Raw genomic sequence first — 57,671 nt, 5'->3', positions numbered from 1 at the left:
AGTTACAACAAGGTCGTATCACTTACTGCCACTGCATCCGGTGCAGCATCTTATCAATGGTATAAAAACGGAACAGCCTTAAATGGAGCAATTGCTGCCGTATATACCATCAACGGTTATATGCATGACGATGCCGGTACGTACACAGTAGAAGCAATCAGCAGTGAAGGATGCCGAAGCAACACACCAGGCGCCCTTGCATTGCCAGATGTGCAAAAATTCGATACCTGGAAACTGGTGGCCGATGCCAGCGGCAACAATTTGCCCGAAGCAGGCGAAATCCTTACTTATACCATTTATGTAAAAAATACTGGCACAATACCAATTGCCGGCATCAACATAAAAGATACTATTCCCCCGCATACATCTTACCAGTCCGGCGGCACCTACCAGGCATCAGACAATACTGTTAATTTCACCCTAAGCAATCTTGCCGCCGGGCAAACACAATCCGTTGTTTTCACTGCAAAACTGGATGCCGATTTAACAGGTGTTGACAGTGTTTACAACCACGCTGTGGTGCAGGGAGACACCATAACGCACAATACAGGCTGTTCTGAAGATCAACCCAACGGGGAATGTTACACGCCATTGCCAACCAACCAAATCAAAGCATTCGATACATGGAAGGTAGTAGCAGACCAGGACGGCAATGACCAGGCACATGCCGGCGAAACACTTACCTACACTATTCACGTAAAAAATACCGGCAGCGTTACCATTGGCAGTATTTCCATAACAGATCCTATTCCTGCACATACCAGTTTTGTAACCGGAAGTGCCGGCGGAGGCGTGTATAACAGCACCACGAATACTGTTAGTTATAGCTGGAGTAACCTGAAAGTAGAACAGGACACAACCGTAAGCTTTTCCGTACTTGTAAACAATGATATTACCGGCGTTACTGTAATCAGCAACCAGGCCACTGTTACAGGCGACACCATTACGCATACTTCCGGTTGCGGTGAAAAAGATGTAAATGGAAGCTGCACTACCGATATACCCGTACAGGGTACCAAGCATTTTGATACCTGGAAAACCGTGGCTGATGATAATGGAGACGGAAAGGCCCAGTCTGGCGAAAGACTGGTTTATACAATCCATGTTAAAAACACCGGCAGCGTAAGCATCGAGAATATTACTGTTACAGACAAGGTTCCCGCATTTACCAGTTTTGTAGCCGGTAGCAGTGGCGGCGGTATTTACAACAGCACTGACAGTTCTATAACTTATACCTGGCAAAATCTCAAAGTGGGCCAGGATACCAGCCTGAGTTTTGCAGCAATGGTTTATGACGATATTTCGGGTGCAGACAGTATATTCAACCATGCCACTGTTCGTGGTGATACCACTACACATACAACCGGCTGCAGCGAAACAACTGCTGCTGACAGTTGCCATACACCGATCGTTGTGCAGGTTGTTAAAGACTTTGAAGCATGGAAAACAGTCAGTGACAGCAGCGGCAATGGCCTGGCAGAAGGCGGAGAGCGCATTACGTATACCATTCACGTAAAAAATACAGGCAATGTAACCATCGCCAGCACGATTATTAAAGATACCATTCCATCCCACACCACCCTTATTGCAGGCAGCGCGGGAAATGGAACCTATAATGCCGCAGACAGCAGCATCAATTACATTATCGCGGGCTTGGCTGTAGGTAAAGATACCAGCGTAAGCTTCAGCGTACGGCTTGACAGTGACATTACCAATATTGACACCGTGCGTAACCATGCGCATGTGCAGGGCGATACATTGCAGCGCCCAACGGGTTGCAGTGAAGCAACAGCAAAAGACAGCTGCAATACAGATATACCTACGGATAAAATTAAACAGATCGCCACCTGGAAGCTGGTAGCCGGTGCACAGTCCGGCGGAAAGGCTGCAGCCGGAGATACACTCACTTACACCATTCACGTAAAGAATACCGGCACTGTTGTGGTTGAACAGGTAATTATTACCGATACCATTCCTTCCTACACCGATTATGTATCTTCCGGAGGAGGATTGTTTAACAGTGCCGATTCCACCATCACTTTCAGCTGGAATAACCTGAAGGTTGGACAAGATACCAGCGTACAGTTTAAGGTGAAAGTACTGGCAGATATTACAGGGGCAGACACCATCCGCAACCGTGCGCTGGCCAATGCAGATACCCTCATTCATTATACAGGCTGCAGTGAAGCAGCAGCCAATGACAGTTGTGGCACCAACATACCGGTAATTAAAGTTGCCTCCTTTACTGCCTGGAAAACAGTAGCCGATGCCAATGGCAATGGCCTGGCCGAAGCCAATGAACTGCTTACCTATACCATACATGTAAAGAATACGGGAAGCGTAAGGCTGAACAATGTGCTCGTAAATGATACATTGCCACAATATACCACCCTGGTTAATGCCGGCAGCGGATCTTATAACCCTGTCAGCAGACTTATCAGCTTTAGCATTGGCGAACTTGCAGTAGGAAAAGATTCAGGCCTGGTTATACAGGCACGTGTAAACAATGATGTTACGGGCGCAGACAGCCTGTTTAATCACGCCGTGGTTAGCACCGATACCATTACGCATACTACCGGCTGCAGCGAAGCAACGGCGGGTGACAGCTGCACAGTTAAAATACCCGTGCAGGTAATCAAAACATTTGATACCTGGAAACTGGCAACCAAACAGAACAGCAGCGACACAGCAATGCCGGGAGAAATAGTCACTTACACCATCCATGTAAAAAATACCGGCAATGCGGCCATCAGCAATGTTATTATTACAGATACCGTTCCTATGCACACCGGCTACTTACCCGGAAGCGGCGGCATATTCAATGCAACTGACTGCACGGTTTCTTTCAGCTGGACGAATTTGCGGGTTGGCCAGGATACAAGCGTGGCATTTTCCGTACAGGTAAATGCAGACGTTACTGCTGCAGATACTATCCGCAACAAGGCCTTTGTTACAGGAGACACTACTACACATGAAACAGGTTGTTCTGAAAGCACGCCGAACGGCGCCTGCTCTACGGATATACCAGTGAATAAAATTAAGGCCTTCAAGACCTGGAAACTGGTAGCAGATTCCAGCGGTGACGGCAAGGCACAAAGCGGCGAATTGCTGACATACACCATTTATGTGAAAAATACAGGCAATGTAACCATTAACGATATCGACGTATACGATACTGTACCTGCGCATACCAGTTACCTGGGCAGTAACGGCAGCTATGATACTGTTTACAACAGCGTAACATTCAGCGCCAGCAACCTGGCGGTTGGCGCAGTAGCCTCCTTCACGCTTCGGGTAAGAGTAACAGAAGACCTCACGGGCATTGCTGCAATAGTGAACACGGCATTTGCTGCAGGTGATACGCTTAACAATACTTCAGGCTGCAGTGAAGCAAAGGCAAACGGGGCCTGCACTACCGATATACCCACAGATGCAGTTAAAAAGTTCAAAACCTGGAAACTGGTAACTGACAGCAATGGTGATGGCAAGCCGGGGGCAGATGAATTGATTACCTACGCCATCCATGTAAAAAATACCGGCAACGTAACCATTAACAATATCCTGGTAAAAGACACCATCCCTGCGCACACTACCTATGCGCCAGGCAGCGGCGGACTATACAACCCGGCAGATAACTCGGTTACATTCAGCTTCAGTAACCTGCAGGTGAAAAAGGATACGGTACTGCGCTTCCAGGTGCAGGTGAACCATGATATTACCAATGCTGATACAATCCGCAATCATGCATGGGTTACCGGTGACAGCACCACGCACCCGACAGGCTGCAGTGAATCAACTGCCAACAGTGATTGTGAAACCATCATTCCTACCAATGGCATCAAGGCATCCGAAGCATGGAAAACAGTAGCAGATGCCGACGGCGATTATATAGCCCAGCCGGGTGAAATATTAACCTATACCCTTCATGTGAGAAATACCGGCAATGTAGCACTTACCAACCTGCTCCTGTACGATACTATACCGGCAGGCACAAGTTATATTGCCGGCAGCGGTGGTGTACTGAATGGAGCAAGGGTTGATTTTACCGGCATCACTATTCCGGTAGACAGTTCGGCACAAGTAAGCTTCCGGGTACTTGTTACAACCGCTGCAGCAAATGGCGGTGTTATCGCCAACATTGCCTATGTACATACCGGTGACGGCCCCGATGTGCCTACCTGCAACAAGCCCGATGGTTGCCCTGACGGGGGTGGCGATTCCACGGTTATCCCTGTTAACATACCGGTTTATTATGCGTGGAAAACAGTGGCAGATGCAGATGGCGATAAAAAAGCGTCACCGGGAGAACAGCTAACCTATACCATTCATATCCGCAATACCGGCACCGTACAAATCCGTGACCTGCTTGTGTTTGATACAATTCCTGTTCACACCACTTATGTTGCCGCAAGCGGCGGGGTATTGAATGGCAGCAGGGTAACCTTCGCCAATATCAATATCGCTGCGGGCGATTCTGCAACAGCTGAATTTAAGGTAACCGTTAATGCCGATGTAAACAGCTCGGATTTTATCTCCAATATCGCATTCCTGACAGATAACAGCGGCAATACCACGCCCACCTGTACTACACCCACCAATTGCAATGGCGGCGACAGTACCATTATTCCAATCGGGCCTGCACAATACATTGCATGGAAAACAGTCAGTGACAGCAGTGGAGACGGATTTGCACAGCCCGGTGAATTGCTGGTATATACCATACACATCCGTAACACCGGCGCAATACCATTGAGCAGGCTGCTTGTATACGACAGCATTCCGCAGTTCACTACGTACGTTGCAGGAAGCGGCGGACAATTTTATACGGGCAGAATTGCTTTCAACAATATTGCTGTCCCGGTAAATGATTCAGTAGCGCTCAGTTTCAGTGTACGGGTAGCTGCCGTTACCGGTGATGCCGTTGCCATCAGTAATATGGCGTTTGTAAGAGACAATCCGCAAGACCCGGATAAGCCAACCTGCACAAGCCCGGCAGGCTGCCCGCAGGGGGATACCACGCTGATACCAGTGAAACCTAATGGATACCTTGCCTGGAAAACGGTAAGCGATGCAGGTGGCAATGGTGTGGCAGACCCCGGTGAAATACTCACCTATACCATCCACATCCGCAACCTGGATGCTGCCGCAATCACCGGTTTGCTGGTATACGATACCATCCCTGCTCTCACCACTTATGTTTCCGGCAGCGGGGGAACTTTAAATGGTGAACGAGTAGAATTCGCTAACCTGGATATTCCGGCAGGAGATTCAGCAGCACTTTCATTCAGCGTAACAGTGGCTGCAGTTACAGACAGCACCCATACAATCAGGAACATTGCCTGGGTGCACAATGCTTCCGGTGGCCCAGACAAACCAACCTGCAGCACACCATCCAACTGCACAAACGGCGATACTACGGTAATACCGGTAAAACCGGCAGGTTATATTGCCTGGAAAACGGTAAGCGATGCAAGCGGTGATGGAAAAGCACAGCCCGGAGAAATACTGACCTATACCATCCACATTAAAAACCAGGGCGGTACTGCCATCCGGCATTTATTGGTATACGATACTATTCCTGCCTATACTACCTATATCGCCGGCAGCGGTGGTACGGCCAATGGCCCGCGTATTGAATTCAGCAATGTGACTGTACAGCCCGGTGATTCCATAGCCCTTGTATTTAAAGTAACAACAGCTGCAACACTCAACGGTGCCGCTGATATACGCAATATTGCCTACCTGCACGATGATTCCGGCGGCGGAGACAAGCCAACCTGCAATACCCCGGCCGGCTGTACAGAACCGCAGCCAACCCTGTTGCCTGTTGCTGAGCTGGTAGCAATAAAAATAAACAAACAATCATCCAGCAGCACACCTGGCGCAGGAAACGCAGCCATAGGCGTAAATGAGCTTTACTATTATCTTATCACGGTAACAAACGAAGGCACTACTACTGCACACCAGCTTACTGTAACAGATACATTGGCGCCTGTGCTGAGTTATAAAGACAATTCTGCCGACAAGGGCACTGCCACTTACAACCAACCTTCCAGGATCATTACCTGGGTGATTGATTCGCTGCAGGCGGGAGAACATGGCGGATTAACCATTTCTGTCAGCTCCCCGCAAGCCGGCACCATTGTAAACAACGCGGCAGTCACCAGCAATGAAGATGACATTAACCCGGCCGACAATACAGCTACAGTTACAACAGATATTCTTTCCCTGAATATACCAAATGTGATTACCCCCAACGGGGACGGATTTAACGACAAGTTTGTGATTAAAGGGCTGGATCTGTATGCGGAAAATCTCCTGGTAATTTTCAATCGCTGGAACAACAAGGTATATGAACAAAGAAATTATGGAAACGACTGGACAGGCAGCAAGTTAAATGCAGGTACTTATTTCTATGAATTAAAACTCAAAGATAAAAATGGCCAGTGGCATAGTTATAAAGGTTATATCACTTTGCAGAAGTAATGATCGCAAAGTAAAGGATAACCTGAACGCCGATTTCTCAAAAAGGTAAAAGGTAGCAATATGAAACACTTGATAGCCTTTCTGTTGCTGGTACCGGCACTTGCGGCTTACAGTCAGCAGGATGCACAATTCAGCCAGTATATGTTTAATGGCCTGTACATTAATCCTGCATATGCAGGGTACCGGCAGCAATGGAATGTAAATGCATTTTACAGAACCCAATGGGTGGGCTATCCCGGTGCGCCCAAAACATTTTCCATCGCAGCCGATGGTACTGCCAACAACAACAGGGTGGGCATTGGCCTGCAATTGATGAACGACAAACTGGGTGCGCAAAATAACACCTCCTTTTACGGAACCTATGCCTACCGCATACCCCTTGATGATTATGATGATAAAACACTGGCGCTTGGCCTAAGCCTTGGCATTTTACAACGGCGGCTGGATTTAAGTGCGCTAAACCCCAACGATCTCAATGACCCGATTTTAATGAATGCCAAAACCAATGAAATACTGCCGGATGCGCGGGCCGGAATTTTTTATAACAGTGAGCGCTTTTACACAGGGCTTTCAGCAGATAACTTAATTACCAACCTGTTTCAAAAAGGAGAAGGCAATAAAACCTACCTTCCGCTTAAACCGCATATGTATTTTACAGTGGGCGGCTTAATACCCATGTCAGAAGTGTTGATGCTAAAGCCTTCATTGCTTGTAAAAGAAGACTTTGCAGGCCCCACCAGTCTCGACCTCAATGCTTTTGTATTAATCAACCGCATTATATGGGTAGGAGCTTCTTACCGTACAGCCATCCTTAACAAAGACAATATTGATAAATCGCTGGAGAAGTCTGCCGCAGTAGTTGGCATGGTAGAATTGTTTATCAATGACAAACTCCGCTTTGGTTATGCCTATGATCAAACCATCAATGGAACAGCGGCTAACAATTATACCACGCACGAACTGTCATTGAGTTTTTTCTTTGTGAACGCCAAAGCCAGAATGTTATCACCGAGGTATTTTTAAGAACAGCTAAGCAAGCCGGCTGTACAATAGCCGGGGCTTTTCAAACCTGATAAAATGGACAGAAAACCATACCTTCTTTACTTGCTGCTTGCTTTTGCAGCTTTGCTGCCAGCTTCGCAACTGCATGCGCAGTATGTGCTGCGGCAGGCACAAACGCAGGCCACACTTTATCATTACCCTGCGGCCAAAACGCTGTATACAAAAGCTTACAACAAAAAACACTCGCTCCAGGCAGCAAAAAGTCTTGCAGAAATTTACAGCGAGGTGAAAGATTATCCAAATGCGGAATTCTGGTATGCCAGGGTGGTGTCTATCCCGGGTCACTCCCCTGCTGATGAATTGCATTATGCAGAAGCACTGATCAATAACAACAAATATACCGAAGCACGGCAATTGCTGCAACAATACCTTACAAACAACAATGGCGACCAGCAGGCAACTATCCTGCTGGCCGGATGCGACTCTGCGGTGTTGTGGCTGAAACAGCCAATAGCAGGCAACCTGGAAAACATGCAGGCTTTAAACACGGCTTATTCAGATTGGGGCACCATGTTATACAAAGGCCAGTTGATTTTTGCGTCTGACCGGCCTTATGATTCTTTGCGGCGCCAGCCTTTTTTCAGTAACAGCACCATTAAACGTAAAACGTACAGCTTAACAGGCAACAGCTACCTGCATCTTTACCAGGGAAACGGAACAGACAGCAATAACACAAGACTTCTAGGCAGGGATATCAACGGAGACTTTCACAGTGCCAATGCTTCATTTACAGCAAACGGGCTGCAAATGTATTATGCAGTAACCAATCTTGAAAAAAAGAAAAGCAGTTTCCTCGGCAAAGAACTGCCCTATACACTCCATATCGAAATTTTCAGCAGCAGCTGGGATACAGCCCGGCAGCGATGGACAAAAAAAACCGCCTTTCCCTATAACCAGGTATTTCATTATTCCCTGGGCGATCCATGCATAAGCCCCGATGGTCAAACCATCTATTTTACTGCAACATCGGGAGAAGGGCACCTGGGCGGTGCAGATATTTACTATAGCAAAAAAGATAAAGCAGGGAAATGGTCAACACCGGTTAATCTCGGTGCTGACATTAACACCAGGTATAATGAACGCACACCGTTTATAGACGAAGAAGGACAGCTGTATTTTGCCAGTGATGGCCGTGCCGGCATGGGCGGGCTGGATATTTACAAAGCTGTTGCACTCTCCCCCGGGCGATGGACGGTAACCAATATGAAAACCCCGGTAAACAGTCCGCAGGATGATTTTGCGCCCTATGCAGAAAATGCGCAAACCTTTTATTTTTCCAGCAATCGTATAACCGGGAAAGGCAGTGATGACATCTACCTTTTTAGCATAAAACCCAACATGCTTTCTGTTTTTAATCTCGAAGGAAATGTGCGTGACGAAAAAACAGGACTGCCCATCCCCGGTGCCGAAGTAACATTGCTTAACCAGCAAAACACCCTACCTGCAAAAGTTCAAACCGATAACCAGGGATTTTATTCATTCAAACTGGATAGTGCTGCAAACTATGAACTGGGCGCAAACAAAACCGCCTATAATGCTGCAACGGGCATTGCCATTACTACAAAAGGGCTCACAGGTTCCCAAACATTGCGAAAGGATATAGTACTTTCCCGGCCTGAGCCTGAGCCTTCAAAACCGGTAAAATTGGCCAATATCTATTTCGACCTTGATAAATGGACTATACGCCCCGATGCCGCGCGGGAACTGGACAGCCTCGTTACATTATTGCAGCGCAATGCAGACTGGATAGTAGAAATGAGTTCACACACCGATTCCCGTGCCAGCGACAGCTACAATATGACCCTCTCGCAGAAAAGAGCCGAGGCTACCATGCAATACCTGGTAAGGCATGGCATTGCACGCGCGCGGCTAACGGCTAAAGGCTACGGAGAAACAAAATTGGTTAACCGTTGCAGCAATGGTGTTATTTGCTCAGAAGCAGAACACCAGCAAAACCGGAGAACGGAATTTACAGTCATACTTCGATAAATGCCAGCATTTTATTTAATAATCTCCCAAGCCCCACTCTTTTTATCTCTTCGGGTGTAGAAGTTTATTTGTGTGAAAATTGCCATAGTTGTATCATTCCTGGCAGCTTGCAACTCTGTCAATTCAGGCAAGGAAGAGGAATTTGTAAGAACAAATGAAGAGGCAAAACATCATACACTTAAATCCTACTCCATTCTAAAACGAGTAAAAGAGGAACATTCAACACTTCTCGTTTATCAGGCAGAAGTGGAAGATGAACAAAAACATAACCTGTTGTTGACCGATTCACTTGTTTTCAATATTACCGGCGACGGCATTGCAACGTTTTCAGTTGACCGTACCGCAAAGAAAGCATCGCTAATAGATTCTACCATCAATAAGACAGATACATTCCATAAATGGTTACATTACTGTTATTGCTTCAGTAATCGTTCTGCCGTTTTATACGCGATCATCTCTTTTTCATCCTGGCTGATGGGTGCATTCTTCAGAAATGCAACGGCCTTACCATTGTCCTCGATGTATGGATAATCCACCGAATAAAGAATCCTTTCAATTCCTATAGTATCCATAACATACTTTAATTGCGGGTAAGAAAACATGCCGCTCGGGGTAACATACACATGCGCCCTAAAATATTCAGAAATATTTTTCTCTAATTTGGTAAGGCTCTTAGGCATACTCATATCAAGCCTTTCCAAAAAGAAAGGAACCATTTCACCCCAATGTCCCGCGATAAGCTGCAGGTTGGGATATTTATCGAAAATCCCGGATAATATCATACGAATCACCTGGATGCCGGCTTCCGCATGCCATCCCCAACCGTATAAGGAAAAGGCAGTTTCCACGAGGGGACTAAAGCCGGAATAATAGTCTTTTTGAATATTTAAACCAGGAAATCCCGGATGTATGTATATTGGTACATTCAGCCGGGCGGCCGTTTCCAACACTGGCCAGTAGCGCTTATCATCCAGAAAAATGGCCTCTGCAGATGGACGACCTGTGATGAGTGCTCCATTAAGGCCTAAACCGGTAATGGCGCGTTCCAATTCATCCGCCGCTGCTTCCGGAGCAGACCAGGGAAGCGTTGCAAAGGCTCCAAAACGGTCAGGATACGCTTTTATGGCAGCAGCCAACCGATCATTGGCATCTTGTGTAAGTGGAATTGCCTCCTTGCCCGGCAGCAGCTGTGGCTGGTTGGAATAGGATATAATTTGCATGGTTATGCCATTTGCATCCATATCCGCAAGGCGCCGTTCTCCCAGGTCGTCAAGCGCACCCAACTTGGGCACGGCCGTCATTCCTGGCGCGTTCATGTGCTTTATATTGGGAAATGTTTCCCCGATATACCTGGCACTGGCAGCAGCGATTGCTTTGTCACTGGCATGCTCTTCAAATGTTATTATTTTCATTTGTTCCGTGTTTATTGGCAAGCTTATTTATTTAGCAAGGCGCTGGTGAGGATTTCTGAGAACGGTTGCGGGTCAAAGGCATAACCCAGGTGTCCGCCGGGAACCGAAAGGATACTAAGGCCAAGATCCTTACTAAGATTCAAATTTGCGAAAGTGGTAAAATAGCTTTCAGAATCCAGTCCGTTGGCCAGCAATAATTTATTCTTGTATGGTTTAAAATCGGTCGTTGTCCACTTTGTATAAGGATATACCGGCAGCTCGTGGTCGAACCAGTATTTGGAATTTTTCGCCGCCTGGCTGTTGGGGTCGAGATCCTTATTTTGCATGGCCGCAGCGTCCTTCTCGTCAATGTTACCACTTACAAATTCGATCATGGCAGCCTTCATTCCTTCCGTCTCGTAGGTTTTATGAACCTGTCGGAAGAAGTCGCCCCAATTTCCCTTGTTCCCGAAAAGCTCGATAGCGGGAGGCTCGTGCGATACCAGCAGTTCTATTTTGTCAGCATGTGTAAGCAGCGTTTTCAGCGCAACAATAGCGCCGGAACTGCTTCCCAAAACATAGGCTTTCCCGTCATCTGATAGATGGGCAATAAGCGCGGCAACATCATCGGCATCATCTGAAAGGCGATCCTTGAAATCGTAACCGTCATTGAGCGTGCTGTGCGAAAATCCCCGGCGATCGTAAGTTACCACCCGGAAATTTTTGCTGAGAAATGCACGGATGGGGGCAAATATCACGGCGTCACCATTTGCTCCCGGTATAAGAATCAGTGTAGGGCCCTGTCCTTTCACTTCGTAATACAGACTAGCATCAGGGACTATCAGGTACCCATTGCTATCATAGGTCATTGCTTGTGTATCCATATTATATATTTCTTAAGAATTGATGCTTGTTCCAGTATTCGTTATTTGAATAACAATGTCTGGTCTCTTGCCTTTGTTATGGCACAACTGCTATTTTTTGCTTTACAAGGCACATTTCGCACTTGCAAGCGCTTTGTATTAACGACAATTTATTTTGCAATTGGTTCATTTTTTTGTTAGTGGATATGCCGGTCCGGATATGGCTATTGGCCGCTCTTCCTTGTAAAATAGTCCCAGGGAGTTGCCAAACGGCATTTAGCGTAGTCATCAGGCAGATACGAAAGCCCCTTCCCTGTAAGCACGCAGGTATTCGTTGTACATATCCTTTATGCGTGATGCATAGTTGCGGGCATAACTGACTATAGCATCCTGCCAACCTTCCGTTTTACCAAAAGCCATCAGATCATCGATAATCGAAGAGCCCTGTATTCCGCCGCTGCGTAATTGCGCAGACGCGGTAAGCATGCCCATGTTATCAATAACAACATACATATCACGGTAATTTTCTCTCAGCAATTTGACTTCAATGGTATCCTTTACAGGCTGCAGCTCCTGCAGTACGTAAGATTCACCTTCAAATGTTGTGGTGCTTAGCAGGGATGCGCATACATTTTGCATACGTTGTTGCACCGCGATTATGCGAGCCGCCTCTGTTTCCCATTGCAGCTGCTGAACAGGCACATTCGGTTGAACGCACGATGGCCTGGCTTGTTTCATATCCAGGAAAAGATAGCGGCTTTTTGTATTGGTACTCTTGAGTAGTAACAGATAGCGCTTTACCCCGATGCTGCCGGTACCTGCCAGGCGGAACACGCTGCCTATTACTTCGAAGTTATATGGCCCTTCATTGCTGGTTTTAATCCATTCATTGATGTGATCCTTTAACTTTTTACGCAACTGTTTGTCCAGTTTAAAATGCCTTTCATCGGCAAGCGATAACAATAACCTTTTCTTTTTTTTGACGGTACGTTTGCGGATAACATCTCTTACTGTACGTTTGGCAGCACGGGTTAAAAAATCGCATACAATGCCGTCAGCCGTTCTCGGATCCAGGCTTATGGCCTTGCCGTGCGCCAGCGTTTGGGCATAAGACCGCACATATAACTGCGCCATGTTTTCCGCCTTAACCGGCTCAATGTTGAGGGTATCAAAGGCTACAAAAATGCTGGTTACCATGCGTACAACCTCCCAGGTAGCCGGTGCCAGCACGCTTTCATCAAAGTCGTTAAGGTCAAAGTATACCAGCTTATTATCCCCTTTGTAGCTACCGAAGTTTTCCATGTGCAAATCACCACAAACCCAGGTAAGCGGTGCCAGCGGCAGCGGGCTGCTATTAGCCAGGTCTTCATAAAATAAATGGCAGGTGCCGCGTAAAAAGCGAAATGGGGATTGGGCCATTGCCTCATACTTTAATTGCACCATGTCAGGCAATAACGGCCCGTTGAATTTTTTTAATCGTTGTATAAGATCAGTCATACCTTAAAGCGGCTAAAATCGTTCCGTTCCACAGTTTGGCCGGCCTTGAATTATGCCGCAGGAAATATTGGATTTTTTTACCCACAATGCCAGACGCTGACAGCTTCGATGAAAAATGTCAGTTAATATGTGATATGTACATATATGGTGCGCAACTTAAAACCAACTTTGCCCTGTTCATCGCATAAGCTGCATAAGCCGGCGACTTGGACATATTAAATATTAAGCAGACAATATGATGAAAGTTTTAATTTTCGGTGTTGTGTTATTAGCAGCTGCCAACCCATGCAGTTCCTACGCGCAAAATATTAACCAGATTATCAACACCGACGCGGTTGAAAAAATTGAACGCGCACTCTCAGCTGACGATATGCAGGGACGTAAGCCCGGAACGCCTGGAGGTGAAAAGGCCGCTACATTTATTGCAGGGGAATTTAAAAGGGCCGGACTGAAATCCTTATATGGCGATAGCAGCTATCTTCAACGTTTTTCTATGCTCAATGCAAAGCCTGCCGGGGTAAAAATTGTTTGGGGAGATGGCTCACTTGATGCAGACAAAGTAATAGCCTTCAGCGGCCGGCCAGAAATTGACCTTACCGAAAAATCGGGCTACGCGATTAAGAAACTTAAATCATATGCTGAACTGCGTGGCTTTATCGATAGTATTTCTCTTATAACTAAAAATACATTGATACTAGTTGATTCTTCGCTCGCCGGGATTTTCCCCAGAATCCGGCGGTTTGGTAGTCTGCGTTTTAAAAATGGCAACAACCACTCTTCCGTATTGGTACTGGCCCAGCAGTTGCCTGAAAAGTTTACTATCCATATTAAACAAACAATTACTGAACCGGTATTAACAAACGTAGTAGGCATTATTCCGGGTACGGTGAAAAAAAATGAATATGTTATATTTTCAGGCCACTACGATCATTTGGGCATCGCTGATAAACCTGAAAATGGCGATTCGATTTATAATGGTGCTAACGACGACGCAGCTGGCGTTACAGGGGTAATCATGCTGGCACGTTATTTCAAAGCGTTCCATAACAATGAACGCACCCTGGTTTTTGTTGCATTTACGGCAGAAGAAGTGGGTTGTTATGGTTCTCAATATTTCTCCAACCAGTTTGCCAGCCCCAACGATGTCACCGCAATGCTTAATATTGAGATGATCGGTACAGAATCAAAATGGGGAAAGAATACTGCCTATATTACGGGTTATGACAAGACCGACATGGGTAAAATATTGGAGAAAAACCTGGCTGGCAGTGATTTTAATTTCTATGCCGACCCCTATCCAGATCAGCAACTGTTTTATCGTTCTGATAATGCAACTTTAGCTCGTCTTGGTGTGCCGGCCCATACTATTTCCACCTCAAAAATGGATCATGAACCCAATTATCACAAGGTAAGTGACGAACTTAACACTTTGGATGTGGCCAATATGTCAGAAATTATTAAAGCCATTGCTATCAGCGCAACTTCAATTGTACAGGGAATTGACAAGCCTTCGCGGGTTAACGCTGGTGCTTTACATAAGTAAAACCTGACCGTGTTATTGAAAAAATATTGACGTTCGTTTTCCATCAGTTGTAGCCATATCGAAAACCCCGTGTAAAAAATAACCGCTTTCATTTGGAAGCGGTTTTTATACCTGGTCAGTCCTGCAGGCAAACTTCTTTATCAACACCATTTTATTGTTTATCCCTGCTGGATCAGCGCCAGCGCTTTCTTGGCACCCAGCCTGCTGCCCGGTTTAAATTCTTTCCCCTCCAGCTTATTGTAATCCGCGAAAAAAGCTTCCAGGTCCTTTAGAATAGGCCCTGGCAGCTCATCTACCTCTTTTATATTTTGGAAAATGTTGGAGTATTTAGGTATGGCGATAAAGCGATCATTGCGGATCAGCTTTTTACTGTTCTTGCCTGCAGACTGCTCTCCGGTGATGGCCCCCACTACCCGGCATTTGATAATCACACCCGGGAAACTGTTGAACTCAGAAATTACAATCACATCCAGCGGGTCGCCATCTTCCCCCTTTGTTTCTGGTATAAAGCCAAAGTCGTAGGGAAATACCATACCCGATGGCAGGATCTTGCTCATCCTGAAAAACCGCGTCAGCGGGTCATAGTCGTATTTCTGGGCACTGGACTTAGGTGTTTCAATTACTACGTCTACGTATTCCATAGATATTCATTTTTTGTTGATGTCATCATTTTCTGTCGTTGTTATGTCAACGGGTTAGCTGTGATCAGTGATGATACTTAATGTACCATCCCGCTCTATATAAATTTTCTGCACTTTGTCAAAACTATCCTGGTGCAGCTGCTTGCGTACTGCCTCCTGCATATCCTGCAGGCTGATTTGTACCTTTTTCATATTGGCTTTTACTGGCTGGCCACCTTCGAACAACAGCGCAGGTTCACTTTTGACCAGCCTGCTGAATGCAGAGGGCTGTAAGGTTAGCATGCCGATCACCCGGTGCAGTACCACCATCACCAGCGAAGCCGCCACCGTGGGCACAAAACCAGATGCCCCCACCACCGCGCGGCTCAATACTGCGCCCAGCATAATCGTGACCACATTGTCAAAGCTGGAACGTTTGCCGAAAGCACGGATGCCTGCCACACGAATCAGCAACAGGGCCATACAAAACACCACCAGGCAGCGCATGCTCATTTGCAGGGCATTCAAGTCTTTGCCCTCCCCAAAGAGTTGATAAAATAAATTCATATCGCAGGTTAATGTTACCGGTTCTTACCTCAAATAAACTGCCAGCTATCAGGCTGGTACAGATTTAGGAGGCTTTATTGGTAAAGGCATGGCATGTATTCTTTGGATAAGATAAATAGGATCAAAACCTATCTCACTAATGCGCATCAAACCATTGCTGTGGCGGAAAGCGTGACTTCCGGGCATTTACAGGCCGCTTTCTCGCAAGCGGAAGGTGCAGCCCTTTTCTACCAGGGTGGGATAACTGTGTACAATTTGGGACAAAAGGCCCGGCACCTGATGATAGAACCCATAGAGGCGGAAGCCTGCAATTGCGTCTCTGAAAATGTCGCCATCCAGATGGCCTTGCAGGTAGCGCATAATTTCACTGCTTCCTATGGTATTGGCATTACCGGCTATGCCGCTACCATGCCGGAGAAAGGCGTGAACGAACTATATGCCTATTACGCCATTTGCCAGGGGCTTACCATCCTGCGCAAGGGAAGGATTGATACGACGGAAACAGACGCCCTGCAAGTACAGCTGTTTTATACCGACCAGGTACTCGATAAATTATTACAGGGCCTGCAGGCAGTAAACAACGCCATATGAAAACCAATAAGTCACAACACAAAGGTCTCCGGCATTTTTTTAAGATATTAGGCCCGGGCCTGGTCACCGGCGCAGGTGATGATGATCCGTCCGGCATTGCCACCTATTCCCAGGCCGGGGCCCAGTTTGGGCTAGCCACGCTCTGGACCGCGCTCATCACCTTTCCCCTCATGGCCTCCATACAGGGTATGTGCGCGCGCATTGGCCTGGTCACCTGCGAAGGGCTCACCCATACCTTAAAGCACAACTACTCCAAGTTTATCTTATACCTCATGTTGGTGTTCTCGGTGCCGGCGACGGTGCTCAATATCGGCTCTGACATTGCCGGTATGGGCGCAGTCTCCCACCTTCTGCTGCCCAAGGTTCCAGCCTACCTGTTTTGTATTGTGATCACCGCGCTACTCATGTTTGCCATCGTTCAGTTTCCTTACCAGAAGATCTCTTCCATCTTAAAATGGCTATGCCTTAGTATGCTGCTCTATATCATAGTACCCTTCCTGATCAAACCGGATTGGGGTTCGGTTTTGCGCAATACGTTTGTACCAACCATTCATTTTGATAAAGACTTTATTCAAACACTGGTAGCCATCCTCGGCACCACGATCTCTCCTTACCTGTTTTTTTGGCAAACCACCATGGAGGCCGAAGACCAGCAGCACAAACCGCGTAAGCTCGTGGTAAGCCGCCGTGTGCTTTCCGATATGAAGCAGGATGTGAATACCGGTATGTTTGCTTCCAACCTGGTCATGTTTTTTATCATTCTTACCACCGGTGTGGTACTGCATGGCCATATCAAGCAGATTGATACCGTAGAACAAGCAGCCAAGGCACTGGAGCCGCTGGCGGGTAAAATGTCCTATGCCCTCTTTGCGGTGGGTGTGCTGGGCACAGGCTTTCTCGCCATCCCGATTCTGGCGGGTTCGCTCTCCTACATCGTCAGTGAAACCTTTGGCTGGAGCCAGGGCCTGGATAAAAAATACTATGAGGCCAAAGGCTTTTATGCCATCATACTCCTATCACTCGGTGTTGGGCTGGCAATCAACTTTGTGGGCCTGAGCCCCATGAAGGCACTCGTGTACACAGCCATCCTCTATGGTGTAACGGCGCCGGTGATGATTGCAGTCATCCTGCATATCTGCAATAACCCGAAGATCATGCAAAAGCATACCAATGGAACACTCAGCAATATACTGGGCTTTACCACGCTGGTGGTTATGACAGCGGCCGCGGTCACTTTGATTTATTTCCAGGTGAAAGGAAAATAACGGGGACAGCCCGGATTGTTATGGTATACAGATTGCAGGCATTTTGAAGGCTTACTGATTCCTAATTATAAATTCACCTATTATGGCTAAGTATTCTAAACATGCAGGCGAAAAGGTTGAAAAAGCAATGCATGAAAAAAAATCCGGTTCGCTCAAAAGCGGCAGCGGTAAAAAAGTAACCAGCCGCAAACAAGCCATTGCCATTGGTTTATCTGAAGCGCGCAAAGAAGGCGCAAAGGCACCGAAGAAGGCAGCTGCGAAAAAGGCGGCAACCAAAAAGGCAGCAACCAGGAAAGCAGCGGCAAAAAAGGCAGCTCCGAAAAAAGCGGCCGCTAAGAAGGCTGCTCCGAAAAAGGCGGCCAAAAAGGCTGCCCATAAAAAAGCAGCGCCTAAAAAGGCGGCTGCAAAGAAGGCTACCAGTAAAAAAGCGGCTGCAAAAAAATAAGCCGGACGTACATCGGTAAATAAGCAACAGGCCGGTTGTTTGTCGCAACCGGCCTTGTTATGCAGGCGGGTTTTATTTTATCCGTTCACGACCTCTCCACCGTTCACATGTATCACCTGGCCTGTAATAAACGAAGCGTCATCTGACGCCAGGAATACATAGGCAGGTGCCAGCTCTGAAGGCTGGCCTGCCCGTTCCATCGCGGTTTCTTTGCCAAAGGATTTTACTTTCTCTTCATCAAAGGTGGAAACGATCAGCGGCGTCCATACCGGCCCCGGCGCTACCGCGTTTACGCGGATCTTTTGCTTGGCCAGGTTAGTAGCCAGTGACCGGGTAAATGAAGTGATGGCGCCCTTTGTAGATGAATAATCTATCAGCCCGGGTGAAGAACGGTAAGCCGTTACAGAGGTGGTATTAATAATGCTATCACCTTCCCGCAGGTGCTCCAGCGCAGCTTTGGCAAAATAGAAGTACGCAAAGATGTTGGTCTCATACGTTTCTGCCAGTTGCTGGTCGCTGATGCTGCGCAGGTCTTTTTGCGGTATCTGCATACCCGCGTTATTGACCAAAATGTTTAAGCCACCAAGTTCAGCCACGGTCTGTTCTACGGCCTGCCGGCAAAAGCCACTGTCTTTTACATCGCCTGGTAGCAGCAAGCAGCGTTTACCCGCCGCCTCCACAGCCTGCCTGGTTTCTTCGGCGTCCTGGTCTTCGTTAAAATATACAATCGCCACATCAGCGCCTTCTTTTGCATAGTGTACGGCTACCGCGCGGCCAATGCCGCTATCGCCACCGGTGATCAGCGCTACCTTGCCGGTCAGTTTGCCGGAAGGCTTGTAGCCTGCTTTGATGTATTCCGGTTTGGGTGTCATATCAAACTCAGTACCTGGTTGGTGGTCCTGTGTCTTGGCTTGTTTTTCAATTGTTGCCTGGTCCATATAATAGGTTTTAAATGGTGTGCACATGCGGCTACGCTTGTTCCTTTCATACTGTTCTACTTTCATGCCCCTGGGTTTGTTCCAGATGTGTGGAAAAAGCGTTCTTTAATTCCTCAGACATTGCTGTCTTTGCGAGTTTGGGGATCGTTTTTACCAGTTTCTTTCCTGCCCGGCAAATGCCTTTTATTTCATCAACGAAGCGTTCACGCAACGCGGGTTCTGTTTCGCCTTCGGGCGTAGAATCATTTGCCGAAGCGGGTTTGCGGGTGGTTAATCTGGCGGTGCGTGTCGTGCTGCCGTTACTTTTTTGGGTGATGCAGTTTCGCCGGCGGTCTTTTTCAGGGTTACAGCAGGCATTATTAATAGGTTTTATACTGATATAAGCTATAAAAGCATGCCAGTAGTATAATGGCCTGCAAATACCCCGCTGGCCCGAATTTAGATTGTAGTAACGGGTATAAAACCCATCTCCATGAATTTACTCAAATCACTGGCCAGTGGCCTTGCCGGCGCTGCCGCACTTACCATTGCCCATCAATTACTAAAAGACAATGTAGATGATGCCCCACGCATGGACAAGCTTGGCAAGCAAGCCCTGAAGCACAGCCTTACCAAGGCAGGCATTACACTGCCTTCCCGCGTAAACCTGCGCCGCTACACGTTTGCAGGCGATATTATAGCCAACACGTTGTATTATAGCCTGGTGGGACTGGCGCCCAAGGCCAGTGTGACAACCGGCATTGCACTAGGTGTTTCGGCAGGTGTGGGTGCGGTGGCGCTGCCGGAGCCACTCGGCCTAAATCCTGCCTTTGCGGGGAAGTCAGACAAAACAAAGCTACTCACCATTGGCCTTTATACCCTGGGCGGCATTGTAGCAGGGGCGGTGGCCTGCGTGCTGAAGGACAAGGAATAAACGAAAAATTTATTCCGTTTTGGTCGGATCTATCACCCCTGCACCAAATTCTTCGTTCAATACCTTATACATCGGTGTTGGCTCTACAGTGATGATCAGCTCCAGCGTAGGCCCTACAATCAGCTGCAGCAGGTGGCCGCCGTGTGTAAGACCATCCTCTGTCGCCACGTTTACATGCGAATGCGCTACAGGCTTGCCGCCGAATACGGCTACATCACCCACCAGCGAAGTAACTTCCGAAGGCTCGGGTATGGGGATCACCTTAAACATCTTCCGGCTCTTATCATACCAGCCTACCTTAGCAGAAGTGGCATCGCCAATGGCCGTATAATGCGCGCTCTTCACGTTATACTTTTGGGCAAACTCCGTGAGCCCGGATACCACTTCATCGCCCGTGGAAAAGATCAGCGCATAGGTCTTTGTTTCACCCACCGTGCTTAACAGTTTTACTTTTACACCCGGTGATTTACCGGTTTCTGCAGGCTTTACCGGCGAAACGTAATCTTGCGCAAACAAGCGCGTGCAAAGGCCCAGCAGCAGTGCCGCCATGGATAGTATTTTCATAAAGATGATTTAGTCATGCGTTTGTTAGCTGGCATATTTTACCAGCTGCGCCACCATCTTTTCAGCGGTGGAGGCGTAGTCCGCTTCGTATTTTTTTAAGCATTCTTCTTTGGTTGTAGCGGCGTCTTTTTTCTGGCCTTCCCACAGTACTGACAGCGACGTGTAAGAAGGCAACACCAGGCCGATGCTGGTGAAGAAATTGGCCACACTGCCGATGATATGCTCCGCGCCATCGGAATCACCGGTGATGATCACGCCACCGACCTTATTCGCCAGCCGGGATTCTTTGCCGGCCAGGATCTCATCGTGCACGGCATCCAGGCGCTCGATCACTTTTTGAATTTCAGAAGAGTGTGTACCCCACCAGATCGGTGTGGCAAGAATGATAATGGAAGCCTGCTCCAGCTTTTGCAGGATGGCCGGCCAGGCATCACCTGCCCCCATGTCCATAGCCGTGCCGGGCAGGATGTTTTCGTTTACCAGTTTGATCACTTCACAATCCAGGCCCTTCGTTTTTGCCTTGTTCACGAAAAACTCCGTTAATATTTCCGTATTGGATTGCCCGCTTTTTTTGAGTGTACCCAGTAGAATAACTGCTTTCATATGGCTTGTTTAATGTGATAACAGACGTTGGTGCAACCGCGTCCGCAGTAAATCGAGTAACCATTCATGTGCCAATTCACTGTTGCGTCGTTATTTTAAGGGGCGCTTCCTGATTGCTCATGGGGTTCGCACCGGGCAGGCTTTTCAGCCTGGATGGGGATATTCGCTGTTACATTTTTCCACAGTGCTTTTATTAGCCCCGGCTTTTGCCACCCTGCTACCCGAACAGTTTGGCGGTGCCAATGGCGAGCTGGCAGCGGCCCCGGGCTGCTTTGGCCTACTGAAACAGCTGCGGCACGTTAACACAGCATTATCTTTTTGCTAACGCCGCTTTTATGGCAACAAAGTTGACCTGCATAGTTTTAGCTATTTAAACGAGACTATGATGGGTTTACTGTTGCTGGTTATTATCCTTGGGTGGGCATTTGATGTGATCAATGGGTTTCATGACGCGGCTAATGCCATCGCCACAATTGTTACCACACGTGTGCTTACGCCTGCACAGGCAGTGATTTGGGCAGCCTTCTTCAATTTTATTGCATACTTGTTTTTTGGTTTGCACGTGGCAGATACCATTGCGAAGGGCATTGTGCGCACTGAATTTGTGACCCTTCCGGTAATTCTGAGCGGATTGGTCGCTGCTATTGCCTGGAACCTCGTCACCTGGCGGCTGGGTATTCCCTCCAGTTCATCCCACACGCTCATGGGTGGCTTTGTGGGGGCCGCCATTGCGCACGCCGGATGGCATGCGGTTATTTATTCCGAGGTATTTAAAATCATCGCGTTTATCGTGCTTGCACCACTTATCGGGATGATTGTTTCCATGATTTTCTCTTTCACATTGCTGAATCTCTTAAAAAATTCCCGGCCTTCAAAAACACACCAGCTTTTCAGGCGGCTGCAACTGTTTTCCGCCGCAGCCTACAGCCTGGGGCATGGAACAAATGATGCGCAAAAAAACATGGGTATCATTTTCGTCGCATTAATCAGCACCAAACAGCTGCCTGCCAATGCAACGATCCCGCTTTGGGTGGTACTAAGCTGCCACGGTGCCATGGCAATAGGCACCTTGCTGGGCGGCTGGCGTATCGTTAAAACAATGGGTTCCCGCATTACCCATCTCACACCTTTTGAGGGCTTCTCTGCAGAAACAGCCGGTGCCATCACCCTTTTCGGCACCAGTGCGCTGGGCATACCTGTAAGCACCACGCACACCATTGCAGGGGCAATTATGGGCGCAGGCATCACAAAGCGCCTGTCTGCAGTGCGCTGGGGTGTCTCCACCAATATGGTTGCCTCATGGATCATTACAATACCCATTACCGCTGTCGTGGCCTGTGGCATTCAGTGGATCAGCCAGTTCGTATAGATAAAGCCCTACGCCCTTAAATCATGGCGCAAATGTTGACTAAACTATGTAAACCACTATGCCAACAGACATTCATTTTATCATCAATCCTTCGGCAGGAACAGAGGAGCCGGTTGCAGACCTGATCCGGGAAGCTTTCCTCGAAAGTCCTGCATCATTTGACATCAGTATCACCACTTCACCCGAACACCTCCAACGCGCCATAGCAGCCATTAAGGGCACTACGCAACTGGTTGCAGTGTATGGTGGTGACGGCACTGTTATGGAAGCCGCAAAAGCGTTACATAACAGCATTACACCACTGTTTATATTGCCCGGTGGCACAGCCAATGTAATGGCAAAGGAAATCGGCATGCCTGCCACCACAGCAGAAGCACTGGTCTTGCTGGCATCCGGTGATTTTGAGATCAAGGCTGTTGATATGGGTATCATTAATGGATGCCCTTTCCTGATCAGGGTTAATATTGGCATACTGGCAGATATGATTACAGAAACCAGCCCGGAGACAAAAGAACGCTTTGGTCAATGGGCCTATGGATTAACGGCTTTTCGGGAAATGCCGAAGCAGGGCACCACTTTCCAGGTAAACGTGGACGGAGAAAATAGTGCATTAACAGCAGTAGGTTTAACCGTAACCAATGCCGGCAATATCGGCGTGAAGGGCATGTCCTTTCTGCCGGGCATCAGCGTATCTGATGGATGGCTGGACCTGGTTTCGCTTGATGAAAGCAGCATACTGAAGTTGTTGCAGGTTTCAGGCAGCATTTTATTGCAGAAAGAATCACCGCTGCTTCACCACCAAAAACTGCAGCACATAAAGATTACCAGCAGCACACCTATAGATTTTTTGTGTGACGACCAACCCCAACGCGCCAGTGAGCTAAACATCAGTATAGCTCCCGCGTCACTGCACATTGCTTATCCCAAAAACAATGCAGATGAGACGAATTAAAAGTATCTGGTTAATAGTGGTCATCTTTTTCCAGAAGCTCTGGGATCAGGCTTACAGACTTATTGCAGGGATACCGACACTTAAGCACAGCCAAATAACACCCAATTTATTTCTGGGCGGGCAATACAACCTGCGGGGATTAAGCAAACTAAAATCTATCGGAATTACCGGCATCATTAATATGCGCATTCATTCCATTTACACAGAAGCACAATATGAAGGTTTTCATTACCTGCATTTACCTACCGCAGACAATACACCGCCTACGTTACAGGATTTGCTAAAGGGTGCAGCATTTGCCCACCAGGAGATCAGCAATGGCGGTAAAATTTACATTCACTGCCGGCAAGGGCTTGGGCGCGGACCCAGCATGGCCATCGCTTACCTGCTTAAAATGGGGGCCACCTACAACGATGCCCTGGCGCTCGTAAAAAAAGTTCGTACGTTCATTAACCCACGCCCCGCACAGGTTCAACGTTTGAAGGAACTGGAAGCCTGGTTGAAAGAGAATGATGCAACGGTGAAGAATGTGACATCAAAACCGTTATAAACTTTTACAGCTTCTTCACACTTTTCAGAAGTGCCTCCTGGTAGCGGTGATATTTTTTCCCGGCCATCCTAACAGACAGCAGCCATGTCGCCGGCTAAGCCGTACAATGCAATTGCTTTATAGGATGGTTTCAAAACATTTAGATCGGATAGGTGATTTTGTGTTTACAGAACGCCTATCGCCTAATCCTTGAAGATTATCATTTTGTAAAGGCTTTTATTTCCCGAAAAATCAGCTGAACTTTAATAAAAAAATGCCTACTACGCTTGCTATTTTTAACGGTACATGCTTCCCCCCTGACGTTATCAATACTGCCATTAAATCGGTCCAAGGCGCAGATTCCACCTTAATAATGCTTTTCCTGAGTGACGTAAATGTGGAAGGCGTTGGTTATGTTTTCCCCAGTGACATGAATGCGGTTGAAAACCAAAGCGAGCGTTCTGATGTTGTGAACGATAATGACCAGATTATCGCAGACAATATGAAACTCGCAGAAGATATGTGTTTAACAGAAAAGGTCAGATTCGAAATCCGGCGGTTAAAAAAACCAGCAAAAGCGGCTATATATGCATTGCTGAAAGAGGCCGATTTCGTGATAATGGAGCAGTTTGAGCAACCTCCGCGATATGGGGTATCCAATGTTAATTTACATAAATTAATTGACCAATCAGGGGCGAAAATTACCTGGATTAAGAAAGAGTAACTCCCGTTTTTACGCATGAAACCGGCGGTGCGACTGCCAATAATTCGGAGAACCTCTACCGGTGCAGCGAAAAATTGTCAGCGAAAACTGAAAAAAAATCAGCTTTGTTTTGCCTGGTACAAGGTTTGATTTTTTGTGATGTGGTTGATCAACCATATTTAAATACTACTTTATTGTTAACTATTAAAACGCATGTTCTATGTCTATCGTTAAACGCAATGGCAGCATATTCCCTGCGGTGTTCGATGACTTTTTCAGCCACGAACTTTTTAACTGGCGAAACAATAACTTTTCGACCACCAGCACCACCGTTCCTGCCGTTAACATCAAAGAAACATCCGACGCCTTTGAAGTAGAAGTAGCCGCACCAGGCATGGAGAAAAATGATTTTCGTGTTACGCTGGAAGATGATGTGCTAACCATCGCCTCTGAAAAAGAGGCTAACGTGCAGCAGCAGAATGGCAACTATACCCGACGAGAATTTAGCTACCAATCGTTCCAACGCCAGTTTGAACTTCATAAACAGGTAATGGACGAAACTAAGATCACAGCGCATTATGAAAACGGTGTACTGCGTTTGCATATTCCCAAAAAAGAAGAAGCCAAACAAAAGCCTCCACGGATGATTGAAATCCATTAGGGTAATTTATAGAGCTTGCCCAGTGGGCAAGCTCTATCCTGATCACTGGCATTCACGTTATTAAATCAATGGCCATGACTGAAGAAAAATACTTTATCAGGGTTTCTATGAAAGTACAGTCTGCGTTTATTGAAATTGCGCGATTTAGCCTTGGTGCAAATGAAATATATGTGATTGATTTATTCCACGAATTGGAAGGTGATTTTGTCGATGTTGCGCACTACCCTTTGCGGATTGAACTTATTAAGGAGCATGCAATGCGTTATACCATGATTGCCTGCCTGGGCTGCTCATTAACTGAATTTCTTAACAACTCAAAGAAGATTATCAAAGAAACGTTCCGGATTATGAATCTAAGTGTTTAAATCGTAAAAAGAGAGCGTATGAAGCACCTGCTATTTAATTATTTATACCTATCAATCTGGATTCCGGCCAAAAAATGGTTTACGAAAAATTTCCTTGGTAAACGGGATGATGATAATGACCCATTCAATAACCCGTACATTATCTTATGAGAAGTCACTGATCAGCTTATTTATGATTCAATGTGCTGCGGCTATGGATATTATCTTTCATACCGTTCCTTTAATAAATTCATCATGTACACATTAATATCCCATTGGTTGGCTACCGGCATCTTCGTAAAGGGAAGCGCCGGCATATAGGGAGCCGGGCCAAATTCCGGGGTAATGGTTAACAGGGACGCGCCTTGTTTAAGCCGGCCGGCTACAATCTGATCCCACCAATGAAGATGGGCGGCAAGTTCGGTTTGCCATTCAGGGGCACGCGGATCGGATACCTGTGCCGATTCTGCATGGCCCACCCGCGCATGTATGTGAACTGATCTGCTCACCGCCAGCGCGACTGCAGCTGCTTGCTGCTCCAATAAACTCTCCGATACATTACACCAGTGGGAGAAATCAGCCGTGATAACGATAGCCGGGTTTTCGATAAGCAATTGGGCTGCGATATGTGCAGCGAAGAGGGCCTTATTCCGGTGGGTTTCATGAGCAATGATAACGCCGGTGTCATTCGTTACTTTCGTAGCCAGCTCGAATAATTCCCGGTTTTGATCAGCCGTGTAATAATCCTTGCCGGTTTGTGAATCGATTAAGACAGGGTGTAAAGCTGCAAGGTTTTCCAGGTGTGCCTGGAAACTTTCTTTATGAGCAGCGATATCCTGCTCAAATGATTGGTAAAACTGGCCAATTAACAGCAGGTTGTGACGCTGCAGCGCGGTTGTAATAATATCCTTTTCATCCTGCTCAAAAGGAATAGGCGTTTCCACGCCATCAAAGCCAGCTTCTTTAACCATTGCACAAAAAGGATCCCATGGAATATGTTCAGCGCCCCAGCGGGGGCAAAAGAATTTGATCTTCATTATAAATTTCTCTTTTTAAGTGCTTCTACCGCATAGTCCACCGCACGTGCAGTTAAGGCCATGTACGTAAGGGACGGGTTTTGACAACCGCCGGATGTCATGCATGCGCCGTCGGTAACAAAAACATTGGGTGCGCCCCATACCTGGTTATGACCGTTTAGCACGGAAGTCTTCGGATCACGTCCCATCCTTGCAGTGCCCATTTCATGGATGCCGAGGCCAGGCGCCTGCTGTGAATCCAATTGGGTAATGTTTTTAAAACCTGCGCGATCAAGCATTTCCGCGCCTGTTTGCAAAATATCGCGCAGCATTACTATTTCATTCGACCGGAAACTGCAATCAATGTTGAGCAATGGCATGCCCCACTGGTCTTTTTTATCCTGGCTTAAGCTTACCTTATTACCTGCTTCGGGGAGGCATTCTCCCATGCCGGTCATATTCATCTGCCAGGGTCCCGGTTCTGTCAAACTATCTTTAAACGCTTTTCCAATCTGCGGGCTGCCTGATGCATTTCCCTGCGGCCGGTGACTGCTGCAGGCGAAGGCATATCCTCTTAAAAAATCAACTTCTTTTTTATCCGTTAGATTTCTGAACCGGGGTATGTATACGCCGGTAGGCCGGCGACCGTAATAGTAAGTATCTTTAAAGCCCGCATGTTCTCCAAAAATCCTGCCACGGTAGTTATGATCCATCAGGTAGTGCCCCAGGGCGCCGCTGTCATTACCCATGCCATTGGGAAATCTTGAAGAGGTAGAATTTAGCAAGAGTAATGTGGAGTTTAAAGTGCCAGCGTTGACGAAGATGACCTTTGCAAAATACTCAGTTGTTTTGAGCGTACCAGCATCAATCACCCGCACGCCTTTGGCCTTCTGCGTTTGCTCGTCATAGATAATCGAATGCGCAACAGAAAACGGGCGAATGGTCAGGTTGCCGGTAGCCATTGCAGCAGGGAGAGTGGTAGCGTTACTGCTGAAATACCCCCCAAATGGACATCCCCTGAAACACAGGTCCCTGTATTGGCAAGGGCCTCTGCCGTTCAATGCTTTGGAAAGATTGGCTGTTCTGGAGATGATCAGGTTTCTGCCGGGAAAATTGTGTTCAATACTGGCTTTCAGGTGTTTTTCAACCACCGTCATTTCCATCGGAGGTAAAAATTCTCCGTCCGGCACTTGTGGAAGTCCATCACGGTTGCCGCTGATACCAGCAAACTTTTCGACATAACTATACCATGGCGCAATATCCTTGTACCGGATAGGCCAGTCGGTGGCGATACCATCTTTTGCGTTCGCTTCAAAATCAAGATCACTCCAGCGCTGCGTCCACCGGCCCCACAGTAGCGACTTTCCACCAACCTGGTAACCGCGAATCCAGTCAAAGGGTTGGGTTTGGATATAGGGATGTTCGTGATCTTTTACAAAGAAGTGCTGTGTTTCTTCCCTGAACGCATAACAACGCGCCGCAATGGGATTGTCGTTAAAGAGTTTTGCAGACAACTTGCCGCGATGCGGAAATTCCCATGGCGCCATCGTGGCGGTGGGGTAATCTTTGATGTGTTCAACATTTCGCCCACGCTCCAGCACCAATGTTTTCAAGCCTTTTTCGCACAGTTCCTTTGCAGCCCAACCGCCTGAAATACCAGATCCAATTACAATTGCATCGAAGGTATTGCCAGCGGTATCCTGCGCGTTTCTGTTGATAAATGCACTATCATTCATAGCTATTCGGCGTTGTATTGATATTCTGGGGAGGTTTTACTGATCACATTTGTGTGTTTGTTCTTCAGGATAGAAACTTTCTCTCCTGATGGCAATACTTCTTCTTTGATCAGGTAATGGTTCTCATCAAATTCAACATGGGAAACGGTTTGGGCGCCTTCCGTATTACCTCGCCATACTTCCAACTCAACCGGTTCCCATTTACCAGATTGGGCAGATGCATAAGCGGCATCAATAACGGCATTTACGATGTAACCATCGTAGAATGTTTCTGATGGGTCGCGACGCTGCTCTATTGCTTCAAACATGTCGGTGAACATGTTGCTGTATCCCAGCTCGTGCACCTCATCGCCTACCGGGAAAAGCCACCCGCTATTCGTCTCTGCTTTCTCAGCCACATAGGCCGCACTTTTACCGAGCGAAAACATCTCGAAGCCGGTACGTAAAAAGTTATTGATCCAAATGGTACCGTCTGTACCCTGCACTTCATCCCGCAAATCCATTCCACCTCTAAAACACCAACTCACTTCAAAATGACCAATCGCCCCATTGTCATACTTAACCAGACCAATGGCGTTGTCTTCCGCGTCAATAGGATGTACCTGGGTGGCCGACCAACACAGTACCGCGACCGGGCGATGTTGCTTGCCAATATAGTTACGGGCTATTTCTATACAATGACAGCCCAGGTCAACAATGGCCCCGCCGCCAGACAATGCTTTATCCCAAAACCAGTTGCTATGCGGTCCGGAATGCGCTTCACGCGATTTTGCCAGTAACACTTTACCGATTGCACCGGCTCTTACACTGGCTACCGACTTGATGAATTTCGGGGTATAGCACAGGTCTTCCAGGTAGCCGCCCATAATGCCGGCATTTTCCACCAGCTCCAGCATTTTCTTTGCTTCGCTTGCCGTGCGGCCCAGCGGCTTTGTACACAATACATGCTTGCCGGCTTTCGCACATGCTTCAACAGCAGGCAAATGAAGGTGATTGGATAGCGCGATGATGACAACTTCTACTTCCGGATGAGATACTGCAGCATCGAGGTCATTACTGGCATGAGGAATCTTGTAATCACCAGCAAACACCTTTGCCCTTTCTTCGCTATTGGAATACACCATGGTGATAATATCCTTCCGGCGTTGTGCAATAAGTGATTCAGCGTAAAAGCGTGCAATAAATCCAGAACCCAATATGGCAATTTTCATATTTTCTTACTAACAGTTATTATAAAATGTGTGTACTAAAAGTTGCTGTTATGCCCAGTTAAATGTTTTCCTGATGAAGTCAACGCTTGTTTTCCAGTCATCTTTTAAGGGGTGTGATGGCGGATCGTCAAATGCTAACTCTACCGCTGCGCGGCCGCTGAAATTTTGTTCCCGCAGCGCCGCCGCTATTTTATTAAAATCGGTCACGCCACTTCCTACCGTCTCCGTCCACCGGCCATTTTTATCCTGGTCGCGCAGGTGCATGTACACCATTTGTTTTCCATATGTATGAATAAACCATACCGGGTCAACGCCGCCCCTGATCAGCCAGTTCAGATCCGGGCCGAGTTTGATACCAGGTATGCGGGACAATGTACCTTTGAGATCGTGCAAACTATTTTTCACTTCGTAGGTATGATTGTGCAGGTTCAACACAATACCATGCTTATCACATAGCGGTATGAGTTTGTTTAACAGCTGTGCCTGCGCATCCAGCTCTGCTTCTGTTTTAATGCGGCCGGCATCGCCCACTGATACACCAAATGTTTTTCCTCCCAGTTGCTGCAACCTGCTGATGACGAGCGCTGCATCATCCAAAATCTCCGCATGCTTTTCGCTATCCCACATACTGCCGTTATAGGAAGCACCAGTTACAGGAACTTTATATTGCTCAGCAAGGCTTCCCAGGTGAGCGACAGCATCGTTATGCCTTAAATTAACTTCCATAAGTTCCATGCCGTCCAAACCCGCAAACCGGAAGTCCGCGAAAGCCTGCTCAATGACCGGCGTACTATCCCATTTCGGTGGAAACTTGCTGGCGTATGCCCATATGTGTCCACTGAGTTTGACTTTTTGTGTTTTGCCGGCTGCAACTGCAGCAGCCCCGAACGCGCTGCCCAACATGGCTCCGGCAGTCAAGTACCCGGTCTGTTGTAAGAAATTTCTTCTGTTTAATTTTTTCATGGGCTTATTGATTGACCTCTTGTTCCCAGCCTGTTTCTTTTAAAGCGGGGTCGTTTTCTTTTTTCAAAAAATCTGCATTCGATAAAGAGGCGGCATCCCAATGCAAAATGGCTTCATCGGGTATTACATCCACCGGTGTTTTCCAGGCGGTGGACGTTTCATTGTAAGCCAGATTTGACTGCAGGCTGTAACAGGAGATGATCGACCAACGTGGATGGTCTGATAGATTGGCTTCAGAACGGTGCAGCAAATTGCTATGAAAGAACAATGCATCTCCCGGTTCAAGCTCGGCATAAACCAGTTCCATCGTCTTTAAAGCATTGTTCACCATTTGCATATCGGCGCCTACCTGTTCCCCGGCAAAGCCATGATTAACGCGGCCTATTTTATGAGAATCTTTAATAACTTGCAGGCATCCATTTTCTTTGTTTGCGGGCGTAAGGGCCACCATTACACTGATCAGCTGATCAGGAAACATAAACTGGTTTTTATACCAGTAACCATAATCCTGGTGCCATTCCCAGGCACCACCTACTTTTGGTTCTTTTTGCATCAGCTTGGAATGATAGTGGCAAACCTTCGCGTCGTTTCCAAGTAATAGCTGCACAGCGGCTACCATCTTCTCACTGCGTGTCAGGTAACCGAATACATCATTGCCAGGCGTGAACCACAAAGACAACTTTGTTTTCTTACCGCTTTGATCATTAAGATCCAACGCATTGTTGCGCATCGCATTATCGTTGATAGCCGTTGTGTAAAGCTTTTCTATTTCCGGCTTGGTGCAAAATGATTTGACAATAATATACCCTTGTTTATGGTACAGACTGACCTGTTCCTGGGTAAGTGTAATACTGGACATGTCATTAATTTTTATGTACACTAAGGTAGCAGCGCGTAGTTTGATACACTACACCCGGTGTGATTAAAACCGATACTTTTCTAACATTTGTTAGCCAATGTGCCCTTTAAATGGTATAATTGAATAATGAAACCAGTACTGGAATACCTGCCCCGGAACTCGGGCGAATCATTCGTGACGAGGTTGTTCGACTATCAATACTATCCCACACCATGGCATTTTCATCCGGAGTATGAATTGGTGTTGGTAACGGAGAGTACAGGAAAAAGAATTATCGGTGACCAGATCAGCTATTTTGAGCCTGGTGACCTGGCATTGATAGGTCCTTACCTGCCGCACACGTATAAAAATGATGCAAAGTATTTTGCTCCCAGGTCCAGCTTGCGGGCCAAATCTATCGTAGTGCATTTTAAGGAAGATACCTTTGGAACCGGTTTTTTTGATTTACCGGAATCGCAAAAGATTGCAGGTTTATTGGAGCGGTCATTCAAAGGTTTAGCAGTAAAGGGCAAAACCAACGCTGTTGTAGCAGATAAACTCCGGAAGCTTGTTAAAGCAAATGGCTTCGCCAGATGGCAGCTATTGCTGGAAATACTGCATGTTCTGTCCGAAAGCAAAAGCCTGGAATATATATGCAACAATGCCATTACCGGGAAAAACACCGCGGAAACTATCAGGATGAATCAGGTCATCAATTTCGTACTGGATAACTTCCACCGGGACATCTCGGTGAAGGAAGTTGCTCAACTCACCAATATGGCCGAAAACTCTTTTTCAAGATATTTCAGTCAACGAACCAGGAAGCCTTTTACAAGCTTTGTCAATGAGGTAAGGCTTAACCATGCTTCAAAATTATTGGTAGAAACCGATCAAAGCGTCACGGATATTTGCATGAAATGTGGTTATAATAATTTGTCCAACTTCAACAGGCAGTTTCTTAAGGTTTATAAGAAAAATCCTTTGCGTTACAGAAAGGCTTTTCTTCATGAAAACACTTAATATCAACCTTTTTAGCGCAGAAACAAAGTTTGTATACAATAAACGATCGGCGATAGTGGCAGCGGCTCTCCGTGGAGATTTCTCTACAGCCCCAGGTTTCCAAAAATTTTGACCGGCGCCACACAAGCGTATTGAAATTTATTCTTTTGTCTCTGGTAGTAGAAATGGTATTTATTGTTTATCCAGGCCTTTGCGCCGTGGTGGCGGGTTGTAGCTTGGCGCTATATCGGGCTTACATGGATCTTAAACATGGGCATAGTAGCATTTACAGACGCTTCAGTGTCACTTGGCACGCGATTTTCGTCTGGTAGACAAAAAACATTATGGCTACTGTAACAAAAAAGAAAGGGAGTGCTAAAAAAGCCGCCCCAAAGAAAGCGGCGGCTAAAAAGAGTACCGCCTCTAAAGCTGCAACCGATTCATCAGCACCCACACAAACAGAACCTGCCCTGCATGAACTTTTTGTTGACGAGATAAAAGACATTTACTGGGCAGAAAAGAAACTTGTGCAAACACTACCCAAGATGCAAAAAGCAGCTACTTCCGGGGAGCTGAAAAATGCGATTGGTGATCACCTGGAACAAACCCGTGAGCATGTTGCCCGGCTGGAGCAAGTATTTGCTATCCTGGGTCAGAAGGCTCAGGCAAAAAAATGTGATGCCATGGAAGGATTGACCCAGGAAGGGCAAAGCATTGTTGAAGATACTGAGGCTGGCAGCGCTACCCGTGATGTTGGTATTATCATGGCTTCTCAAAAAATTGAGCACTATGAAATCGCTACCTATGGTTCCCTTCATCAGCTGGCCACAGTACTCGGACTGTCAGATGCCGCAGAAATCCTTGCCACCACCCTGGAAGAAGAAAAGGAAGCCGACAGTTTGCTTTCTTCCATCGCAGAAAACGACATAAACTACGAAGCGAGCACGGAAGAATAACAACATATGTACCTTAGTAAAGGCCCTCGAGTTACGTCGGGGCCTTTTATGTTTTGTGCAAGGCATCTAAAACCGGGAACTGGTTTGAATGAAATGAAAAACAGCTGTTGTTACCTCCAGTAGTTATTAGCTGCAGCAATAGTAGCAAATTCAATAGCCACAGTTTGTCCCGCAGCAATCAGCATCGCAGCATCGTTCGCATATACGCCGCGCAATTGCCCGCGAATGGCATCATCAGGCTGCGTTGCCTTAATAATCAGGCGCGACAGTTTAATGGCAAGCTGCCTGCCTTCTTCGGGAGTAGCCGTAAGTAAGGTGTTCCCCGGCACAAGTGTAATTTGATCGCTCATGTTTTGTAATTTTCGTATTTAGTAAGAAGTTGCTTCATCGTAAAGCCAAACGCAGGTTTCATTGTTTCATTGTTCAATTGTTTCATTGTTCAATTGTTCAATTTAATGCGCGCTGGTGTATTGACAATTCAACCATGGAACTATTGAACTTTTGAACTTTTGAACTTTTGAACTCATTGAAATTTTGAACTTTTGAAAATGCAAACCCACTTCAAAATTAAATAAGGTTATGCGTGCGCAGTTCAAAAAAACCGGTCTATACGACGGCAACGCATGTAAAATTTGCGGATTGCCATCAATTAACAACAGCAGCAGAAAGTGGCGCTGGTTAATCTTTACCTGATTAAGCAACTGTAAGTCTTAACAAAACTTTACCTGTTATTGCAGTCCTTGCATGCCAATCCGTTACATGTACATTTTTTACGATAACCTAAACCTTGGTTATGACTTTCCGATAAAATAATTTTGTAATGAAATTGTTATCCTGTGTACAACACAGCACCTGGCAACACTTGCACTGTTTGCATTCAATGAGCATGTTGCTTTGTGCAAAAGAATTGATGGCGAAGTAAGCTAATGCAGCTCATAACCATTTTTTCTTCTGTTACATTAGCTGAATACAAACATTCACAGCATGGAATACACGTTAAAAGTTTTGTCCGTAGCGCCTGTTACCCACGATGTACACCGCATACGTCTTGAAAAACCGGAAGGTTTCAGTTTTACACCCGGCCACGTCGCAGATGTATCGGTTAACAAACCGGGATGGGTAAATGAAAAAAGACCGTTCACCTTTACTGCACTTAACAGTGAACCCTATGTTGAGTTCACTATTAAATGTTATACAGATCACGATGGCGTTACCAAACAAATTGGCCAGTTGCAGGCCGGCGATGAACTCATCGTCAGTGATTCATGGGGTGCTATTGAATACAAGGGAGAAGGTTATTTCATTGCGGGTGGCGCAGGCATTACACCATTTATAGCCATCTTCCGCCAGCTTCACAAAGACAATAAAATCGGTAATAACAAGCTGTTTTTCTCCAACAAAACAGCAGCCGATATTATTTATGAAGAAGAATTAAAACAGCTACTTGGCAACAATGCCATATACATTGTAACCAAGGAAAGCGACCCGGGTTACCGGCACGACTACATTAATGAAGCCTTTCTGCAAAAAGAAGTAACAGACTTCGTCAACAGTCCCTTCTACATTTGTGGCCCCGATGCTATGACGGCAGCCATCACCGATATACTGGTAAAAAACGGTGCTTCGGCAGACACTGTCGTATTTGAAAAGTAGCAGACCTGAAGGTGCAATAACCACATGGATAAAGCTTTGAGCCACCTGTATAAACCTTAAACTGGAAACAATAAACCATTGTCCTATCTAACAAAATATGGCTACCTGTGCCTGCTGTTATGCATCATGCAGCAGGTAAATGCGCAGCCAAAGGGCTCCTATCTTACCAAACTGAACATGGATAATGGTTTGGCCAATAATAAGGTGAACTGTGTGCTGAAAGATAAACGCGGGTTTGTATGGCTGGGTACCGAAGATGGGTTAAGCCGTTATGACGGCAAACACTTCACCAATTTTGCCAGTCGCAGCAATGATTCCACTACCCTGCCGGGTGCCATTGTCACCAGCCTGCTGGAAGACAACGACAGCATTATCTGGATAGCCACGGCCGATGGCGGTCTAACAGCCTATAATTACCGGCTAAGCGCGCCGTTGCAGCTAACCAATTATCAACCGCATACTGCAACAGGCGTACTGCATATTGAAAAAATAACCGCCGATTTTTCAGGCAACCTTTGGCTGGCAGCAGCCGGCTACCCCATGCTGCGGTTTAACAAAAGCACACGGCAATTTGACATGCCGTTTAAAGAAGCCGTAATCACAGCCGAAGCAGTATGCATTGATTCTGCCGGTATGTTGTGGATGGGCAGCATGGGCGGTGGTTTGCTGAAAATTGATACGCGCAACCTGCAGTCGACCTATGTAAATATAGCAGGTGCCACAACTGTTAACAGCAGCACGCTCATTACTTCGCTGTTCACAGGCAGTGATCTTGCATTATGGTGCAGTACGGCAAGCCATGCACTGTTCTGCCTGTCAACCGGCAACACCCAGCCCGCAGTAGTTAAAACATTCAACGGGAAACAGCGGCCTGATGATGAAATCATTCATTTTGCAGAAACACCTGATAACCTGGTACTGATGTCGGGCAGGCATTCGGGCATGATCATGTACGATAAGCAAACAGGTACATTCAGTACTTACAGCAATGGGTTTTCCCAACAACATGATTTACTCAGCGATCATGTAAACTGCGTGTACAACGATTACACCGGCATCACCTGGTTGGGCACCAACTACGGCGTGTATGTATACAATCCACTGTACCATCCATTCTCGCAGATTTTTCTGCCACCGGCGAACGGCAACATCACTGTGTATGACTTTTATAAAGACATACATGGCAGTTTGTGGATAGCAACCAGCAATGGATTGTTTGTGCAGAAAAACGGCAGCAGCGGGTTTGAACACCGCGCGCTTTCCTGGAACGGTGTGCCCCTTTCTGTACAGAAAATACTGGCAGATACAGACGGCAGCTTTTACCTCGGCACTGATTATTCACTGTTTGTATACAACCCTGCCGGCAATGCATTAAGCCTGTTACCCAATACGGCGAACGACCCTGTAATGGGCAGGCTAAAAGCACCCGGTATTGTATCCATCGTAAAAGATACTATTCATCATCACCCAGTGCTCATTGTTTCGCCTTATGGTTATCCGCTTGCCGGTTATGACCTTGCCGAACAAAAATGGATACACCCCTTCGGCAACAATGTAACACCCAACCAGGTAAGAAAAATATGCCGTATCGCAACCGGCGGGTTATGGCTGGCCACTGCCACCAACGGCTTAAAACTATTGCAGCAGCAAGCCACAGCACCCTATTACAGCCTGCAGCAACGCACTATCAAAAGCAACCTGCAAACCAGCGACATATTTGATGTACTGGAAGACGGTGCGGGTAATATATGGGCCAGCAGTTACGGCGGCGGATTAATACGCTACAACAATGCTACCCAAACAGCTGCCAACATTGAAGAATCCAGCAACCTGGTAGAGGGCCTGCAGAATGATCCTGCGGGCAATATCTGGATGATCAGTAACGGGCATTTGCACAAATACAACCCGCATGCCCGCAAATACAGCTGTTACTCACTTCCGGGTTCGGTGTACAGCAGCATTAAGGGCTATATGTACAAAGACAACAATGGCATACTGTACATTGGCGGCACCAATTATTACATTGCCTTCGATCCGCAGCAGGTGAAAGAAATCACCAGCGACCCAACGGTGTACTTCACTGATTTCAAAATATTCAATGATTCGTACAATCACCTGCTCAGCAATGGCAATATTCACCTGGCGCATAACCAGAATTATTTCTCCATTGAATTTGCAGCGCCTGAGTTCAGCGGCGGCGGCAATGTGCAATATTCCTATATGCTTGAAGGGGTTGATGCGGACTGGATCAACAGCGGGGACCGCAATTTTGCCAGTTACAGCAACCTGCCTGGCGGCGATTATGTATTTAAAGTAAAAGCAGGCAACTGGCGCGGCACGCATGGCACACAGGTTACTGCGCTTAACATTCATATTACGCCACCAATCTGGCAGCACTGGTGGTTTTACCTGCTGCCCTTGCTGCTGGTAGCGGGTATATTGTGGCTGCAATACCGTGCAAAAATCAAAGCACTGCTTAACAGGCAGGAGATACGCAACAAAATAGCCAAAGACCTGCACGATCATTTAGGTTCTACCCTCAGCAGCATTGCGGTATATAGCCAGGTGGCAAAAATAAACCAGCAGCAACAAAAGGAAGAGCAGCTCACCAGCATACTCGATAAAATTGGCAACACCGCCAATGAAATGATTGGTGAAATGTCAGACATTGTATGGGCCATTAACCCGCTGAACGACCAGGTGATTAATTTCATCAACCGCATTGAATCGTTTGCCCGGCCGCTGTGTGCAGCCAGTAATGTAACACTGCTGATTCACTACGACGAAAGCCTTACACAGCTGAACATGGATATGGACAAACGCAACCACCTGTACCTGATGTGTAAAGAATCAATCAACAATGCCGTGAAGTACGCAAACGCCAGCAGCATAACCCTACATATCGGCATCCGCAACAACCAGCTGTTATGTACAATAGAAGACAATGGCTGCGGCTTCCAGTACGATGCCGTAATACAGCAGGCCCGCAGCTCACTCAGCGGTAACGGGCTTAAAAACATGGCCGCAAGGGCTGCATCCATTAAAGCATCCTATAAAATAGATACAGGCCCGGGCACAGGCACCCGCATCAGCATTACCTGCCCCCTGCCCTGATTGTTTGTAAAAAAATGAGCCCATGCATACAAGAATCGCATTGTTTGATGATAACCGGCATATCCGTGACAGCATTGTACACCTGCTGGCCACCGAGCCCGATTTTGAAGTAACCGGTGTATTTGAGAACGTGCTGAGCTGCGTGGAAGACTGTGCAGCCTGCACACCGGATGTGGTATTGATGGATATTGAAATGCCGGGCATGACAGGTATTGAAGCCGTTAAGCTGCTGAAAAAAGAAATGCCATATCTCCTTATTATGATGCAGACCGTGTTTGAAGATAATGACCGTGTATTTGAAGCCATTTGTGCCGGCGCCAGCGGTTATATCCTCAAAAACCATCTAAACACCCGGCTTACAGCTGCCATAAAGGAATTACAAACAGGCGGCTCCCCCATGAGCCCGGGTATTGCCCGCAAAGTACTAACACGCCTGCAGCAGTTAACACCAGCTGCCCAGGCACCTGCAGAAGACTACCATTTAACTGCCCGCGAAAAAGATGTACTGGCCTGTATTGTAAACGGCCTTAGTTACAAAATGGTCGCGGCTGAATTAGGTATCAGCTACGAAACCGTACGCAGCCATATCAAAAAAATATACGAAAAACTCCAGGTGGCTTCCCTTACCGAGGCCGTAGCCAAGGCTATCAACCGGCGCATTATATAGATGATTGTTTGATACGCTAAAGCGGGGTATGTTTCTTCCACACTACAGTTGCAGTTGTTGCTCCACCGTTGGTAGTATGTGTAACCACATAACGCAACAGGTCGTTTTCCAGTGTGTAGCTGCGCACCTGCACTTCTCCTTCCCAGTTAGGGTAAAATGCATGCTGTACATTGAAAGTAATGCTGTTGCTTCCGGGATCAACGGTATATGTTCCAAAATGTGAATTATTACCCTGTACCAGGGCTGCATTTTCATTTGCAGTAGCTTTATTCTTATCTCCTGCTGCAACTTTTGGACGATTGGCCTTTAAAATCTGTATTGCGTAATCTCCCGCACCAGTGAACACGAGCAGGCCCACCGGATTTTCGCCGTAAGGCAATGTCTTACTTCCGTCGGCATTGGTATTTTCTACTGCCACCAATGTCCATGTACCGGTAAATTGTTTTTTAACCTGTTTGGATAGCTTTGCATGTTGTGCCTGTAATGCGGTGAACAACAATATAAAAGCGGTGCACATTAAGTATCGCATAACCTATTTGTTTGTTTTAATTGTATCAGCTTTTGTCATTCATCAGTAACCAGGGTTTAGGCGCTACTATTCACCCAATGTGTATGTTCCTGTTTGAGAAGAGGGTGACTGACAGAACAACGTAAAATTGTGCAATAATCAACAATTGGAACCTGTACTATTTTACACTTCTTTTGTATTTTACAACCATGCAGATTGAAACACTACACAAGCCGTATGAAATTGAATGGAAAGAAATGCAGCACTTTCCCAAAATTGCCAGGCGGAATAATTTTTTTGAACTGATCTATATTATAGCGGGCACAGGCATACAAACGGTAAACAAAAACAAGTTCAACTACCGCAAGGGAAATTTGTTTTTACTGACCCCGCAGGATGTATATTCATTTAATATCGCCGTGCCTACAACTTTTTTCTTTCTCCGGTTCAACAAACTGTATGTAAATGAAAAATGGGGAAAGGACAAGGATGCTGTAAAACAGGTGGAATACATTTTACAAAACGCCAGCCATCGTCCCGGTTGCATATTAAAAAACAAAACCGACAAGCCATTGATTGCTTCACTGGTGGAAAGTATACTGAACGAGCAAATCAACCAGCAATTGTACTACAGTCGTATTACAGAACAGATTGTTAGTACTGTTATTACCGTTGTGGCAAGAAATATTGCGCTGAAACTTCCCAAAAATGTTAAGGAAAACACCGGAGAACCTGTATTGGATATGCTGCATTATATTCAGCAAAATATTCTTGAACCGAAAAATTTAAAAGCAGAAAAACTGAGTGGGCATTTTAATATATCGCTGAATTATTTAGGCCGTTATTTTAAAAAGCAAACCGGCGAAACCCTGCAGAGCTATATTGCCAATTACAAATTAAGACTAATAGAAACAAGGTTATTGCATAGCGATATGCGGATCAACGAAATTGCTTACGAATTTAATTTCAGCGATGAAAGTCATCTGAACCGTGTATTTAAAAAATACAAAGGAGTAAACCCGTCCCAATTCAGAAAAACAAATGGTACAATTTAATGCCAGGACTTGCAGTTCTGGTAAATTGGTTTAATATGCAGCCAAAATGATTCCTGATGGCCTTATCACTTATCGACCCTCATGAAATATTAAAAGCCGTAACAGGCAGTTATTCCAATACAACCATAAGCACGGTAAACGATCAGGTGGTGCGTATGTCGGTAATGCAAAAAGCTTATCCCTGGCACCGGCACCCGAATTCGGATGAACTTTTTATCGGCGTTCAAGGTGTGCTTGTTATAGAATTTGAGCGCCACCTTGTAGAACTTACAGCCGGTCAATTGTTGCTCGTACCACGAAATGTTTTGCACCGGACTTTTCCCAAAGGTGACCAAAGCGTAAATCTGACTATCGAAAGTAAAGACATGCAAACGGAGTTTGATGAGCGAGATTAATCCAACAAGTTTTTTATAACGGAGACGATATCTGTTTCAACCTAAGAAGAAGAAACTGACAATGCTTATCAAAATAAATCGAACAGACTGCTTAAATGCATTTGCAGTTTTTCCTTTAAGAAACTACAACTATGAAAAAGAAGAAGAGGAAATTTACTATCCCGCTGTATTTAAAAGTTACCTGCTAACTGTTTCGTCCAGGTCATTTCGAAGCCATGTTATGGCTATGGGCAAGCAACTTGCGAAAATGACTGAGTTTTTTAACATTGATTCATTAATATTTCTGGGCGATACAGATAGACCCTGGCAATACCGCAATATAGAATATAAGGCCGCCAGAGAGGCAAAACTGTATTTAACAAGTAATAAAATCGGAAAGAAATTCAATGGAGCATTACAGGTTGACAGAACAGCATTGCCGGTTTTCATCAGGCATCTATCGTGGCTTACCCGTTGTAACGCAGCTTTGCCCTATATTCACTTCACCGATGCTGAACAACAACTTCTCGGGCACATTTGCCAATATGGCAACCTGCATTTCCATTCTTTAGATGAAAAGATGGACAGCGCTTTACAGGCGTATATAGCCCAAAGCCGGTTTATATACGTGGCTGACAACAAATGCCACAACCAATTTAGCAATAATTCCATCACTGGCTAAGTACTGGCAGGCACTACGTGATTGAAGTTTTATAGCAAAGGGCTATTCATCGCCGGAGGTGGCTTTTTTGCGCTGGTAGTAGCTTTTCGTTTTCTGGCTGTTACCGCATGATTCCATTGAACACCATTTGCGGCGATGGCTTTTGCTTCTATCCACAAACAGCCAGGAACAACGCGGGCATTGGCGCACCAGTGGAAACTCTCCGCGTTCAATAAGCAAATATGCATCCAGTACCAGTAGCCAAACCGGCGCCGGTAAACCAGCCGGCAGCACATCAGCCGTAAAGCTTAGACCGGCATCTCCTTTTTTAAGTACCCGGTAGCGAAGCGCATCTGCAAATAGGGTATTTACTTCGGGTAACATATCCGTCTCACCAGTGAAGAGCTGGTATAGTAATACCCGCGCCTGGCGGGCAAAGGCCAGGGCCTTGTTTGCAAGTGCAGGGCTTTTTGATACCTGCCTGTGCAGGGTTTTCAGGATGGCGGGTTCAAGGAGATCAATCCTGCCGGCCAGTACCAGCAAATCCTCATAACTGTGTAAGCGTTCCACAACGACGCCGTGCTCCCGGTCATACCCGGAATTTATAAAGTCCAGGCAGGCAGTCCCTCCATCCAGGGTCATTGTCTCAACCGTTGTGATTGTCTTCATACCCTTTAAAGTACAAAAATCACACCGGCAAAGTATTTGTTACAGGTGTTGTCATTAACACTAGTAAAACACCTTTTAACGGTTTAACATGCGGCAACAGAAAAAACCACCACGCGCACTGCTCATACTGGCATTTATTGCCGTGTATTTCATTTGGGGTACTACTTACCTGGCTATTGCTTACGCTGTAAAGGGCTTTGGGCCTTTTGCCATCTCCGCTATGCGGTACCTGGCTGCCGGGACCATTCTCTCGGTGTGGGCGCTGGCTACCAAAAAGGTGTGGCCTGCAGGTAAGGACTGGCGGGTGCTCATTATTAGCGGCATACTGATGCTCAGCGGTGGTACGGGGCTGGTAGTAGTGGGGGAAAAATACATCAGCTCCGGCAGTGCTGCGGTAATCATGGCTACGGAGCCGCTGTTTTTTATCCTGCTGGATAAGGCCAGGTGGAAGTCTTACTTCTCCAGCAAGTGGATCATTATCGGCCTGTTGATAGGGTTTGCAGGTATTGCCCTCTTTGCGTGTTTTACACCGGCTGGTGCTACCGCTACTTCAAGGCCTGTGCTCGGCACCATTATCACGCTGCTCAGTGCCGTGGCCTGGGTGGCGGGTGCATTGTATGCCAACTACCGGCTCACTTCAAAAACCGGTACTTCTGTTCATAGTGCCGTGCAGTTGCTGGCGGCAGGTCTGTTTTCTGGTGTGGTGGCGGTTATTCATGGTGAATGGCCGGCAGTATTCTCCGGCAATGTTGCCTGCACCGCATGGGCGGGTGTGGCCTATCTCACAGTCATGGGCTCCCTGGTAGCCTACCTTGCTTTTAACTGGTTACTTACTGTACAACCGCCTGCTATCGTCAGTACCCATACATACGTGAACCCGGTTATCGCTGTGTTTATCGGTTGGCTGGTTGCGTCTGAGCAGGTAACGTTGTTTCAGCTGATCGCACTGGTGGTAGTGATAGCGGGTGTGGTAATTACACAGTCCAATAAGAGCAAAATAGCCGAGTAAAGCATCATTCCGTAGCAGGGTGCAGGTCGTGATCAAAACACAAAGGATCCCTTTCAGCGATCCTTTGTGTTTGCTTGCACTTATTGGAGGGGTGTAACAAATTCTCTATTACACCACCCCACCCATCACCGGGTCAGTGACCCCTTCCTTCCCTGTCTCTACCCTGCCGCAATAATGGCGGAAGAATTCAGGTGTACCGTCTATGGATAACTGCACATCGTACCACTGGTGCGATGTATCAAGATTTACGACAACGGATTCCGTTTTACCTGCACCAATGTTTACTGATTGCAACAGCTTGCCTGTGCTGCCATGTTTGAGTTGTACTGTGCAGCTTTTTGTTGCAGCGGCATTGCGCAAATGCAGCACGATGTTGCCGGTTAGCACATCTGCCCTGCCCTTGCTTTCATAACTGCATTCAGCCAGCAGCTGGTCGTTGGCCGTGCCTTTGAACTCGCGGTAAAACCCATTGGGGCCATAAGCACGCAAATGATATTGTTTGTTTTCAAAAGCATGCAGCGGCCATTCATAGGTTAAGGTATCACCTGCTTTGGCAGCAAACGACCATACCCGGCTTGTTTCTGTTGCCTCATTACCCTGGCCTTCATATTTGCCAGGCGCATAAACTGAAAAAGGGGCCCCTGCTGCCTGGCCTTTCCACACTGCATTACCGGCCTGTAAACGAAGTACAAACTTTTTCCGGTCATCACTCAGCTGACCATTGGTATGCAACTCATAAGGCAGCGCAGCAGATGGCCGAACACCCGGCTCCTGCCTGGGCATTACGCCAGCGCTGGCAGGCGCTGTAACAAATGCCTGCACATCATTGTCAGTTACCTGCCTGTAACCTGCAGGCTCCTGTTTAAACCGGGCATTGAAAATATTTTCCACATGCGTATTTCTTTCGAGGAAAGGAATGCGCTCCAGCTGGCTATTGTTGAACGGCGTAAATGCAGTAGTAAGATCACCGCAGATCGTGCGGCGCCACTGGCTGATATTGTCTACATGGATAGACTTATTGAATTTCTTATTTACAAATGTCTCAAGGAATTGCAGTGTAGAAGTATGATCAAACAGCTGCGAACACACTTTACCACCACGGCTCCAGGGCGATGCAATGATCATTGGCACCCTGAAACCCAGTCCTATAGCGCCTTCACGGGCCTGTTTCTTCGGAACACCTTGTTTCAGTTCATTTTCGAGACGAACAAATTCTATTTCAGTTTCAATACCGGCCGAGCATTTGCCTGTGCCCGGTTTGTTGTTATCGGGAATAGAAAACGGCGGCACATGATCAAAGTAACCATCATTTTCATCGTAGGTAACAATGAAGATGGTCTTCTTCCATACTTCCGGATTTTTGGTGAGAATGTCGAGTACTTCAGACACATACCATGCACCATACCAGGGCGCACTGGGATGATCAGAGAAATTCTGCGGTGCAGCCAGCCACGATACGGTTGGCAGCTGATTGTTCTCTACATCACTCCTGAACTGGTGCAGCAAATCGCCCTTGGGTACTTTCAGTGTACGGGAAGCACCATTTTCTTCATAAGTCAATGAAGTAATGGAACGGTAATCAGGATCTTTCTCATTTACGGTAAACGCATTAAAGAACAGGCGCTGCTCTTCAGGAGAAAGCTTTTCAAACTTCGCAGCATTCCACTGCAGCAATTCATCCTGTGCTTTGGAAAGCACTTCCTGTTTTTTCTGTATCGCAGCTTTGATCTTCGCAGCAGTATCTTCATCTGAAGGACTTTCTTCCTGCAGTTTATTGATTTCACCGGGCAATGTATCGGCCTGTTTTTGTAAAGCCTTAATATACTGCGGCGCGAACTTTACATTGTACGGTTTAAAAAACTCCAGCAGGTTGCAGCCAAAGTTCGACAGCCAGGAACGTTCTTCTCCTTCAAAACCACCGCCGCAGCTCAACGCATTCTGGTAAAATTTCCAGGCAATGCCATTTGCTTCCAGTAATTCAGGAAAGGTTTTCCAGTCCATTTTACCATAGCTGAAATCATCGTTGCGGATATTGGCCTTGGGTATACCGTTTTCTTCATGCGTAATTTTGCCTGTCCAGAAAAAAGAACGGTTGGGTGTGGTGCTGGTCATGGCAGAACAAAAGTTCTGGTCACAAATAGTGAATGCATCTGCCATGGCATAGTTAAAGGGCAGGTCTTCCCTGGAGTAATACCCCATGGTAAGTGGCATACCGGCATATGCCTTGTTGCCCGATGCTTTGGCTATCAACCATTGGTCGTATTTGCCCTGGTTATGTGCATCTACCTGGCTGGCGCGTGAATGCGGCAACGATCCCATCCAGGTTATCTTAGTATCACGGATGTCCAGTCTGAATGGTGCATACGTTTCACCTGCAGCATTGCTTTGAAACCATACGGGCTTATCATTTGGCAAACGGATGGCCCTGGGATCGTTAAACCCGCGCACGCCGCGTAACGTACCGAAACAATGATCAAACGAGCGGTTTTCCTGCATCAGTATTACTATATGTTCCGCATCAAGAAAAGTACTGCCCGGGGCAGGATCAATAGCAAGCGCCCTTTGAATAGAGCCTGGCAAAAGATTGGAGAAGCCCGCTGCGCCGGATAATAACATTGATTTTCGCAGAAATTCACGCCTGGTATCCATAAGCTGTAATTGTATCGCCGTGTGACAAAATTTTAATCAGAAAGTTTAAAGATCAGATATTTATATATTCAACAAACCACGGCCTGCCATGAAGCAAACAGTTAACCTAAAATTTACATTGCACAGCAGGCTGCGGCATGCATGCAGTAACGCCGCGTTTGTTTCAGCGAATTGTTTGCCGCATTAGCCGATAAATATTACACGAACACACAGCATATATACATTCCTCTAGCCTGCATGACACCCCTGCACCGCCCTTATCTTTGCCAACCTACCGCATAAGAAACAATAGCAGCAATCAGGCTATCGCACCATCAAACTACCGTTCAACATTGTTACCGGCTTTAGCCACAGCATTTTCCCGGCAAGTGAAAAAGGCCTTACATTTATCGCACAATTCACATACATGAAAACACGAATTCTCACCTGCCTCCTTGTTTTGCTGGTAGGTAAAACACAGGCCCAGTTAAGTGCGCCCGACAATATTGCCACCAGCAAAGGCCCGTTAACCATACAGCCTGTAGAACATGCAAGCCTTGTACTCACTGTAGCCGGCAAAACCATTTATGCAGACCCTTCGGGCGGCGCTGACCTGTTTAAAGGATTGGCAGCACCCGATGTTATCATTATCACCGACATTCATGGCGATCATTTTGATCCCAAAAACATGGACGCAGTTAAAACCGCATCTACTATACTTGTGGTACCTCAGGCAGTAGCAGATAAAATGCCGGAGGCTGATAAAGCACACATGGTAGTGGTAAACAATGACGGCACTACCACGCAGGCCGGTATTTCCATTCATGCCATTCCGATGTATAATATTCCCGGCGGACCAGATGCCAAACATCCCAAAGGCCGCGGCAATGGTTATATACTGGGCATTGGGGGCAAAAACATTTACCTCTCCGGCGATACAGAGGGCATTCCCGAGATGCGCGCACTCAAAAACATTGATGTGGCTTTTGTTTGTATGAACCTGCCCTACACCATGGATGTACCGCATGCAGCAGACGCTGTACTGGCATTTAAACCGGCGATCGTTTACCCCTATCACTACCGCGGGCAAAACGGTTTAAGCGATGTAAATGAATTTAAAAAACTCGTGAACGAAGGCAATAAAAACATCGAAGTGCGTTTGCGCAACTGGTATCCCCAAAAATAAGCGCACCCTTACATTGCAATAGCAGGCCCGGCCGCATTACTGCAGCCGGGCCATTTTATTCAAAACCATACAATCCGCGCTATTACCTGCAGGAATAAGTAATATCAATATCACTGTAAGCAAAGCCTGCAAACGAGCCTGCATACAGCTTCCCGGGACTGCCCAGGTGCAGGGGCAGCCACTGGTTGTTATACGGGCCGGCAGGCACTACATTGTTTACACTGTAATCATGATCGAGAAACATCCATATTTTATTGGTAGACCGGATGTTTTTCCTGTTGTCGTAGGTTTTACCATTCACCAGGTTGCCGTTGCTGTCATAGGTATACGTGGTTACGCTCGAGTTGTTGGCATCATCTATAAACGTCCATGTAGCCATCCTGCCCATGCCATCATAGGTATATTTAAAAATATAACGGTGATGATAAGACAGCCTTACACCGTTGGCCCATTCCCCGAATACATACTGGGTATCCTGTACAATCTGGTTTTGCAGGTTATACACATAGTCGTGCCAGGTTTCAAACGACACATCGCTGTAATACCCGATATGCTGAATAAGCCTGTTGTGCTGATCATACCTGAACAATACATCAGGATAACCGGTAGCGGTAAAACTCTTTTTAATGGAAACCGGGTTCCCTTGCTGGTTGTAGGTAAAAAACAGGGAATCATCAAACGAACCCACGTTACCCTTGATCTTTTCTACCCTGCAGCCTGGTTGACCTGCAATCACATCACAATTCTTTTTACAGCCGGTGAACAATGCTACAAGCATGCACGCAGCCAATAAACGGTAAGGTAAATAGTATTTCATACAGCTGGATTTTGCAGTGAATGGTTTACGCAAAGCACAGTCAGGCACACAGCATTGTTGCTGCAGCAATAACAATTACAGTAACCCGGGCAGCCTGCCCATAGATTATACCAATAGATAAAACCGGTAAAGCGGAGGTAACAGCGACAGATAATACGCTTTGAAAGGATGGAGTTAAAGCGATGTAAAGTTGGCAAATGAAAATGAAAAATGCAAGCAACGGGTTGTAATAAATTTCCGGGCGAAACGCTGCAATGCAGTAAATACAAAAGACACAGCGCTTTATGCAGGAAAAAAAAACAACTGCACAAACACTGTATCTTTTTAATTGCTTTTGCAGCCGGTGTCGTTTAGGTAAGCGTCCGGATGTGGTAGTGGTTCAGGCCTGCAGCACTGCACTCACCCTGTTAATTTCGGCTTCGGTATTAAAGTAATGCGGTGACAAACGGATGGCCCATTCAATGCCCTTTGCCGAAAAATCAATCTGCGCAGATGTTTTGGATGTTACTGAATAACGGATGGCATGTGTATGTAAAAGGGCTTCCAGTTGTTCCTGGCTAAATCCTGCGCGCGTAAACGTAACAATGCTGCACTGCTCCGTACCCCTGTCTAACACCTGCACGCCGGGCACAGTGGCCAGCTGTTTGCGCAGCAGGCTGCTCAGCATGTGATTGCGTGTGGCAATGTATTCCAAACCCAGCTCCATGGCATAATGCATGGCTTCGGTTAAACCGGTTAAGGCTGCATACGGCAGTTCCCAGGTTTCAAAACGCCGGGCATCTGTACGGGTAGTGTATTGGTCAGCGCCAGTCCATGCAGCGCCACGCATATCAATGTACAATGGTTCCAGTTTTTCTGATAGCACCCGGTCGCTCACATATAAAAAACCTGTACCGCGCGGACCACGCAAAAACTTACGGCCTGTGGCGGTTAAAAAATCACAGCCGATTGCCTGTATATCTACGGGCAGCTGCCCTACAGACTGGCAGGCATCTACCAGGTACAGGCAATTGTACCTGCGGCACAGTTCACCAACCGCTGCCGCCTGCTGCACCAGGCCCGAGCTGGTAGGCACATGTGTTACCGCTACCAGCCGTGGTTTGTGCGTTTTAATCAACTGCTCCATATGATCCAGGTCTATATCACCTGCAGCCGTATTGTTGGCGCGCACAATATGAACACCCCAGCGTTGCTGCGCCGATAAAAAAGCCAGTTGATTGGAAGCGTAATCATCGTTTGTGGTTACAATGTAATCACCCTGCACAAACGGGATGCTCAGCAGCGCTTTGATATACGCTTCTGTGGCGCTGAAAGCAAAGGCAATATTTTCGGGTTGGGTATTGATCAATCTTGCTGCCTGCACATAAAACTGTGCAATTTCAGCAGCATGTTTTTCAGCCACCGCATACCCACCGGCTTCCGTTTCTTCATCAAGGTAAGCCTTCATGCGGGCAACAACCTGCCTGGGCATCAGGGAGGCGCCGGCGCTGTTTAAAAATACCTGGTCAGCACAGCCTGGTGTATCGTGGCGTATCGTTAAAATATTCATGGCACCAATATAGACAAAAGCAATGAGCTGGTATCGTCAAAACCCGTTGCAGGTTTAAAGCAGGTACAGTTTACAGGTGCTTTCCTGCAAAAGTTCCGCTTTTTTAGCTAAACCGGCATGCCGTTGTTGCCCAGTGCAAGCGCTACCAACTCCTTTTTATTACGCGACACCGGTATTTCATGCCCGTTTTCCAGCAACAGGTAGCCGCCATTGTCTTTTACCCAGCTTTTCACATACCCAAGGTTCACGAGATGCGATTGATGACAACGGATAAAGCGGTAATTTTTAAGCAGCTCTTCGTATTCATAGATAGGTTTGCTCACGGTGAGCCTTTCACCACCTGCCAATTGAAATACCGTGTAGTTATTCGATGATTCGCAGTGTACAATATCACACACCGGCACAAAACGCGTTTCTTTTAAAGTAGCCAATGCAATACGGTGTTGGGCGTTTTGTTGCTGCAGCAATTGCAGCAGGTTTTCAAGGTGGCGGTTTTGCTGTTTGGTGCTGCGGTTTACTGTTGCCCGCGCCACGGCAGCCTGCAGCTCATTAATGTTCACCGGTTTCAACAGATAGTCCACCGCCGCAAAACGAACTGCCTGTATGGCGTACTGATCATAGGCTGTTACAAAAATCACTTCAAAGTCATACTGCGGCAGCTCCTTCAGTAATTCGAACCCATTTTTACCAGGCATTTGTATATCGAGAAAAAGCAGGTCTGGCCGGTATTGCAGGATGGCAGCGATACCCGCAGTTGCATGCTGAGCCGTTGCAACGACTTCCACACCCGGACAATAAGTTGCCAGCAGCTGCGACAGGTTATCGAGGTTGTTTTGTTCATCGTCTATTACAATGGCACGTAATCTGTTCATGCTAACCAGTTTTTAAATAGAAGGCGGATAATCGTTCCCTGCGCAGGCGCACTTTGTACCTGCATGGTGATAATCGTTCCTTCTGTCATTTCATTCAACAACCTTATCCGGTCGTGTGTAAGCTTTAATCCGTAACCAGTGCCGCTTACAGCGGTATCAAAGCCTGCCCCGTTGTCTTGTATCAATACCAGCAGGTCTTTACCCTGCCGACTGAAACGCACCTGTATCCTGCCTTGTTCCCCCATGCCCGAAACGCCGTGTTTCACCGCATTTTCTACCAGGGGCTGTAACAACAGCGAAGGTAATTCAACAGCCGAAGTATCCGGCGCGTTTTCACAATCGATAGACCATGCGAAATTAAAACGCAGCTGTTCCAGGCGCAGATAGGTATCCAGCGTAGCGATCTCCTTTTGCAGCGGAATATACGCCGTATCGCTCTCCGTTAATGAATGCCGCACCAGCATGCCAAAATCAGACAGGTAGCGGTTGGCGCCGTCCATATCCTGCTTGTTTATCAGTCCCTGTATGGACGAAAGCGCATTGAAAATAAAATGCGGGTTCAGCTGGGCGCGTATAGCACGTAAACCAAGCGCCTGCTTTTCTTTTTTTGCCTGTTCCTCCATCAACGCAAGCCGTTGCCTGCGCAGGGTTACCAGCAACGCGATGCTGCCCAAAAAACTAATCACCAGCAACACGGCCGCCACTTTAAACCACATGGTTTGATACCAGGCAGGGGTTATTTCAAATACATAAGCAGTTACATGCTGCCGCTGCATACGATAGCGCATTTGCAGCACATAACTGCCCGGATCCAGGTCTTTCAGCCATATCAAACCGTTGTCATATGCATTGGGCTGCCAGTTGGCAGCTATTTTATTATTTCGCAGCAGGCGGTATTCGAGCGCTTCCTTTTTGTAGATATCTGCCGTAAGAAAAAAGTACAGGTCATGCTCTTTCGACGGCAATACCAGCTTTTTGGGCAGCCCGGTTACTGAATCCAGCCCGGCGGGCTTATATAATTTCGTCCATTTATCACGTGGCGCGGCAGCAGCAAAACGGGCGTTGGTTTTCACGTGCATCAGCAAATCATTCAATTCAGCAGCAGTGTAAATATCTTTCAGCACAGGCTGCACAGCCACCCAGTACACGGCAGCTGCACACTGTATTGACTGATCGCGCCGCCGCCTTAATTCAACTGTAATATAATTTCCTGTGCCGGTGCTAAACCCGCCAAGAAAAGCACACCTGCGACGGAAAGTATTTAACTGAAACGCACTGTCTGTAAACTGTGTGATGGCTGCCCATGGCTTTATCACACGTGAACCGTTTTCTGTTACCCGGTATTCGTACAATGCCGCATTTGAGGCGAAAACACCCGGCGCGATAAAATATACCGCAGACGAATCGCAGGCATACAACACCTGGTTGCGATCGCCCAGGTTAGACCTGAAATTGTACAAGGAACCACTGAATGACATGTTTAAAGCTGTTGCGCCGGCTAATTCGGCCGGCGCGCTGTAAATGCCATTATATGGTATTGCCGTTACCAGCAACGGTACAGAATCCTTGCCTTCACCGATATAGGAAGTAGAGTAATTATTCCATTCAATGGAAGTAAAATCAACCGTGCTGTCATGCCAGGGTATCTGGGCCCGGCATATACAGCTGCCCAAAAGCAACAATAAGCAACTAACTACATATTTTCTCATATCAGGGGGCCTGCCAGAAAGCGGCAGCATTATTCGTGTTGTAATATAATAAATCGCCTTGTTGCGTGCCGCTTTTTGCGCCGCCGTTTTGCTTTTGTCTGAAATAGGCAACAGGATTGAGTTGTATGTAACTGATGACTTTGCCGGGCATTCTTGTTTCATTGCCGGCTATGCTGTTTACCGGGCACTGCAGCAGGTAAAGATTCTTTGCCATATAACCATACAAATATTCCTCCCGGCTGCGGGTAAAACGGTGGTTCCAGTTGGCATCCGGATTCAGTATGAGCGGCTCGCCGTTGATTAAACGCGCACGCACTTCCTCAATGCCCAGCAATTCGCCTTTTTCATTCATTACATAGGCATCATTGGTAGGGTCGGCCCATATCCATTTGTGCAGCGCAGGTACGTATACGCTGTTGATCACATGACAGTCCGGGTCAATACCCAGGCTGTCTTTGGGCAAACACGTAACAAGTCTTGACTTAAACCCCATAGCAAGATAACACTCGTTCAATACGGTGGCCAGCCCGCGGCAATTCAGTCCCCTGCCCTCTTTACGGCATACACTTACCAGGTGCAGCGCATCACGTACGGGCGGGTTTTCGGTATTGCCATCGTGTGGTACCAGGTTATGCACCCAGTGCAGCAGGTTTAACACCTGTTCGGTCTGGTTGCCCGTGCCTGCAATCGAATCCAGGTGAAAATAGCGCCGCAATGCTATTAACGCTGTATCCGCCGGGGACTGATAGGTAAAAGCAGGCAGGAGATTGCTGTGCACCGTATTATCATAAACCGATGCAGTTTTTAATATAAACAGGTAATCGCCAACAGCGCGCAGGGGCTGCACCAGTGCTTTAAACCGGGCAAGCTGGTGAAGGCTCACCAGGTCGCTGTCGTTCACCAGGTGCTGGTAATCCGCATAGGAATACTGCAAAGCCGTATCCAGGTAACAGAGCGCTGCAGCTGGCTGGTGCAGCAAGGCATATGTGCAGCTGAGGTTGTAGTAAACATTATTATTTGCTGCCGTATACCGCTTTTGCGTAACCGCATTTAGTGAACGATACCAGTGTTGCCATTGCCGCAACCCGGTATGATAGGCTGTTGTATCACGTTGCTGTACCAGCGTACAAAAGAAGCATTGTATTGCTGCACAACACTGTCTGTGAATGCTGCATCATTTTGCTGCGACTGCCCATACAAGGGCAGCAATGCGCATAAAATTAATAGTAACCTGGGTAACATACGAGCTGTTTGGTGGATAAATGATTGGGTATGCCTCAAATATCCACCAGGCCGTTAATACCTGTAACACAAATGTGAATCCGGCAGCCGCTAATGTGAATCCGGCAGCATTGTTTTGTACCTGGCCAGCATGGCCAGCACTACCAGCACCAGCGCTATAAAAGACGATACGGTGCGCACTGTGTGCAGGTTACGCCAGGGCATTTCGAACAACCGGCGCTGTGCAGCAATATCCGCATCGCTGGCCTGTTGCAGGGGAAAAGCATCCAGCATTTTATTAAGGGGGATATTACCGAAAATGGTAACGCCCATTACACCCACCGCGTACACAAGGGCCGCAGCAAACAGGTAGCCATACCCGATGCCATCGGGTTCCCGGTAAAACACCCAGGCACACCAGGGCAGCAAAAACAAAGCGCCGAAGAAGCTGGCGAAAAACAAGGGGTTTTGAATAGCGCGGTTCAGGCTTTGCATGGCACTGATATAACCACTGTCTGGCAGGCGCGTGATACCGGGTACTACCGAGCACGACCAGGCATACATTAAACCGGCCATGAGGCCGGTGCTTACAGCAGTTGCAAGCAGCAATAATTTATGTAAAAGAGACATGGTATACATCAATAAAAGTTGAATAAACAAGCATAACCAACACCTATTTTGCCTGGCGCAACGGCAGCAGGCTGCCAATCCAGTTCAGCAGCCGGTTTTGCTCTTCATCACTGAGCTTTGCACCGCCTTTGGGCATGCGGTGTTTAATAAAGACCTGTTTGTAAATACGCGCAGCAAGACCGTTCATATTGTTTTCTGTAAATACTTTGCCCGGGTTCTGTGCAACATGGCAGGTATTACACCTTGTTTGCAATACATCCAGTGCAGCCTGCTTTTGTGCCGAATCTGCCGCTGTGGCCGCGGCATAGGGTTGCGCATAATCGGTATGGCATAACCACAGTAAACCTGCAATAACCAGGGCTATTGTTGTCCATTTTTTCATGTATGATACTTTAGAACAAAATTGCCTTAACCCCGGCCGCAGAAATTGAACAAAACCGACATTCTGCTATTGTATCAAAACAGGAAAATTAGATACCACCCCGGTTGTCTTTTGCTGGAATTGATTGGGAGAACAGCCTGCAAAGGCTTTAAACTGGCGGATAAAATGCGATTGATCGGCATAGCCATTATCAAACGCAATATCAGTAAGGCGGTGATACTGGTTGCTGCGCATTTGCTGCAGGGCTGCCTGGAAACGGCATACTTTTGCAAACACACTCGGTGCGATGCCTACGTAACGGCTAAACCAGCGCTCAAAGCTGCGTTCTGTTATGTACAGCTGCCGGTGCAGTGTTTTCAGCGGCACATTGCCATTGCTGCGGATGATGGCATCAATCGCGTAATCCATTCCCGCATCAGCGGCACCGGTATGCAGCCGCTGTTCTGCCTGCAGGTAAGCAGTCAATGCGCCCAGCTGCAGTTCGCCTGAGGCGGCTTCATTCAATTGTTCATTCAGCCGGAAGCCTTTGCCGCGCGCAAGAAAATCGAGATCAACACAGGTATCAGTCAATTCACCGGCATCCATACCAAACACAGATTTAACGGCATGCGGATAAAAGACCACCCCAAAAGTTTTAAGCTGACCGCTCAAATGCATTTCCCTGGGTTTGATGGTTTGGCCATACAGGAAAATACCGGGTAAACGTTTCTGTTCTTCATCGTGGTACACACCTGTCTCCTGCTGAAATACCAGCCCAGGGCAACCATCTGCCAATGGCTTGAATACTTTGGTAGCTGTGCCTGCGCAATCTTCTTCCAGCGTCCAGCAGTACTGAACAAATTGCCGCAGGGCGGCCGGTGGCGGAAGAAGTGTGTATTGCATGGGCATGAAGTTACAAAACCCCGTTTGAAACAGTGAAACCAATGGATGAGCGGCAGCAAACAGCTGTAAGCTACGAGCATGTTTGCTTTAAATCACCCCGGCGATAGTATGCTGATCATTTAATACTCGCTTAGATCGTCTCGACTGTCGATTCTCGATTCTCGATGTTTTCTTCACGCACGACTAACGCCGCACGGTTCACGCTAATACATGCCTGCACTAATCAGCAAACTGGTGTACGCTAACCGGTAGTTAATTTGCGCCGCAAACAGGTCTGTTTCAGCCTTTGTAAGGTCTGCCCGGGTTTGTACAATCTCTCTTTTTAAGATACTGCCTGCCGCCAGCTGGCCCTGTTTAAACTCCAGTTGCTTTTTACGATAAAGCACAGCCTTTTGTGCGGCGGTTACCAGGGCCTGTGCCTGCAGCGCCTGCCGGTAAGCTTTTTGAACAGCAGCGCTTACATGATCTGATGTGTATTGCTTGCTCTCCGTGGCCGCTGCCTGCTGGTGTTGCCGCTGTTTCACAACCGACTTCCTGGTACCGAAATCGAGTATTTTCCAGGTGAGCAGCAAGCCTGCCTGGTAATTGGAGGCCGGTAAAAAATCAAACACACTCTGGTAAGAAAATCCTGCAATGAAAGACAAATCAGGCGTGTACTCCTTTCGCGCTGAGGCAACGCCTAAACCCGCTTTCTGAACAGTTAAAGCAGCCGCCTGCACATCGGGATTTTTATCGTTTGCCTGGCTTACATACGTCTCCACCGGCTGCAATACTGCAAGACTATCCGGTAATGGTGCCAGCTCAAAACGCGTGTTAACCGGCAAACCCAGCAACTCTGCAAGACTGGCGCTGTAGTCTGCAATATCGTAGTTCGCCTGTAATTGTTTTTCTTCATCCGCTGCCAGTTGCGCCTGCAGGCCATAGTGATTGGTTGAATCTGTTTCACCAGCCATCAACGCGCTTTCCACATCATACAACTGAATTTCTGTTAGGCGTATATTGGCTGCAGCCTGCTGCTGTTTGTGTTGTGCCAGCAGTATGCCGCAGTACAGCTGCTCCACCCCCTGCCTTACCTGCCATTCGGCCTTCTGCACCTGTGTTTGCGCAAGTGCCACATTGGTTTTGGCCACCTTTACACCGGTTGACACCTTGGTTAACTGTGTAATTGGCTGCACAACATTGGCGCCTGCCAGTATCATGTTGTGATCACCTTCAAACAGCTTAAAGTCACGGTCGGGAATGGGAACACTGGCGATGTTGCCGAACTTACCCTGCGGTATCACCACATCGGTCTTACCCGCATACAGGTAACCACCGGTTGCATTGATATTCGGGTAATATTTACTGCTAATGCCATCCAGGGAATCGCGGCTTTCCTCCACACGCAGGCGTGCTATTTTCAGCAGCCTGTTCTGCTGCAGCGCCATCTGGTGGGCTATGGGCAGGGTAATATGCAGGGCAGTATCCTGTGCCGATGCAAAAAACACCGCGCCTGTCAGCTGCACCAGCAGCAGTATGCGGCTATGCCTGTGCAGTTTCATTTTGTACTTTTTTATGATGTGGTTTCACTACTGTTGTAAACAATACAGGTATCACCAGCAGGGCCATGACCATTGAAAACAATACCCCCATTGCCAATACACTGGCCAGCGGGCTCCACATGGGCGATCCCGATAATATCATGGGCAGCACACCAATTGCCGCAGCCATGGCCGTTAAAAAGATGGGGCGCAGCCTGCGTTTGCCTGCTTCGGCAGCTGCACTCGGAATGTCTTTCCCCGCAGCAATAAGTTCATTGGTATAATCCACCAGTATAATGGCATTGCGCACTACGATGCCCGATAAACTGATTAAACCGATAAACGAGGTAAAACCAAATGGATTATGTGTAATAATCAAGCCAAGCAATGCCCCGAAAAGACTAAGCGGTATAGCCGTCATCACCACCAGTGTTTCCCGGAGGTTGCGGAACTGGAACAGCAGTATCAGGAAAATGAGCAGCAGGCTAATGCCCAGCGCAACCAGCATTTGGCTGAATGTTTCTTTCTGGTTCTCTTCTTCACCGCCATATTCAATGCGGTAGCCCGGTGGCAGTGGAATGCGGGCAATGGCTGGTTTTACTTTTTTCAGTATTTCAGATGCCAGTGCACCATCCTGCACTTCGCTCAGTACACTCAGTGTGCGTACCCCGTTTCTGCGTACAATACGCCCTGTTTCCCACTGTGGTGTAATAGTGGCTATTTGCCGCAGGGGCACACTGGCGCCGGTGATGGGCGAGCTTACGTAAGTGTTGGCCAGCTCCGTAAAATTGCTGCGGTTGTTCTCATCCAGCCGCATCACGATGTTTACCGGGTTATCTCCTTCATACATGGTCGTAACCGGGTAACCGCTGAAGCCGATATAGGTGCTGGTGGCAACAGTAGCTGTTGAAAAGCCAAGGCGGTTGCCCTCTTCATTCAGGTTAATATCTA

53 protein-coding genes (2 of these 53 running past the window's edge) are annotated in these 57,671 nt (G+C 47.1%); 24 read left to right on the top strand and 29 right to left on the bottom strand.

Features of this window, described 5'->3' with window-relative positions; all coding sequences use genetic code 11:
• The 3 genes in view from DXN05_RS17870 to DXN05_RS17860 are tightly spaced (at most 60 nt apart) and all read left to right on the top strand, a layout consistent with a single transcriptional unit that may run on beyond the window.
• Positions 1-6,486, top strand: partial view of a DUF7507 domain-containing protein gene (locus tag DXN05_RS17870; RefSeq protein ID WP_116848642.1) — the 3' portion only. Its footprint begins 3,747 nt before the window's first position; 6,486 of the gene's 10,233 nt are visible here — the last part of the coding sequence; its start codon lies beyond the left edge, outside the window; it ends in the stop codon at positions 6,484-6,486.
• Between the two features lie 60 nt (positions 6,487-6,546).
• Positions 6,547-7,509 (top strand): PorP/SprF family type IX secretion system membrane protein, encoded by a 963-nt coding sequence (locus tag DXN05_RS17865; protein WP_116848641.1) that lies wholly within the window; start codon positions 6,547-6,549, stop codon positions 7,507-7,509.
• 54 nt (positions 7,510-7,563) lie between these two features.
• On the top strand, positions 7,564-9,537 hold the full coding sequence (locus DXN05_RS17860) for an OmpA family protein (RefSeq protein ID WP_116848640.1): 1,974 nt from the start codon (positions 7,564-7,566) through the stop codon (positions 9,535-9,537).
• Between the two features lie 413 nt (positions 9,538-9,950).
• Here the strand turns inward: DXN05_RS17860 and DXN05_RS17855 are convergent, their stop codons facing one another.
• From DXN05_RS17855 to DXN05_RS17845, 3 genes are all read right to left on the bottom strand, one after another.
• A complete protein-coding gene (locus tag DXN05_RS17855; RefSeq protein ID WP_211330093.1) occupies positions 9,951-10,949 on the bottom strand; it encodes an amidohydrolase family protein in 999 nt (332 codons plus the stop codon).
• Between the two features lie 23 nt (positions 10,950-10,972).
• Positions 10,973-11,812 carry an alpha/beta hydrolase gene (locus tag DXN05_RS17850; protein ID WP_116848639.1) on the bottom strand — a complete coding sequence of 280 codons (840 nt, stop codon included), beginning with the start codon at positions 11,810-11,812 and terminating at the stop codon, positions 10,973-10,975.
• A 267-nt stretch (positions 11,813-12,079) separates the two neighbouring features.
• Positions 12,080-13,234 carry a DUF2252 domain-containing protein gene (locus DXN05_RS17845; protein WP_262511512.1) on the bottom strand — a complete coding sequence of 385 codons (1,155 nt, stop codon included), beginning with the start codon at positions 13,232-13,234 and terminating at the stop codon, positions 12,080-12,082.
• A 289-nt stretch (positions 13,235-13,523) separates the two neighbouring features.
• Between DXN05_RS17845 and DXN05_RS17840 the strand changes: the two genes are divergently transcribed.
• The gene (locus DXN05_RS17840; protein WP_116848637.1) at positions 13,524-14,831 is read left to right on the top strand and encodes a M28 family metallopeptidase; all 1,308 of its coding nucleotides are present in this window, start codon (positions 13,524-13,526) and stop codon (positions 14,829-14,831) included.
• Positions 14,832-14,989: 158 nt separating this feature from the next.
• Here DXN05_RS17840 and DXN05_RS17835 read toward each other — a convergent pair whose 3' ends face one another.
• Positions 14,990-15,472, bottom strand: a complete 483-nt coding sequence (locus tag DXN05_RS17835) for an inorganic diphosphatase (protein WP_116848636.1) — start codon at positions 15,470-15,472, stop codon at positions 14,990-14,992.
• Positions 15,473-15,526: 54 nt separating this feature from the next.
• Positions 15,527-16,018 (bottom strand): DUF421 domain-containing protein, encoded by a 492-nt coding sequence (locus tag DXN05_RS17830; RefSeq protein ID WP_116848635.1) that lies wholly within the window; start codon positions 16,016-16,018, stop codon positions 15,527-15,529.
• Between the two features lie 93 nt (positions 16,019-16,111).
• Here DXN05_RS17830 and DXN05_RS17825 point away from each other — a divergent pair, with 93 nt between their 5' ends.
• From DXN05_RS17825 to DXN05_RS17815, 3 genes are all read left to right on the top strand, one after another.
• Positions 16,112-16,609: a CinA family protein gene (locus DXN05_RS17825; RefSeq protein WP_116848634.1), complete on the top strand. Its 498-nt coding sequence runs from the start codon at positions 16,112-16,114 to the stop codon at positions 16,607-16,609.
• Complete coding sequence (locus DXN05_RS17820; protein WP_116848633.1) at positions 16,606-17,874, top strand: NRAMP family divalent metal transporter; 1,269 nt, start codon at positions 16,606-16,608, stop codon at positions 17,872-17,874. The genes DXN05_RS17825 and DXN05_RS17820 overlap by 4 nt, the downstream gene beginning before the upstream one ends.
• Before the next feature lie 82 nt (positions 17,875-17,956).
• Positions 17,957-18,319, top strand: a complete 363-nt coding sequence (locus tag DXN05_RS17815; protein WP_116848632.1) for a DUF6496 domain-containing protein — start codon at positions 17,957-17,959, stop codon at positions 18,317-18,319.
• A 77-nt stretch (positions 18,320-18,396) separates the two neighbouring features.
• On the opposite strand, the gene DXN05_RS17810 is transcribed toward DXN05_RS17815, so the two are convergent.
• Together DXN05_RS17810 and DXN05_RS25275 are read right to left on the bottom strand one after the other, a co-directional pair.
• Positions 18,397-19,323 carry an SDR family oxidoreductase gene (locus tag DXN05_RS17810; RefSeq protein ID WP_245975244.1) on the bottom strand — a complete coding sequence of 309 codons (927 nt, stop codon included), beginning with the start codon at positions 19,321-19,323 and terminating at the stop codon, positions 18,397-18,399.
• Positions 19,304-19,468: a DUF892 family protein gene (locus tag DXN05_RS25275; protein ID WP_158559306.1), complete on the bottom strand. Its 165-nt coding sequence runs from the start codon at positions 19,466-19,468 to the stop codon at positions 19,304-19,306. Before DXN05_RS25275 ends, DXN05_RS17810 begins: the two co-directional genes overlap by 20 nt.
• 261 nt (positions 19,469-19,729) lie before the next feature.
• Here DXN05_RS25275 and DXN05_RS17800 point away from each other — a divergent pair, with 261 nt between their 5' ends.
• Complete coding sequence (locus tag DXN05_RS17800) at positions 19,730-20,170, top strand: hypothetical protein (RefSeq protein WP_116848630.1); 441 nt, start codon at positions 19,730-19,732, stop codon at positions 20,168-20,170.
• A gap of 9 nt (positions 20,171-20,179) precedes the next feature.
• On the opposite strand, the gene DXN05_RS17795 is transcribed toward DXN05_RS17800, so the two are convergent.
• On the bottom strand, positions 20,180-20,734 hold the full coding sequence (locus DXN05_RS17795) for a PPC domain-containing DNA-binding protein (RefSeq protein ID WP_116848629.1): 555 nt from the start codon (positions 20,732-20,734) through the stop codon (positions 20,180-20,182).
• Positions 20,735-20,758: 24 nt separating this feature from the next.
• Complete coding sequence (locus DXN05_RS17790) at positions 20,759-21,337, bottom strand: flavodoxin family protein (RefSeq protein ID WP_116848628.1); 579 nt, start codon at positions 21,335-21,337, stop codon at positions 20,759-20,761.
• Between the two features lie 382 nt (positions 21,338-21,719).
• On the opposite strand from DXN05_RS17790, the gene DXN05_RS17780 reads away from it, so the two are divergent.
• The 6 genes from DXN05_RS17780 (at position 21,720) to DXN05_RS17755 (ending at position 25,916) form a co-directional block, all read left to right on the top strand.
• Positions 21,720-22,706, top strand: a complete 987-nt coding sequence (locus DXN05_RS17780; protein WP_211330092.1) for an inorganic phosphate transporter — start codon at positions 21,720-21,722, stop codon at positions 22,704-22,706.
• A gap of 58 nt (positions 22,707-22,764) precedes the next feature.
• Complete coding sequence (locus tag DXN05_RS17775) at positions 22,765-23,658, top strand: diacylglycerol/lipid kinase family protein (protein ID WP_116848625.1); 894 nt, start codon at positions 22,765-22,767, stop codon at positions 23,656-23,658.
• Complete coding sequence (locus tag DXN05_RS17770; RefSeq protein WP_116848624.1) at positions 23,645-24,208, top strand: dual specificity protein phosphatase family protein; 564 nt, start codon at positions 23,645-23,647, stop codon at positions 24,206-24,208. Before DXN05_RS17775 ends, DXN05_RS17770 begins: the two co-directional genes overlap by 14 nt.
• A gap of 253 nt (positions 24,209-24,461) precedes the next feature.
• Positions 24,462-24,911: a hypothetical protein gene (locus DXN05_RS17765; protein WP_116848623.1), complete on the top strand. Its 450-nt coding sequence runs from the start codon at positions 24,462-24,464 to the stop codon at positions 24,909-24,911.
• Positions 24,912-25,110: 199 nt separating this feature from the next.
• The gene (locus tag DXN05_RS17760) at positions 25,111-25,551 is read left to right on the top strand and encodes an Hsp20/alpha crystallin family protein (RefSeq protein ID WP_116848622.1); all 441 of its coding nucleotides are present in this window, start codon (positions 25,111-25,113) and stop codon (positions 25,549-25,551) included.
• Positions 25,552-25,625: 74 nt separating this feature from the next.
• On the top strand, positions 25,626-25,916 hold the full coding sequence (locus DXN05_RS17755; protein ID WP_147313971.1) for a hypothetical protein: 291 nt from the start codon (positions 25,626-25,628) through the stop codon (positions 25,914-25,916).
• A 200-nt stretch (positions 25,917-26,116) separates the two neighbouring features.
• Here the strand turns inward: DXN05_RS17755 and DXN05_RS17750 are convergent, their stop codons facing one another.
• The 5 genes from DXN05_RS17750 to DXN05_RS17730 form a co-directional block, all read right to left on the bottom strand.
• Positions 26,117-26,932: a sugar phosphate isomerase/epimerase family protein gene (locus DXN05_RS17750; protein ID WP_116848620.1), complete on the bottom strand. Its 816-nt coding sequence runs from the start codon at positions 26,930-26,932 to the stop codon at positions 26,117-26,119.
• Positions 26,932-28,647, bottom strand: coding sequence for a GMC oxidoreductase (locus tag DXN05_RS17745; RefSeq protein WP_116848619.1), 1,716 nt, complete (start codon positions 28,645-28,647; stop codon positions 26,932-26,934). The genes DXN05_RS17750 and DXN05_RS17745 overlap by 1 nt, the downstream gene beginning before the upstream one ends.
• Before the next feature lie 2 nt (positions 28,648-28,649).
• Positions 28,650-29,858: a Gfo/Idh/MocA family protein gene (locus DXN05_RS17740; protein WP_116848618.1), complete on the bottom strand. Its 1,209-nt coding sequence runs from the start codon at positions 29,856-29,858 to the stop codon at positions 28,650-28,652.
• 48 nt (positions 29,859-29,906) lie between these two features.
• A complete protein-coding gene (locus tag DXN05_RS17735; RefSeq protein WP_262511511.1) occupies positions 29,907-30,761 on the bottom strand; it encodes a sugar phosphate isomerase/epimerase family protein in 855 nt (284 codons plus the stop codon).
• 64 nt (positions 30,762-30,825) lie between these two features.
• Positions 30,826-31,680 carry a phytanoyl-CoA dioxygenase family protein gene (locus DXN05_RS17730; protein WP_116848616.1) on the bottom strand — a complete coding sequence of 285 codons (855 nt, stop codon included), beginning with the start codon at positions 31,678-31,680 and terminating at the stop codon, positions 30,826-30,828.
• Between the two features lie 126 nt (positions 31,681-31,806).
• On the opposite strand from DXN05_RS17730, the gene DXN05_RS17725 reads away from it, so the two are divergent.
• Positions 31,807-32,679, top strand: a complete 873-nt coding sequence (locus DXN05_RS17725; protein ID WP_116848615.1) for an AraC family transcriptional regulator — start codon at positions 31,807-31,809, stop codon at positions 32,677-32,679.
• A 323-nt stretch (positions 32,680-33,002) separates the two neighbouring features.
• Entirely contained in the window at positions 33,003-33,614 is a 612-nt protein-coding gene (locus tag DXN05_RS17720; RefSeq protein ID WP_116848614.1) for a YciE/YciF ferroxidase family protein, read from the top strand.
• Positions 33,615-33,724: 110 nt separating this feature from the next.
• On the opposite strand, the gene DXN05_RS17715 is transcribed toward DXN05_RS17720, so the two are convergent.
• Positions 33,725-33,964: a hexameric tyrosine-coordinated heme protein gene (locus DXN05_RS17715; protein ID WP_116848613.1), complete on the bottom strand. Its 240-nt coding sequence runs from the start codon at positions 33,962-33,964 to the stop codon at positions 33,725-33,727.
• A gap of 634 nt (positions 33,965-34,598) precedes the next feature.
• On the opposite strand from DXN05_RS17715, the gene DXN05_RS17710 reads away from it, so the two are divergent.
• From DXN05_RS17710 to DXN05_RS17700, 3 genes are all read left to right on the top strand, one after another.
• A complete protein-coding gene (locus tag DXN05_RS17710) occupies positions 34,599-35,267 on the top strand; it encodes a ferredoxin reductase domain-containing protein (RefSeq protein WP_116848612.1) in 669 nt (222 codons plus the stop codon).
• Positions 35,268-35,345: 78 nt separating this feature from the next.
• Positions 35,346-38,381, top strand: coding sequence for a sensor histidine kinase (locus tag DXN05_RS17705; protein ID WP_147313969.1), 3,036 nt, complete (start codon positions 35,346-35,348; stop codon positions 38,379-38,381).
• 22 nt (positions 38,382-38,403) lie between these two features.
• Positions 38,404-39,048, top strand: a complete 645-nt coding sequence (locus DXN05_RS17700; RefSeq protein ID WP_116848610.1) for a response regulator — start codon at positions 38,404-38,406, stop codon at positions 39,046-39,048.
• Positions 39,049-39,064: 16 nt separating this feature from the next.
• On the opposite strand, the gene DXN05_RS17695 is transcribed toward DXN05_RS17700, so the two are convergent.
• A complete protein-coding gene (locus tag DXN05_RS17695; RefSeq protein ID WP_116848609.1) occupies positions 39,065-39,577 on the bottom strand; it encodes a lipocalin-like domain-containing protein in 513 nt (170 codons plus the stop codon).
• A gap of 188 nt (positions 39,578-39,765) precedes the next feature.
• On the opposite strand from DXN05_RS17695, the gene DXN05_RS17690 reads away from it, so the two are divergent.
• The 3 genes from DXN05_RS17690 to DXN05_RS17680 all read left to right on the top strand — a co-directional run bounded on the left by DXN05_RS17690 (position 39,766) and on the right by DXN05_RS17680 (position 41,667).
• Positions 39,766-40,611, top strand: a complete 846-nt coding sequence (locus DXN05_RS17690) for an AraC family transcriptional regulator (RefSeq protein ID WP_116848608.1) — start codon at positions 39,766-39,768, stop codon at positions 40,609-40,611.
• Positions 40,612-40,667: 56 nt separating this feature from the next.
• Complete coding sequence (locus tag DXN05_RS17685; protein WP_116848607.1) at positions 40,668-41,006, top strand: cupin domain-containing protein; 339 nt, start codon at positions 40,668-40,670, stop codon at positions 41,004-41,006.
• A 61-nt stretch (positions 41,007-41,067) separates the two neighbouring features.
• A complete protein-coding gene (locus DXN05_RS17680; RefSeq protein ID WP_116848606.1) occupies positions 41,068-41,667 on the top strand; it encodes a hypothetical protein in 600 nt (199 codons plus the stop codon).
• A 42-nt stretch (positions 41,668-41,709) separates the two neighbouring features.
• Here the strand turns inward: DXN05_RS17680 and DXN05_RS17675 are convergent, their stop codons facing one another.
• A complete protein-coding gene (locus tag DXN05_RS17675) occupies positions 41,710-42,315 on the bottom strand; it encodes a CGNR zinc finger domain-containing protein (RefSeq protein WP_116848605.1) in 606 nt (201 codons plus the stop codon).
• An 88-nt stretch (positions 42,316-42,403) separates the two neighbouring features.
• Here DXN05_RS17675 and DXN05_RS17670 point away from each other — a divergent pair, with 88 nt between their 5' ends.
• Positions 42,404-43,324, top strand: a complete 921-nt coding sequence (locus DXN05_RS17670) for an EamA family transporter (RefSeq protein ID WP_116848604.1) — start codon at positions 42,404-42,406, stop codon at positions 43,322-43,324.
• A gap of 108 nt (positions 43,325-43,432) precedes the next feature.
• Here the strand turns inward: DXN05_RS17670 and DXN05_RS17665 are convergent, their stop codons facing one another.
• The gene (locus DXN05_RS17665; protein WP_116848603.1) at positions 43,433-45,973 is read right to left on the bottom strand and encodes a phosphocholine-specific phospholipase C; all 2,541 of its coding nucleotides are present in this window, start codon (positions 45,971-45,973) and stop codon (positions 43,433-43,435) included.
• 406 nt (positions 45,974-46,379) lie between these two features.
• Here DXN05_RS17665 and DXN05_RS17660 point away from each other — a divergent pair, with 406 nt between their 5' ends.
• Positions 46,380-47,138: an MBL fold metallo-hydrolase gene (locus DXN05_RS17660; protein ID WP_116848602.1), complete on the top strand. Its 759-nt coding sequence runs from the start codon at positions 46,380-46,382 to the stop codon at positions 47,136-47,138.
• Between the two features lie 82 nt (positions 47,139-47,220).
• Here DXN05_RS17660 and DXN05_RS17655 read toward each other — a convergent pair whose 3' ends face one another.
• From DXN05_RS17655 to DXN05_RS17610, 11 genes are all read right to left on the bottom strand, one after another.
• Positions 47,221-47,955, bottom strand: coding sequence for a hypothetical protein (locus DXN05_RS17655; protein WP_116848601.1), 735 nt, complete (start codon positions 47,953-47,955; stop codon positions 47,221-47,223).
• Between the two features lie 379 nt (positions 47,956-48,334).
• Entirely contained in the window at positions 48,335-49,504 is a 1,170-nt protein-coding gene (locus DXN05_RS17650) for an aminotransferase class V-fold PLP-dependent enzyme (RefSeq protein ID WP_116848600.1), read from the bottom strand.
• A 107-nt stretch (positions 49,505-49,611) separates the two neighbouring features.
• Positions 49,612-50,376, bottom strand: a complete 765-nt coding sequence (locus DXN05_RS17645; protein ID WP_116848599.1) for a LytR/AlgR family response regulator transcription factor — start codon at positions 50,374-50,376, stop codon at positions 49,612-49,614.
• Complete coding sequence (locus DXN05_RS17640) at positions 50,373-52,049, bottom strand: sensor histidine kinase (RefSeq protein WP_158559305.1); 1,677 nt, start codon at positions 52,047-52,049, stop codon at positions 50,373-50,375. The genes DXN05_RS17645 and DXN05_RS17640 overlap by 4 nt, the downstream gene beginning before the upstream one ends.
• Before the next feature lie 37 nt (positions 52,050-52,086).
• Positions 52,087-53,169 carry a TPR end-of-group domain-containing protein gene (locus DXN05_RS17635; protein WP_394337522.1) on the bottom strand — a complete coding sequence of 361 codons (1,083 nt, stop codon included), beginning with the start codon at positions 53,167-53,169 and terminating at the stop codon, positions 52,087-52,089.
• Positions 53,136-53,327: a hypothetical protein gene (locus DXN05_RS24755; RefSeq protein WP_158559303.1), complete on the bottom strand. Its 192-nt coding sequence runs from the start codon at positions 53,325-53,327 to the stop codon at positions 53,136-53,138. Before DXN05_RS24755 ends, DXN05_RS17635 begins: the two co-directional genes overlap by 34 nt.
• 90 nt (positions 53,328-53,417) lie before the next feature.
• Positions 53,418-53,936 carry an anthrone oxygenase family protein gene (locus tag DXN05_RS17630; protein WP_116848752.1) on the bottom strand — a complete coding sequence of 173 codons (519 nt, stop codon included), beginning with the start codon at positions 53,934-53,936 and terminating at the stop codon, positions 53,418-53,420.
• Between the two features lie 43 nt (positions 53,937-53,979).
• Positions 53,980-54,318, bottom strand: coding sequence for a c-type cytochrome (locus tag DXN05_RS17625; RefSeq protein WP_116848596.1), 339 nt, complete (start codon positions 54,316-54,318; stop codon positions 53,980-53,982).
• 66 nt (positions 54,319-54,384) lie between these two features.
• Complete coding sequence (locus DXN05_RS17620; protein WP_158559302.1) at positions 54,385-55,200, bottom strand: AraC family transcriptional regulator; 816 nt, start codon at positions 55,198-55,200, stop codon at positions 54,385-54,387.
• 203 nt (positions 55,201-55,403) lie between these two features.
• Positions 55,404-56,741 (bottom strand): TolC family protein, encoded by a 1,338-nt coding sequence (locus tag DXN05_RS17615; protein WP_116848594.1) that lies wholly within the window; start codon positions 56,739-56,741, stop codon positions 55,404-55,406.
• A protein-coding gene (locus DXN05_RS17610) for an efflux RND transporter permease subunit (protein ID WP_116848593.1) crosses the window boundary here: on the bottom strand, positions 56,722-57,671 show its end. 2,137 nt of this gene lie beyond the right edge of the window; only the last 950 of its 3,087 coding nucleotides appear in the window; the start codon falls outside the window, past its right edge; it ends in the stop codon at positions 56,722-56,724. The genes DXN05_RS17615 and DXN05_RS17610 overlap by 20 nt, the downstream gene beginning before the upstream one ends.

Source organism: Deminuibacter soli, assembly GCF_003412455.1.
Lineage (GTDB): Bacteria > Bacteroidota > Bacteroidia > Chitinophagales > Chitinophagaceae > Deminuibacter > Deminuibacter soli.
This window is presented reverse-complemented; position numbering and strand designations above follow the sequence as displayed.

Bases quoted from the DNA above. Each gene is read 5' to 3' on its own strand.
- DXN05_RS17825 (WP_116848634.1), top strand. From the start codon at position 16,112: ATGTATTCTTTGGATAAGATAAATAGGATCAAAACCTATCTCACTAAT.
- DXN05_RS17800 (WP_116848630.1), top strand. From the start codon at position 19,730: ATGAATTTACTCAAATCACTGGCCAGTGGCCTTGCCGGCGCTGCCGCA.
- DXN05_RS17735 (WP_262511511.1), bottom strand. From the start codon at position 30,761: ATGTTGGGCAGCGCGTTCGGGGCTGCTGCAGTTGCAGCCGGCAAAACA.
- DXN05_RS17855 (WP_211330093.1), bottom strand. From the start codon at position 10,949: ATGAAAATAATAACATTTGAAGAGCATGCCAGTGACAAAGCAATCGCT.
- DXN05_RS17680 (WP_116848606.1), top strand. From the start codon at position 41,068: ATGCTTATCAAAATAAATCGAACAGACTGCTTAAATGCATTTGCAGTT.
- DXN05_RS17715 (WP_116848613.1), bottom strand. From the start codon at position 33,964: ATGAGCGATCAAATTACACTTGTGCCGGGGAACACCTTACTTACGGCT.
- DXN05_RS17850 (WP_116848639.1), bottom strand. From the start codon at position 11,812: ATGGATACACAAGCAATGACCTATGATAGCAATGGGTACCTGATAGTC.
- DXN05_RS17660 (WP_116848602.1), top strand. From the start codon at position 46,380: ATGAAAACACGAATTCTCACCTGCCTCCTTGTTTTGCTGGTAGGTAAA.
- DXN05_RS17770 (WP_116848624.1), top strand. From the start codon at position 23,645: ATGAGACGAATTAAAAGTATCTGGTTAATAGTGGTCATCTTTTTCCAG.
- DXN05_RS17835 (WP_116848636.1), bottom strand. From the start codon at position 15,472: ATGGAATACGTAGACGTAGTAATTGAAACACCTAAGTCCAGTGCCCAG.
- DXN05_RS17840 (WP_116848637.1), top strand. From the start codon at position 13,524: ATGATGAAAGTTTTAATTTTCGGTGTTGTGTTATTAGCAGCTGCCAAC.
- DXN05_RS17690 (WP_116848608.1), top strand. From the start codon at position 39,766: ATGCAGATTGAAACACTACACAAGCCGTATGAAATTGAATGGAAAGAA.
- DXN05_RS17760 (WP_116848622.1), top strand. From the start codon at position 25,111: ATGTCTATCGTTAAACGCAATGGCAGCATATTCCCTGCGGTGTTCGAT.
- DXN05_RS17685 (WP_116848607.1), top strand. From the start codon at position 40,668: ATGGCCTTATCACTTATCGACCCTCATGAAATATTAAAAGCCGTAACA.
- DXN05_RS17750 (WP_116848620.1), bottom strand. From the start codon at position 26,932: ATGAAGATCAAATTCTTTTGCCCCCGCTGGGGCGCTGAACATATTCCA.
- DXN05_RS17790 (WP_116848628.1), bottom strand. From the start codon at position 21,337: ATGAAAGCAGTTATTCTACTGGGTACACTCAAAAAAAGCGGGCAATCC.
- DXN05_RS17625 (WP_116848596.1), bottom strand. From the start codon at position 54,318: ATGAAAAAATGGACAACAATAGCCCTGGTTATTGCAGGTTTACTGTGG.
- DXN05_RS17730 (WP_116848616.1), bottom strand. From the start codon at position 31,680: ATGTCCAGTATTACACTTACCCAGGAACAGGTCAGTCTGTACCATAAA.
- DXN05_RS17620 (WP_158559302.1), bottom strand. From the start codon at position 55,200: ATGCAATACACACTTCTTCCGCCACCGGCCGCCCTGCGGCAATTTGTT.
- DXN05_RS17810 (WP_245975244.1), bottom strand. From the start codon at position 19,323: ATGAAAGTAGAACAGTATGAAAGGAACAAGCGTAGCCGCATGTGCACA.
- DXN05_RS17755 (WP_147313971.1), top strand. From the start codon at position 25,626: ATGACTGAAGAAAAATACTTTATCAGGGTTTCTATGAAAGTACAGTCT.
- DXN05_RS17775 (WP_116848625.1), top strand. From the start codon at position 22,765: ATGCCAACAGACATTCATTTTATCATCAATCCTTCGGCAGGAACAGAG.
- DXN05_RS24755 (WP_158559303.1), bottom strand. From the start codon at position 53,327: ATGTTACCCAGGTTACTATTAATTTTATGCGCATTGCTGCCCTTGTAT.
- DXN05_RS17665 (WP_116848603.1), bottom strand. From the start codon at position 45,973: ATGGATACCAGGCGTGAATTTCTGCGAAAATCAATGTTATTATCCGGC.
- DXN05_RS17765 (WP_116848623.1), top strand. From the start codon at position 24,462: ATGCCTACTACGCTTGCTATTTTTAACGGTACATGCTTCCCCCCTGAC.
- DXN05_RS17740 (WP_116848618.1), bottom strand. From the start codon at position 29,858: ATGAAAATTGCCATATTGGGTTCTGGATTTATTGCACGCTTTTACGCT.
- DXN05_RS17780 (WP_211330092.1), top strand. From the start codon at position 21,720: ATGATGGGTTTACTGTTGCTGGTTATTATCCTTGGGTGGGCATTTGAT.
- DXN05_RS17720 (WP_116848614.1), top strand. From the start codon at position 33,003: ATGGCTACTGTAACAAAAAAGAAAGGGAGTGCTAAAAAAGCCGCCCCA.
- DXN05_RS17695 (WP_116848609.1), bottom strand. From the start codon at position 39,577: ATGCGATACTTAATGTGCACCGCTTTTATATTGTTGTTCACCGCATTA.
- DXN05_RS17865 (WP_116848641.1), top strand. From the start codon at position 6,547: ATGAAACACTTGATAGCCTTTCTGTTGCTGGTACCGGCACTTGCGGCT.
- DXN05_RS17860 (WP_116848640.1), top strand. From the start codon at position 7,564: ATGGACAGAAAACCATACCTTCTTTACTTGCTGCTTGCTTTTGCAGCT.
- DXN05_RS17820 (WP_116848633.1), top strand. From the start codon at position 16,606: ATGAAAACCAATAAGTCACAACACAAAGGTCTCCGGCATTTTTTTAAG.
- DXN05_RS17650 (WP_116848600.1), bottom strand. From the start codon at position 49,504: ATGAATATTTTAACGATACGCCACGATACACCAGGCTGTGCTGACCAG.
- DXN05_RS17710 (WP_116848612.1), top strand. From the start codon at position 34,599: ATGGAATACACGTTAAAAGTTTTGTCCGTAGCGCCTGTTACCCACGAT.
- DXN05_RS17645 (WP_116848599.1), bottom strand. From the start codon at position 50,376: ATGAACAGATTACGTGCCATTGTAATAGACGATGAACAAAACAACCTC.
- DXN05_RS17675 (WP_116848605.1), bottom strand. From the start codon at position 42,315: ATGAAGACAATCACAACGGTTGAGACAATGACCCTGGATGGAGGGACT.
- DXN05_RS17670 (WP_116848604.1), top strand. From the start codon at position 42,404: ATGCGGCAACAGAAAAAACCACCACGCGCACTGCTCATACTGGCATTT.
- DXN05_RS17655 (WP_116848601.1), bottom strand. From the start codon at position 47,955: ATGAAATACTATTTACCTTACCGTTTATTGGCTGCGTGCATGCTTGTA.
- DXN05_RS17700 (WP_116848610.1), top strand. From the start codon at position 38,404: ATGCATACAAGAATCGCATTGTTTGATGATAACCGGCATATCCGTGAC.
- DXN05_RS17725 (WP_116848615.1), top strand. From the start codon at position 31,807: ATGAAACCAGTACTGGAATACCTGCCCCGGAACTCGGGCGAATCATTC.
- DXN05_RS17830 (WP_116848635.1), bottom strand. From the start codon at position 16,018: ATGAATTTATTTTATCAACTCTTTGGGGAGGGCAAAGACTTGAATGCC.
- DXN05_RS17630 (WP_116848752.1), bottom strand. From the start codon at position 53,936: ATGTCTCTTTTACATAAATTATTGCTGCTTGCAACTGCTGTAAGCACC.
- DXN05_RS17815 (WP_116848632.1), top strand. From the start codon at position 17,957: ATGGCTAAGTATTCTAAACATGCAGGCGAAAAGGTTGAAAAAGCAATG.
- DXN05_RS17795 (WP_116848629.1), bottom strand. From the start codon at position 20,734: ATGAAAATACTATCCATGGCGGCACTGCTGCTGGGCCTTTGCACGCGC.
- DXN05_RS17845 (WP_262511512.1), bottom strand. From the start codon at position 13,234: ATGGTGCAATTAAAGTATGAGGCAATGGCCCAATCCCCATTTCGCTTT.
- DXN05_RS17745 (WP_116848619.1), bottom strand. From the start codon at position 28,647: ATGAATGATAGTGCATTTATCAACAGAAACGCGCAGGATACCGCTGGC.
- DXN05_RS17615 (WP_116848594.1), bottom strand. From the start codon at position 56,741: ATGAAACTGCACAGGCATAGCCGCATACTGCTGCTGGTGCAGCTGACA.